Annotated in this window: 63 protein-coding genes, 2 tRNA genes and 3 pseudogenes (1 of these 68 cut by a window edge); 26 read left to right on the top strand and 42 right to left on the bottom strand. The window is 40.2% G+C overall.

All coding sequences use genetic code 11. The features are described 5' to 3' along the window. Together N8A86_RS16355 and N8A86_RS16360 are read right to left on the bottom strand one after the other, a co-directional pair. Positions 1-809: pseudogene (locus tag N8A86_RS16355) on the bottom strand (ABC-F family ATP-binding cassette domain-containing protein); it reaches 1,062 nt to the left of the window's first position. Continuing rightward, positions 806-1,954: a lipoprotein N-acyltransferase Lnb domain-containing protein gene (locus N8A86_RS16360; protein WP_273566360.1), complete on the bottom strand. Its 1,149-nt coding sequence runs from the start codon at positions 1,952-1,954 to the stop codon at positions 806-808. Before N8A86_RS16360 ends, N8A86_RS16355 begins: the two are co-directional and overlap by 4 nt. Positions 1,955-2,090: 136 nt before the next feature. On the opposite strand from N8A86_RS16360, the gene N8A86_RS16365 reads away from it, so the two are divergent. Then, complete coding sequence (locus N8A86_RS16365) at positions 2,091-2,837, top strand: CDP-alcohol phosphatidyltransferase family protein (RefSeq protein WP_273566361.1); 747 nt, start codon at positions 2,091-2,093, stop codon at positions 2,835-2,837. Positions 2,838-2,866: 29 nt separating this feature from the next. Here N8A86_RS16365 and lptB read toward each other — a convergent pair whose 3' ends face one another. The 4 genes from lptB to N8A86_RS16385 all read right to left on the bottom strand — a co-directional run bounded on the left by lptB (position 2,867) and on the right by N8A86_RS16385 (position 5,884). Continuing rightward, a complete protein-coding gene (gene lptB / locus N8A86_RS16370; protein WP_273566362.1) occupies positions 2,867-3,607 on the bottom strand; it encodes an LPS export ABC transporter ATP-binding protein in 741 nt (246 codons plus the stop codon). 123 nt (positions 3,608-3,730) lie between these two features. After that, positions 3,731-4,081, bottom strand: coding sequence for a carboxymuconolactone decarboxylase family protein (locus tag N8A86_RS16375; protein WP_273566363.1), 351 nt, complete (start codon positions 4,079-4,081; stop codon positions 3,731-3,733). Continuing rightward, positions 4,074-4,919: a twin-arginine translocase subunit TatC gene (tatC, locus tag N8A86_RS16380; RefSeq protein ID WP_273566364.1), complete on the bottom strand. Its 846-nt coding sequence runs from the start codon at positions 4,917-4,919 to the stop codon at positions 4,074-4,076. Before tatC ends, N8A86_RS16375 begins: the two co-directional genes overlap by 8 nt. After that, positions 4,919-5,884, bottom strand: coding sequence for a KpsF/GutQ family sugar-phosphate isomerase (locus N8A86_RS16385; RefSeq protein WP_273566365.1), 966 nt, complete (start codon positions 5,882-5,884; stop codon positions 4,919-4,921). Before N8A86_RS16385 ends, tatC begins: the two co-directional genes overlap by 1 nt. A 223-nt stretch (positions 5,885-6,107) precedes the next feature. Here N8A86_RS16385 and N8A86_RS16390 point away from each other — a divergent pair. Beyond that, positions 6,108-8,302: pseudogene (locus tag N8A86_RS16390) on the top strand (RecQ family ATP-dependent DNA helicase). A 9-nt stretch (positions 8,303-8,311) separates the two neighbouring features. Here the strand turns inward: N8A86_RS16390 and N8A86_RS16395 are convergent. Genes N8A86_RS16395 through N8A86_RS16405 form a run of 3 tightly spaced genes read right to left on the bottom strand, consistent with a single transcriptional unit; the run spans position 8,312 to position 10,079 of the window. Continuing rightward, entirely contained in the window at positions 8,312-9,013 is a 702-nt protein-coding gene (locus N8A86_RS16395; RefSeq protein WP_273566366.1) for a LytR/AlgR family response regulator transcription factor, read from the bottom strand. Further along, positions 9,010-9,606: a sensor histidine kinase gene (locus tag N8A86_RS16400; RefSeq protein ID WP_337251811.1), complete on the bottom strand. Its 597-nt coding sequence runs from the start codon at positions 9,604-9,606 to the stop codon at positions 9,010-9,012. The genes N8A86_RS16395 and N8A86_RS16400 overlap by 4 nt, the downstream gene beginning before the upstream one ends. After that, positions 9,585-10,079, bottom strand: coding sequence for a hypothetical protein (locus N8A86_RS16405; RefSeq protein WP_273566367.1), 495 nt, complete (start codon positions 10,077-10,079; stop codon positions 9,585-9,587). The genes N8A86_RS16400 and N8A86_RS16405 overlap by 22 nt, the downstream gene beginning before the upstream one ends. 197 nt (positions 10,080-10,276) lie before the next feature. Here N8A86_RS16405 and N8A86_RS16410 point away from each other — a divergent pair, with 197 nt between their 5' ends. Continuing rightward, positions 10,277-12,448 carry a DUF5916 domain-containing protein gene (locus N8A86_RS16410; protein WP_273566368.1) on the top strand — a complete coding sequence of 724 codons (2,172 nt, stop codon included), beginning with the start codon at positions 10,277-10,279 and terminating at the stop codon, positions 12,446-12,448. Between the two features lie 83 nt (positions 12,449-12,531). On the opposite strand, the gene N8A86_RS16415 is transcribed toward N8A86_RS16410, so the two are convergent. The 19 genes from N8A86_RS16415 to N8A86_RS21705 form a co-directional block, all read right to left on the bottom strand. Beyond that, on the bottom strand, positions 12,532-13,602 hold the full coding sequence (locus N8A86_RS16415; protein ID WP_273566369.1) for a trypsin-like peptidase domain-containing protein: 1,071 nt from the start codon (positions 13,600-13,602) through the stop codon (positions 12,532-12,534). A 119-nt stretch (positions 13,603-13,721) separates the two neighbouring features. Next, a complete protein-coding gene (locus tag N8A86_RS16420; protein WP_273566370.1) occupies positions 13,722-14,888 on the bottom strand; it encodes a type III secretion system chaperone family protein in 1,167 nt (388 codons plus the stop codon). A 397-nt stretch (positions 14,889-15,285) separates the two neighbouring features. Then, positions 15,286-15,969, bottom strand: coding sequence for a hypothetical protein (locus tag N8A86_RS16425; RefSeq protein WP_273566371.1), 684 nt, complete (start codon positions 15,967-15,969; stop codon positions 15,286-15,288). Continuing rightward, positions 15,929-16,210: a hypothetical protein gene (locus tag N8A86_RS16430; RefSeq protein ID WP_273566372.1), complete on the bottom strand. Its 282-nt coding sequence runs from the start codon at positions 16,208-16,210 to the stop codon at positions 15,929-15,931. Before N8A86_RS16430 ends, N8A86_RS16425 begins: the two co-directional genes overlap by 41 nt. Before the next feature lie 52 nt (positions 16,211-16,262). Next, a complete protein-coding gene (locus N8A86_RS16435) occupies positions 16,263-16,466 on the bottom strand; it encodes a hypothetical protein (protein ID WP_273566373.1) in 204 nt (67 codons plus the stop codon). A gap of 170 nt (positions 16,467-16,636) precedes the next feature. Beyond that, a complete protein-coding gene (locus tag N8A86_RS16440; protein WP_273566374.1) occupies positions 16,637-17,275 on the bottom strand; it encodes a M23 family metallopeptidase in 639 nt (212 codons plus the stop codon). 22 nt (positions 17,276-17,297) lie between these two features. After that, the gene (locus N8A86_RS16445; RefSeq protein ID WP_273566375.1) at positions 17,298-17,924 is read right to left on the bottom strand and encodes a M23 family metallopeptidase; all 627 of its coding nucleotides are present in this window, start codon (positions 17,922-17,924) and stop codon (positions 17,298-17,300) included. Positions 17,925-18,171: 247 nt separating this feature from the next. Continuing rightward, entirely contained in the window at positions 18,172-18,837 is a 666-nt protein-coding gene (locus N8A86_RS16450; RefSeq protein ID WP_273566376.1) for a M23 family metallopeptidase, read from the bottom strand. Continuing rightward, a complete protein-coding gene (locus N8A86_RS16455) occupies positions 18,804-19,415 on the bottom strand; it encodes a hypothetical protein (protein WP_273566377.1) in 612 nt (203 codons plus the stop codon). The genes N8A86_RS16450 and N8A86_RS16455 overlap by 34 nt, the downstream gene beginning before the upstream one ends. Before the next feature lie 65 nt (positions 19,416-19,480). After that, positions 19,481-20,596 (bottom strand): helix-turn-helix domain-containing protein, encoded by a 1,116-nt coding sequence (locus N8A86_RS16460; protein ID WP_273566378.1) that lies wholly within the window; start codon positions 20,594-20,596, stop codon positions 19,481-19,483. A 145-nt stretch (positions 20,597-20,741) separates the two neighbouring features. Further along, on the bottom strand, positions 20,742-21,761 hold the full coding sequence (locus tag N8A86_RS16465) for an AraC family transcriptional regulator (RefSeq protein WP_273566379.1): 1,020 nt from the start codon (positions 21,759-21,761) through the stop codon (positions 20,742-20,744). 187 nt (positions 21,762-21,948) lie between these two features. Then, complete coding sequence (rluF, locus tag N8A86_RS16470) at positions 21,949-22,686, bottom strand: 23S rRNA pseudouridine(2604) synthase RluF (protein ID WP_273566380.1); 738 nt, start codon at positions 22,684-22,686, stop codon at positions 21,949-21,951. Positions 22,687-22,823: 137 nt separating this feature from the next. Then, positions 22,824-23,288, bottom strand: coding sequence for a hypothetical protein (locus N8A86_RS16475; protein ID WP_273566381.1), 465 nt, complete (start codon positions 23,286-23,288; stop codon positions 22,824-22,826). A gap of 250 nt (positions 23,289-23,538) precedes the next feature. After that, on the bottom strand, positions 23,539-23,904 hold the full coding sequence (locus N8A86_RS16480; RefSeq protein ID WP_273566382.1) for a VOC family protein: 366 nt from the start codon (positions 23,902-23,904) through the stop codon (positions 23,539-23,541). 4 nt (positions 23,905-23,908) lie between these two features. Beyond that, a complete protein-coding gene (locus N8A86_RS16485) occupies positions 23,909-24,388 on the bottom strand; it encodes an SRPBCC family protein (protein WP_337251812.1) in 480 nt (159 codons plus the stop codon). 41 nt (positions 24,389-24,429) lie between these two features. Beyond that, the gene (locus tag N8A86_RS16490; protein WP_273566383.1) at positions 24,430-25,563 is read right to left on the bottom strand and encodes a serine hydrolase; all 1,134 of its coding nucleotides are present in this window, start codon (positions 25,561-25,563) and stop codon (positions 24,430-24,432) included. A 49-nt stretch (positions 25,564-25,612) separates the two neighbouring features. Continuing rightward, positions 25,613-25,882 (bottom strand): hypothetical protein, encoded by a 270-nt coding sequence (locus N8A86_RS16495; protein ID WP_273566384.1) that lies wholly within the window; start codon positions 25,880-25,882, stop codon positions 25,613-25,615. Positions 25,883-25,996: 114 nt separating this feature from the next. Next, on the bottom strand, positions 25,997-26,149 hold the full coding sequence (locus N8A86_RS21700) for a hypothetical protein (RefSeq protein ID WP_337251640.1): 153 nt from the start codon (positions 26,147-26,149) through the stop codon (positions 25,997-25,999). Positions 26,150-26,212: 63 nt separating this feature from the next. After that, positions 26,213-26,452 carry an SRPBCC family protein gene (locus tag N8A86_RS21705; RefSeq protein WP_337251641.1) on the bottom strand — a complete coding sequence of 80 codons (240 nt, stop codon included), beginning with the start codon at positions 26,450-26,452 and terminating at the stop codon, positions 26,213-26,215. Between the two features lie 241 nt (positions 26,453-26,693). Between N8A86_RS21705 and N8A86_RS16505 the strand changes: the two genes are divergently transcribed. The 7 genes and pseudogenes from N8A86_RS16505 (at position 26,694) to N8A86_RS16530 (ending at position 32,942) form a co-directional block, all read left to right on the top strand. After that, positions 26,694-27,149, top strand: coding sequence for a hypothetical protein (locus N8A86_RS16505; RefSeq protein WP_273566385.1), 456 nt, complete (start codon positions 26,694-26,696; stop codon positions 27,147-27,149). Between the two features lie 114 nt (positions 27,150-27,263). After that, positions 27,264-27,476, top strand: coding sequence for a hypothetical protein (locus N8A86_RS16510; protein WP_273566386.1), 213 nt, complete (start codon positions 27,264-27,266; stop codon positions 27,474-27,476). Beyond that, a complete protein-coding gene (locus N8A86_RS16515; protein WP_430682204.1) occupies positions 27,469-28,911 on the top strand; it encodes a peptidylprolyl isomerase in 1,443 nt (480 codons plus the stop codon). The genes N8A86_RS16510 and N8A86_RS16515 overlap by 8 nt, the downstream gene beginning before the upstream one ends. 4 nt (positions 28,912-28,915) lie before the next feature. Beyond that, positions 28,916-29,869, top strand: a complete 954-nt coding sequence (locus N8A86_RS16520) for an AAA family ATPase (protein ID WP_273566388.1) — start codon at positions 28,916-28,918, stop codon at positions 29,867-29,869. 213 nt (positions 29,870-30,082) lie between these two features. Further along, positions 30,083-31,409, top strand: a pseudogene (locus tag N8A86_RS22060) (aconitase family protein); the annotation flags it as partial. A 33-nt stretch (positions 31,410-31,442) separates the two neighbouring features. After that, positions 31,443-32,306, top strand: a complete 864-nt coding sequence (locus N8A86_RS22065; RefSeq protein WP_430682205.1) for a hypothetical protein — start codon at positions 31,443-31,445, stop codon at positions 32,304-32,306. Positions 32,307-32,378: 72 nt separating this feature from the next. Next, positions 32,379-32,942, top strand: coding sequence for a TlpA family protein disulfide reductase (locus tag N8A86_RS16530; protein ID WP_273566389.1), 564 nt, complete (start codon positions 32,379-32,381; stop codon positions 32,940-32,942). A 1-nt stretch (position 32,943) separates the two neighbouring features. On the opposite strand, the gene N8A86_RS16535 is transcribed toward N8A86_RS16530, so the two are convergent. The 9 genes from N8A86_RS16535 to N8A86_RS16575 all read right to left on the bottom strand — a co-directional run bounded on the left by N8A86_RS16535 (position 32,944) and on the right by N8A86_RS16575 (position 42,000). Continuing rightward, complete coding sequence (locus N8A86_RS16535) at positions 32,944-33,393, bottom strand: sterol desaturase family protein (protein WP_273566390.1); 450 nt, start codon at positions 33,391-33,393, stop codon at positions 32,944-32,946. A gap of 1 nt (position 33,394) precedes the next feature. Next, entirely contained in the window at positions 33,395-34,234 is an 840-nt protein-coding gene (locus N8A86_RS16540) for a phytoene/squalene synthase family protein (RefSeq protein WP_273566391.1), read from the bottom strand. A 9-nt stretch (positions 34,235-34,243) separates the two neighbouring features. Further along, positions 34,244-35,701, bottom strand: a complete 1,458-nt coding sequence (locus N8A86_RS16545) for a phytoene desaturase family protein (protein WP_273566392.1) — start codon at positions 35,699-35,701, stop codon at positions 34,244-34,246. 13 nt (positions 35,702-35,714) lie between these two features. Then, the gene (locus tag N8A86_RS16550; RefSeq protein ID WP_273566393.1) at positions 35,715-36,617 is read right to left on the bottom strand and encodes a MerR family transcriptional regulator; all 903 of its coding nucleotides are present in this window, start codon (positions 36,615-36,617) and stop codon (positions 35,715-35,717) included. A 226-nt stretch (positions 36,618-36,843) separates the two neighbouring features. Further along, a tRNA-Leu gene (locus N8A86_RS16555) sits at positions 36,844-36,927 on the bottom strand. 251 nt (positions 36,928-37,178) lie between these two features. Continuing rightward, positions 37,179-38,324: a T9SS type B sorting domain-containing protein gene (locus N8A86_RS16560; protein WP_273566394.1), complete on the bottom strand. Its 1,146-nt coding sequence runs from the start codon at positions 38,322-38,324 to the stop codon at positions 37,179-37,181. After that, positions 38,324-40,999 carry a collagen-like domain-containing protein gene (locus tag N8A86_RS16565; RefSeq protein ID WP_273566395.1) on the bottom strand — a complete coding sequence of 892 codons (2,676 nt, stop codon included), beginning with the start codon at positions 40,997-40,999 and terminating at the stop codon, positions 38,324-38,326. The genes N8A86_RS16560 and N8A86_RS16565 overlap by 1 nt, the downstream gene beginning before the upstream one ends. Beyond that, positions 40,927-41,241, bottom strand: coding sequence for a hypothetical protein (locus tag N8A86_RS16570; protein ID WP_273566396.1), 315 nt, complete (start codon positions 41,239-41,241; stop codon positions 40,927-40,929). Before N8A86_RS16570 ends, N8A86_RS16565 begins: the two co-directional genes overlap by 73 nt. 513 nt (positions 41,242-41,754) lie before the next feature. Next, entirely contained in the window at positions 41,755-42,000 is a 246-nt protein-coding gene (locus tag N8A86_RS16575; RefSeq protein WP_273569119.1) for a hypothetical protein, read from the bottom strand. Between N8A86_RS16575 and istA the strand changes: the two genes are divergently transcribed. From istA to istB, 3 genes are read left to right on the top strand one after another with little or no spacing between them, the layout of a single operon-like run. Beyond that, complete coding sequence (istA, locus tag N8A86_RS16580) at positions 41,899-42,780, top strand: IS21 family transposase (RefSeq protein ID WP_273569084.1); 882 nt, start codon at positions 41,899-41,901, stop codon at positions 42,778-42,780. The two genes, N8A86_RS16575 and istA, sit on opposite strands and share 102 nt — an antisense overlap. Next, positions 42,777-43,352 (top strand): Mu transposase domain-containing protein, encoded by a 576-nt coding sequence (locus N8A86_RS16585; protein ID WP_273566397.1) that lies wholly within the window; start codon positions 42,777-42,779, stop codon positions 43,350-43,352. Before istA ends, N8A86_RS16585 begins: the two co-directional genes overlap by 4 nt. Positions 43,353-43,384: 32 nt before the next feature. Next, on the top strand, positions 43,385-44,116 hold the full coding sequence (istB, locus tag N8A86_RS16590) for an IS21-like element helper ATPase IstB (protein ID WP_273566398.1): 732 nt from the start codon (positions 43,385-43,387) through the stop codon (positions 44,114-44,116). 2 nt (positions 44,117-44,118) lie between these two features. Here istB and N8A86_RS16595 read toward each other — a convergent pair whose 3' ends face one another. Further along, entirely contained in the window at positions 44,119-44,532 is a 414-nt protein-coding gene (locus N8A86_RS16595; protein ID WP_273566399.1) for a Fic/DOC family N-terminal domain-containing protein, read from the bottom strand. Between the two features lie 616 nt (positions 44,533-45,148). Continuing rightward, positions 45,149-46,129: a GlxA family transcriptional regulator gene (locus tag N8A86_RS16600; protein ID WP_273566400.1), complete on the bottom strand. Its 981-nt coding sequence runs from the start codon at positions 46,127-46,129 to the stop codon at positions 45,149-45,151. 147 nt (positions 46,130-46,276) lie between these two features. On the opposite strand from N8A86_RS16600, the gene N8A86_RS16605 reads away from it, so the two are divergent. From N8A86_RS16605 to N8A86_RS16660, 13 genes are all read left to right on the top strand, one after another. After that, positions 46,277-46,690: a VOC family protein gene (locus N8A86_RS16605; RefSeq protein WP_273566401.1), complete on the top strand. Its 414-nt coding sequence runs from the start codon at positions 46,277-46,279 to the stop codon at positions 46,688-46,690. Further along, complete coding sequence (locus tag N8A86_RS16610; protein WP_273566402.1) at positions 46,687-47,043, top strand: nuclear transport factor 2 family protein; 357 nt, start codon at positions 46,687-46,689, stop codon at positions 47,041-47,043. The genes N8A86_RS16605 and N8A86_RS16610 overlap by 4 nt, the downstream gene beginning before the upstream one ends. Further along, on the top strand, positions 47,044-47,748 hold the full coding sequence (locus N8A86_RS16615) for a DNA alkylation repair protein (protein WP_273566403.1): 705 nt from the start codon (positions 47,044-47,046) through the stop codon (positions 47,746-47,748). Continuing rightward, a complete protein-coding gene (locus tag N8A86_RS16620; RefSeq protein WP_273566404.1) occupies positions 47,749-48,159 on the top strand; it encodes an SRPBCC family protein in 411 nt (136 codons plus the stop codon). A 3-nt stretch (positions 48,160-48,162) separates the two neighbouring features. Further along, positions 48,163-48,543 (top strand): DoxX family protein, encoded by a 381-nt coding sequence (locus N8A86_RS16625; protein WP_273566405.1) that lies wholly within the window; start codon positions 48,163-48,165, stop codon positions 48,541-48,543. A gap of 100 nt (positions 48,544-48,643) precedes the next feature. Beyond that, a complete protein-coding gene (locus N8A86_RS16630; protein ID WP_273566406.1) occupies positions 48,644-49,099 on the top strand; it encodes a DUF1569 domain-containing protein in 456 nt (151 codons plus the stop codon). 46 nt (positions 49,100-49,145) lie between these two features. Continuing rightward, positions 49,146-49,508: a hypothetical protein gene (locus tag N8A86_RS16635; RefSeq protein WP_273566407.1), complete on the top strand. Its 363-nt coding sequence runs from the start codon at positions 49,146-49,148 to the stop codon at positions 49,506-49,508. Between the two features lie 225 nt (positions 49,509-49,733). Beyond that, complete coding sequence (locus N8A86_RS16640) at positions 49,734-50,150, top strand: hypothetical protein (protein ID WP_273566408.1); 417 nt, start codon at positions 49,734-49,736, stop codon at positions 50,148-50,150. 176 nt (positions 50,151-50,326) lie between these two features. Beyond that, positions 50,327-50,548: a phosphatase PAP2 family protein gene (locus N8A86_RS22070; protein ID WP_430682206.1), complete on the top strand. Its 222-nt coding sequence runs from the start codon at positions 50,327-50,329 to the stop codon at positions 50,546-50,548. 218 nt (positions 50,549-50,766) lie between these two features. Next, the gene (locus tag N8A86_RS16645) at positions 50,767-52,152 is read left to right on the top strand and encodes a hypothetical protein (RefSeq protein ID WP_273566409.1); all 1,386 of its coding nucleotides are present in this window, start codon (positions 50,767-50,769) and stop codon (positions 52,150-52,152) included. Positions 52,153-52,372: 220 nt separating this feature from the next. Further along, positions 52,373-53,308: a hypothetical protein gene (locus tag N8A86_RS16650; RefSeq protein ID WP_273566410.1), complete on the top strand. Its 936-nt coding sequence runs from the start codon at positions 52,373-52,375 to the stop codon at positions 53,306-53,308. Between the two features lie 651 nt (positions 53,309-53,959). Further along, on the top strand, positions 53,960-54,118 hold the full coding sequence (locus N8A86_RS16655; RefSeq protein ID WP_273566411.1) for a hypothetical protein: 159 nt from the start codon (positions 53,960-53,962) through the stop codon (positions 54,116-54,118). 197 nt (positions 54,119-54,315) lie between these two features. Beyond that, positions 54,316-54,693, top strand: coding sequence for a hypothetical protein (locus tag N8A86_RS16660; protein ID WP_273566412.1), 378 nt, complete (start codon positions 54,316-54,318; stop codon positions 54,691-54,693). Between the two features lie 302 nt (positions 54,694-54,995). On the opposite strand, the gene N8A86_RS16665 is transcribed toward N8A86_RS16660, so the two are convergent. The 3 genes from N8A86_RS16665 to N8A86_RS16675 all read right to left on the bottom strand — a co-directional run bounded on the left by N8A86_RS16665 (position 54,996) and on the right by N8A86_RS16675 (position 56,520). Continuing rightward, on the bottom strand, positions 54,996-55,634 hold the full coding sequence (locus tag N8A86_RS16665; protein ID WP_430682163.1) for a site-specific integrase: 639 nt from the start codon (positions 55,632-55,634) through the stop codon (positions 54,996-54,998). Then, entirely contained in the window at positions 55,634-56,218 is a 585-nt protein-coding gene (locus N8A86_RS16670) for a phage integrase SAM-like domain-containing protein (protein ID WP_273566413.1), read from the bottom strand. Before N8A86_RS16670 ends, N8A86_RS16665 begins: the two co-directional genes overlap by 1 nt. 229 nt (positions 56,219-56,447) lie before the next feature. Further along, positions 56,448-56,520 (bottom strand) — tRNA-Lys (locus N8A86_RS16675). Positions 56,521-56,609: the final 89 nt, after the last annotated feature.

Raw genomic sequence — 56,609 nt, forward strand, 5'->3', positions numbered from 1 at the left:
TTTGGGCTGTCTTCGCATCCAGTCCAATTCCTTTTTGAAAAGGAGTTTTGACTTGTGCTGCTCTACCTCTTCCTGCTCGATTCGGGCTTCTTTCTTTTCTAAATAATAGGAATAATTTCCTTTATACGGATATAACGTCCCGTTGTCCAATTCGATGATCTCGTTACAGACCCGCTCCAAAAAATAGCGGTCATGCGTTACCATCAACAAGGTCATATTCTCTTTGGCGAAATACTGTTCGAGCCATTCGATCATTTCAAGATCAAGGTGGTTGGTGGGCTCATCTAAAATCAAGAGTTCCGGCCTGTTAATGAGCGCATCGGCCAGGGCCAATCGTTTTTTTGGCCACCTGAAAGTTTCCCGACACTTGCATGAAGGTCTTCCAACTTTAGTTTGAACAAAATCTGTTTGTATTGTGTTTCGAAATCCCAAGCGTTGAAGCGCTCCATGGCCTCGAAGGCTTTTTGGTAGGCATCTGCATCTTCAGGATTTTGGAGGGCTTCCTCATATTTTCGGATGACCTTTAAAACTTCATTGTCAGAGGCGAAGATGGTCTGCTCAACCGTTAAATCCGGATTCAAATTCGGCTCCTGTTCCAAATACGATACCCGAATGCCTTTACGAAAATTGACCTGGCCAGTATCTGGAGTATCATTTCCAGCCAGAATATTGAGAATGGAAGTTTTCCCTGTACCGTTCTTGGCAATCAGGGCGATTTTTTGGTCTTTATTGATTCCGAAGGAAATGCCTTCAAAAAGTACGAGTTCACCATACGATTTTGAGATGTTCTCTACCGTAACAAGATTCATGAAGCTATTTTTTTGGCACTGGTGTAAAACTTCCAAAGATAGAGGTAACGTGCGGCTAAAGCAATCATTATAGGAATCAATACTGGCGAAAATTCTTGAACACCAAACACCCAGAAACAGAGCATCAGACCTAAAAGCCCCAGTAATATGAGGAAATAATTTTTGATTTTAGGGTTTGACTTTTTTCTCAAAACTAAAAAGGAAAGTATCAGGTTTAAAGGAAAGGCCCATAAAATATTATAGTTCTGTACTGTCCAGATATGGTCGGTCAAAAACCATAGAAAGAATATAAGTGACCCTGCTTGCCCCGTAATCAGAAAAATACTAAAATCAAGCGCACGACTTCTTTTGGCTTTTTTGAAATCTGAATAAGTAATCCCCAAAATTATAATTGAAAAAATCAATGAAAGAAATAGGGGGGAGGTAAAGAAATTGAATCTATTTTTTTCAGGAGAAGCCTCAAAGAGCGGTTTCGCCTCTTCGGCTAAGTCGGTACCATTGAGTTTGGCCATTTCAAATTGGCGCATTACATAAATTGGTAGATAGAGATGTTCTTTGGGAGTCGCTTTTCGATCAATATCAGCGCCCAACGCTAGGTCAATGCCAAAAGCGCCCCAAGAATTCTTTTTAATGTGTTGATGCACAAGTTCTCGAAACGAATAGCGTTGATCGATATAATTTGGGTCAAAAAGCAATTTGTCCCCAAAATTTTCCTCCAGCACGAACCAGATCTTTGTTGCACAGTTGTTGGAGAAATAATCGTAGGCATAGGTTTTGTTCTCAGGCAGGTTATTGTTTTCAAGGTATTTGAAGAGTTTGGTCTTTTCCGGTAATGAAAGATTCAGTGCTTGTTCCGTGACCCAGCGGTTGGTCAGTTTATAATCCCTGAGGTACGATTCAAAACCTTCACGTACCAACAAATAATCCATTCGGCCTTGCGAAAATTTCAGGTAGAAATTTTCGCCCCTTGTATCGAAAACCCCATAATTATAGACTACATCAATACCCAAAGTAGGGTCTTGCACCCGAATGGCACTATGACCGAATGCGGTGTACAAAATATCGCCTGGGCCACTGGTCAATAAACTGATTTTGGAAAGTGGCGATAACTCTGGCACCTGTAGAAAGCCGGTTATTGGAATCAAAAAAAGTATAAGGAAGAGCCATTTTTTTAATCGCATGGTACGGTACGGAAATATTTTAGCAAATATCCGAATAAAATGTGGCTCTAAAATCGCAACCGAAAAATTATACTATTTTTACCGAAATCAACACCTAATCATGAAGAGACATATTTCGAACCTTATAACGTTGATGAACGTTTTTTGCGGCTGTGTCGCGGTCGTGTTTGCGGTCTTGAACCAGTTGGAATTGGCCGCAACATTCATGTTTTTGGGAATTATCTTTGATTTTTTTGATGGACTGGCCGCCCGAATTCTTGATGTGAAAAGCGATCTGGGGCTACAATTGGATTCTCTTGCCGATGTCATCACCAGTGGTCTGGTGCCCGGCATTGTCATGTTCCAATTATTGGGTATGAGTATGAGCGGCGGATGGAATATCGATTTATCTTCCGAAATGGCCGATTCGACTTTCTGGGTTGGGCTGAAGGTGGCGCCACTTCCTTTTATCGGTTTTTTAATCACGATGGCTTCTGCCTATCGCCTGGCCAAGTTCAATTTAGACGAAGATCAACAGGATTCTTTTGTGGGGCTTCCGACTCCGGCCAATGCACTGTTGATTGTTTCCTTGCCTTTGATTCTTTTATATCATAATAATGATTTTCTAAACGGAATCATTTTGAACCAGTGGTTTTTGATCGGCATGACATTGCTCAGCTGTTATTTACTAAATTCCAAAATAGAGCTCTTCGCCCTTAAATTCAAAAACTGGAGTTTTAAGGACAATGCCCTGCGTTATATTTTCATCATTATCAGTTTGGTACTTTTGGTTACGATGCAATTTTTAGCGGTACCGATTATTATCGTGTTCTATATCGTGAGTTCGTTGCTGGCCAAGGAAGAGTAGTATCGAAAAAACTTCCTTTTTCGGAAAGCCTAAAAGTCCAACTTCTTTTTCCTAAGCTCGAAATTTTGGCCCAAATACACCTTACGCACCATTTCGTCGGCGGCAAGATCTTCGGGAATTCCTGATTTCAGAATACCTCCTTCGAACATGAGGTACGAACGTTCGGTAATGGCCAAGGTCTCTTGTACATTGTGGTCGGTAATGAGAATACCGATGTTCTTGTTCTTGAGTTGTGCTACGATGCGTTGAATATCTTCTACGGCGACTGGGTCTACTCCTGCAAAAGGTTCATCCAACAAAATGAATTTTGGGTCTGTGGCCAAGGCGCGTGCTATTTCCGTACGACGGCGTTCGCCGCCCGAGAGCAAGTCGCCACGGTTTTTGCGAATATGGCCCAATCCGAATTCCTCGATAAGTGACTCCATCTTGATTTCTTGCTCTTTCTTGCTCAGTTTGGTCAATTGAAGTACACTGAGAATATTCTTCTCGACACTCAACTTTCGAAAAACGGATGCCTCTTGGGCGAGATAACCAATGCCGTTCTGGGCACGCTTGTACATTGGATATTTCGTAATCTCCATGTCGTCGAGGTAAATATTTCCACCATTTGGTTTTACAAGACCGACGATCATATAAAATGAAGTCGTCTTTCCAGCACCGTTTGGCCCTAAAAGCCCCACGATTTCGCCCTGATTGACTTCCAAAGAAATACCTTTCACAACCTGGCGGCCGCGATACGATTTCATAATATTTTCTGCTCTAAGCTTCATTTGTAAAGTTCAAGTCCAAGCGCAACAGTCAAATTAAAAAAAATTATATTCTCAGATACTTACACTAAAGACGTTTTCAAAACTACCTCTTGACAATGGCATTCGAAAATAATTACGTTTTAATTAACCTTCATGTTGCTCCAAGGCTTCCCAATATTCGTAAGCCCTTCGCAAATGGGGTACTACGATTGTGCCGCCCACTAAGGTTGCAATCCCCAAGGTTTCCATGACTTCTTCCTTTGAGGCTCCCGCTTCTTTAGAATGTTCCAAATGATATCTAACACAGTCATCGCATCGTAAAACTGTCGACGCCACGAGCCCTAAAAGTTCTTTGGTCTTTACATCCAAGACTCCTTTAGCGTATGCATTCGTATCCAGATTAAAAATACGCTTGATAATTTTATTGTTATCGGCCAATAATTTTTCGTTCATTTTCGAACGGTAGGCATTGAATTCTTCGACTTTGTCAGGCATTTTTCATGAGTTTTCCATCTTTTTTCGCCTCCCGCTTCATCACCATTTTCGAAATAAAAATACTTACTTGATACAGCACCAGCACGGGAATAGCGACAATAATTTGGCTGGTCACATCAGGTGGGGTGATGACGGCCGAGAGAATCAATACGATGACCAAGGCAATCTTACGGTATTTTTTCATGATTTCCGGAGTTACGAGCCCCACCTTGGTGAGAAAATAGATAATAATCGGCAGTTCGAACATCACCCCGCAGGCGATGACCGACGTGCGTACCGCGCTTATGTAGGATCCGATATCAAATTCGTTTAGTACTTGTTCACTGACCTGATAGGTGCCCAAAAAGTTGATAGATAGGGGAGCAACAACGTAATATCCGAATAAGACGCCCATGAAGAACAGTATCGAAGCTATTAAAATGAATCCACGAGAATGCTTTCTTTCGTTGGGATGTAGACCTGGACTGATAAACTTCCAAAGTTCCCAGAGTACATAGGGAAAGCCGACGACGAACCCCACCCAAATGGCGGTCCAGATATCCGCGGAGAACTGCCCGCCCATCGTCCGGCTCTGAATCGTGAAAGGAAGCTCGTCTTTACAGAAATCGGATTCCACTCCTATCGAGGTCGCTATGTTACAGAACATCCGATAGGTGGGAAAGTCCATACTTTTAGGCCCAAAAATGATGACGTCAAATACAAATTCGCTGAAGACGAAGGCCACGATACCGATAATGACTACCGCCAATACAGAGCGTATTAGATGCCAGCGTAGTTCTTCCAAATGGTCGAGGAAAGACATTTCATCATGTGCCTTGGTCTGCTTTTTCTTTGCCATTATATGATGCCTTCGTTGATGAGATTATGTAAGTGTACAATGCCTTTATACGATTCGCCATCGACCGCAAGTAGTTGGGATATTCCGTTGGCTTGCATGATTTCAAGTGCTTTTATTGCCAATACGTCCGATTGAACCGTTTTTGGGTTTGAGCTCATAATATCCTTTGCGGTAAGTCCGTTGATATTTTCATATTTATTCAACATTCTTCGAATATCCCCATCTGTGACCACGCCCACAATTTTATCGTTGTCGACAACGGCCGTAACTCCAAGCATTTTTTCAGAGATTTCCACGATGACCTTTCTGACATCGGTATTCAGTTGAACTTCGGGTTTTTGGTTGTTATCGGCGATATCTTGCACACGAAGATAAAGTCGTTTTCCCAAGGTTCCGCCCGGGTGGTATTTCGCAAAATCTTTACTACTGAAACCTTTGAGGTCCAAAAGGCATATAGCCAACGCATCGCCGATGACCATTTGCGCCGTAGTACTTGTGGTGGGTGCCAGGTTATTTGGGCAAGCTTCTTTTTCGACATAAGTGTTTAGAACAAAGTCGGCTTGCTCGGCTAGAAACGATTCGGTGTTTCCGGTCATTCCGATAAGTTTGTTCTTTCCTCTTTTTATAAGGGGAACCAGCATTTTGATTTCGGGGCTATTTCCGCTTTTTGAGATACAAATGACGACATCGTTTTTTTGGATAGTCCCCAAATCACCATGTATGGCATCTGCGGCGTGCATGAAAATGGCAGGAGTCCCCGTAGAATTTAAGGTTGCAACGATTTTTGAAGCTATTATGGCGCTTTTTCCAATACCGGAGATAATGACCCTTCCTTTTGATTCAATGATACATGCAACGGTGTCGGCAAAACTATGGTCCAATAACGTAGTCAAATTCAGAATCGCGGCACTTTCGCTTTCAATGGTCTGTTTTGCCAGGGCAAGTATCGCTTTGGGTTCGCTCAAAGTATATTTTAAATTAAGAATTGCAATGCTAAAAGAATGTCTTATATTTAAGATTACAAAATTACATAAAGTATATTGAATGTCTTAACGACATCGAATATTTTAAACTTTAAGACTTTTTAACGACTATTGCTTACATCGAAGTAGTAAAAGTGCGTAAATTGATGTTTGAAAATGACGCTACCACAGTGCGTTGAAAGAAAGCAACATGACAAAACATGGTATGGTTTTAAGTGATATCGACCTGAATGCCTCGCTCAAGAAATATTTTGGATTCTCACAGTTCAAGGGGCTCCAAGAAGATGTAATCAAGAATATAATTCAAGGTAAGAACACCTTTGCCATTATGCCTACCGGAGGTGGAAAATCGCTTTGCTATCAACTTCCGGCCTTGATGCAAGAAGGTACCGCTATTATCGTTTCTCCCTTGATCGCACTAATGAAAAATCAGGTCGATGCCATTCGCGGAATTTCCTCTGAGAACGGAATTGCCCACGTGCTAAACTCTTCCTTGAACAAATCGGAGATCAAACAAGTCAAACAGGACATTTTAGACGGAGTTACCAAACTACTCTATGTAGCACCGGAATCATTGACGAAAGAAGAATATGTCGATTTTCTGCAATCGGTTCGCATATCTTTTATGGCCGTCGATGAGGCACATTGTATTTCGGAATGGGGCCATGACTTCAGACCTGAATATCGGAATTTGAAATCTATAGCCGAGCGATTGGGAAGCAATATTCCCATTATCGGTTTGACGGCCACAGCCACTCCCAAGGTACAGGAAGATATCATCAAGAACCTGGGTATCGGCGATGCCAAAGTTTTCAAAGCTTCCTTTAATCGGCCGAATCTGTATTATGAAGTGCGACCAAAGACCGACAATGTCGACGCGGATATTATCCGATTTGTGAAACAGAATGCCGGTAAATCAGGCATCATCTATTGTTTGAGCAGAAAGCGTGTGGAACAATTGGCGCAAGTACTGCAGGTCAACGGAGTTAGTGCCGTACCGTATCACGCCGGTTTTGATGCAAAGACCCGCTCGAAGTATCAAGATATGTTCCTAATGGAAGACGTTGACGTGGTGGTGGCCACTATAGCATTTGGTATGGGTATCGATAAACCGGACGTGCGGTTTGTGATACATCACGATATTCAAAAAGTATTGAAAGTTACTATCAAGAAACAGGCCGTGCCGGAAGGGACGACGGTGAGGGGCATTGTCTTGCCTTTTACTCATATAAGGATATCGAGAAACTTGAAAAGTTCATGTCGGGAAAACCTGTGGCAGAACAAGAAATCGGGAATGCACTCTTACAGGAGGTCGTTGCCTATGCCGAAACCTCGATGTCGCGAAGAAAATTCATGCTCCATTATTTCGGGGAGGAATTTGATGAGGTAAACGGTGCCGGGGCGGATATGGATGACAACACCAGAAATCCGAAAGAAAAGGAAGAGGCTAAAGACAATGTTGTAAAACTGATTAAAGTAGTCCAGGCGACAAGTGAAAAATTCAAATCGAAGGAAATCGTAAAAGCACTTACTGGAAAGGTCAATGCCTTGATCGCTTCACATAAAACTGATGAAAAGGATATTTTTGGAATAGGTTCCGACAGGGATAAAAACTATTGGATGGCCTTGATCCGGCAAATATTGGTGGCCGGACTCTTGAAAAAGGAAATCGAGCAATATGGAATTCTACATGTAACCGAAAAGGGGGAAGCATTCTTAAAGAACCCGGTCTCGTTTATGATGACGAAAGATCACGTGTATAACAAAGCCAATGATGCGGCCATTGTAAGTGCTTCAAAAGGAGGAGTGGTTGATGAGAAACTCTTGAAACAACTAAAAGATCTTAGAAAGACCCAAGCAAAGAAACTTGATGTGCCACCCTTTGTGGTTTTTCAAGACCCATCACTCGAAGATATGGCTTTGAAATATCCTATCTCTATGGACGAAATGGTCAATATCAATGGAGTAGGAGAGGGTAAGGCCAAAAAATACGGCAGACCTTTTCTAGAGTTTATTTCTGCCTATGTTGAGGAGAACGAGATAATCCGTCCTGAAGATCTCGTTGTCAAAAGTACGGGTGCCAATTCAGGACTTAAATTGTATATCATTCAAAACGTGGACCGCAAATTACCATTACCGGATATTGCTTCTTCCAAAGGTTTGGAAATTCCGGAGCTGATCAAAGAGATGGAGCAAATCGTCTACAGCGGTACCAAGCTAAACTTGGGCTATTGGATCGATGAGGTGTTGGACGAGGATCAGCAAGAAGAAATCCACGAATATTTTTTAGAGGCCGAAACCGATGATGTCGAAGAGGCGCTGAAAGAGTTCGATGGCGAATATGAAGATGAAGAGCTACGGCTTTACAGACTTAAGTTTATCAGTGAGGTGGCGAATTAAACAGGATTTTTAACTACCCAGACGTTCTTGAACAACTATCTTATGGCTTTCGCCGATTGGAATTTCAATTTTCCCGATTTCGATGTCTTGTTTAGTGTAGGCGGTTACCCGGTCAAAATTTACAATGTACGAACGGTGCGTTCTAAGAAATCTACCATCAAGAATTTCCTCAAAAGATTTTAGACTTTGCTTTATTAAGTGACTATCGTTTTCGGTTATAATCTTAATATAATCCTTAACACTTTCGACATATACTATTTCTTCAAAAAAAACTTTTACCTGTTTTCTGTCCTTTCGGATAAACACATAATCGTTTATTTTTTCTTCTAAGCTTTCAGGTATGGTTACCGCCAAAGGCTTCAGCTCCAAAAATTTCTCAATGGCCTTAAAGAAACGGGCAAAAGAAATCGGTTTCAAAAGATAATCGACTGCGTTCAATTCAAAACCGTCCAATGCGAAATCGCGGTGGGCAGTAGTGAAAATAACCTTTGGTTTATAGATCAGGTTTTTGAAAAATTCCGTGCCCTTTAAAACGGGCATTTCAATATCCAAAAAAAGCAGATCTATTTGTTCTTCCTTTAGCACCTTACTTGCTTCAATGGCACTGGTACAAGAGGCGACCAATTCAAATTCAGCAAGTTGGGCCAAATGTTTTTCAATAAGCCCTCTAGCCAACGCTTCGTCATCCACAACTAAACATTTGTACCTCATTTTGCATTTAGTTTTAGCATCACCGAATAACTGTCTTCCTTCTCGGTTATTTGCAAATCGTATGAATTCGGATATAATAATTCCAACTGCTTTTTTACGTTTTTGAGCCCTAGATGTTCTTCATTTTTTGGTTGTATTTCCTCAGGAATATTTGGTTTTGAGTTGAAAATGGAAAAAATAATATTACTGTTTTTGATGTTTAGGAAAATCTCAATTTTTGCTTGCCCCAGTTCTTGGCTTACCCCATGTTTAAAAGCATTTTCGACGAAAGTCAAAAGTAGCAAAGGTGCAACTTTCACATCATTCTCGTTTTGATGTTCGAATTTGATTGCCACCCGTTCTCCATATCTTATTTTTTCTAAGGATAAATAATTCTCGATAAGCTCGATTTCCTTATTTATCGGAACGTAATTTTCCTTACAGCGGTATAATATGTAATCAAGAATGTCGGAAAGACGCTCGATAACTTCGGGTGCCCTATCGGATTTATCCAAAGTCAATGCATATAAATTGTTCAACGTATTGAACAGAAAATGAGGATTCAATTGGTTCTTTAGAGCGGTAAGTTCCGCTATTTTTTTTGCTCGTTCAATTTGAGGAACTTCTGCTGATTTTTATAAAAACGAGCCATTAGCAATAAGGCAGTGGGTGTAAGGTACAATACGCACTTGCTTATAAAAAGCGAATAAGAGCTTAATCGTTTCCAGTAGCTATCGACGGCATAACTTCTTTGTACAGCGTCGTAAGAATCAAAGTAAACGACATCAAAATAGTACATTCTAACAGCTTGGTATACTGCATGTACCGACACCAACAAAATCAGCATCCAAAGAATAAAAAGACCAATTTTCTTGTTGTTTAAAAATTTAGGAATCAGAATATAGATACAGGTATATGCTGTGATAATCTGGGCGATTACAATGATACCGTACGACTCTAATAAATGCCTATAACTGGCGAACATGCTATGGTTATTGACCGACAGCACAAAATATAGGAATACGATGATCCAAAACATGGAATGCTTGAAAAATGATGTATTGAGATATGTGAAAAGGTTGTGCATAAGGTCAATCCATAAAAATAACTTTTAAAACTGTTCGGCCTATTAATTGTATGCCAAACTTCCGTTTAGGGCTTTCAACAGGTCGTGACGGGCTATGAACAAGAGAAATAATTTTGACGGCCAGTAAAAGGGTATTCGTCTATTTTTAAAAAAACGAGTTGTAATGTGGTTTACATTGGGCAATGAAAATTCACATTATGAAAAAATTGCTTTTCGCAATACTGATGGTGCCAATGTCTGTATGGGCACAACAATCCGAGATTCTATTTTTTGATGAAGATATAACTATCGATGGCCAGCTTAACGAAAATGTGTGGCTAAAAACGGCTGAAAATACCGGATTTTATAACCATCTGCCAACGGACGAGGGACTTGCCGAAAACCAGACCTCGGTACGCCTATTTCATAACGGAGAATACTTATATATCGGAGCGACCTATCATGACAGTATTTCAAAAACGCAGCTCGGTTCCTTAAAACGAGACGACGTAGCAAACTCGGTGGCTTCGAGTGATACTTTTGTACTTATTCTGGATACGCAAAACCAAAAGCAGAACGCTTACTATTTCGCTGTGAACATTGGCGCGGCCCAAACGGATGGATTAATAGAACGTATCAACGAGGCGGACGGATTTACAATAAATACAAGTTGGAATGCCGTTTGGAACGCCAAAACTTCAACCGAAGGAAACTTAAAACATTATGAAATCCAAATCCCGTTTAAGGCTTTAAACTTTAATACGGGGAAATCTGTTTTTGGCATCCAGTTTTACGTGCGCGACATAAAAAATAATTCATGGACTATTTTTACCAATGTAAAACGAAATTACAGGCTGTTCGATTTGCGGTTTACAAAAGATTTTGCGGTTGAAAATCTCCCAAAAAATGCAACTTCCCGTTTTGCGGTAACGCCTTCTGCCACTTTGAACTATCAGAATGATGTTGTTGGCGATACTGATAATGCGAGTCTCAAACCAAGTCTTGATGTGCAATACAATGTTACCTCATCTTTAAAGATGGATGCGACGTTGAACCCCGATTTCTCACAGATCGATGTTGACCAGCAGGTTACCAATCTCACTCGTTTTTCCGTTTTCTTTCCTGAACGGAGAAATTTCTTTTTAGAGAATTCTGACTTATTTTCCAATTTGGGTGTCGATGGGGTTAACCCATTTTATTCTAGGCGTATAGGTTCAAATTCGGATATTCAATTTGGGTTGAAACTATCCGGAAATATTTCTCAAAAAACCCGATTAGGAGTGCTCAATGTGCAAACGGAGAGGCAGTACGCTGTTGGATCGCAAAACTTCGCAGCTGTAGTATTGGAACACCAATTATCAAAGAACTTCACGGCAACCGGTTTTCTGATTAACCGGCAGGAAACTGAAAAATTCAACTTTGTTGATGAATACAATCGAGTTACGGGTGTAAATCTTAATTATAAGTCGGATAATAACAAATGGATAGGTCTGGCAAATTTTGGCAGCAGTTTCAATGATGGATTATCGAATGACAACAACTTTTATAATGTTGGTATTTGGTACAATAAAAGGGGCGTAGACTGGAATGCCTCTTTAAAGAACGTCGGTAAAAATTATATAGCCGATGTGGGCTTTACGCCCCGTCTTTATAATTATGATGCCCTGAACGATATTGTGGTTCGCGAAGGATATATACAATCCAGTTTAGGGACGACATTGACCCAATTTTATGAAAACACTGATCGCATAAACTCCTATCGCTATTTTTACGGAAATAATGAGACCTATTGGGACGAAAATGGAGACCTGAACCAATCATCGACTTTTTACAATACCGCATTATTTTTCAAGAACTTATCGGCCGTTTATGTCAACCTGTATCACGACTATGTAAATTTGAAATATGCTTTCGATCCCTTGGGCAACGGTAACGAATTAACACCTGATGTATATAAATATTTCAGGGGAAGAATTGGCTATAATTCTGTTTTCAACTCCAAGTTCGTGTATAGGGGGTATGTGCATCATGGCGAATATTACAACGGTAAAAATTCCGCAGCTTTTGTCAACTTAAGTTATAGAATGTTACCCTTTGCCAATCTACAAATGTCATACGAAATCAACGCCTTGGACCTAAACGAATTGGGAAATGAAACTTTTCATTTGGCCCGCTTTACGGGCGAAGTATTTTTTAACAATCGTTTGAATTGGACAACCTATGTTCAGTATAATACCCAATTTGACAATTTTAATATCAACAGCCGCTTGCAATGGGAATATCGCCCCTTATCATATGTTTATCTAGTCGTAACCGATAATTTTAATAAAAATGTCACGAGAAAAAATTGGGGAGCTGCATTCAAAATGATTTATAGATTTGACTTTTAGTCTTTTGAGGTTATACAAAAAATAGAAAAAGGGTGTCTAAAAAGCTTTTTTGACACCCTTTTCCAATACCATTTGTGTTTTACTTACATCTCTTTTGCTTCAATAGCCATTTCACAACTATATTCATCCATAAAAAAGTTATCCAGGTCATCTGCTTTTAATGCAAGATTTTTGATATTCTCCTTAATAGTATCGGCATGGTCGGTAAAAATATCCGAAAGATGGGTCCTGTAGGACAGGTAAATATTATTGTTATGTATGCCCAGATAATAGGGATCCACATTTTTTTGCAATAAATATTTCGTTAGCTCGGCCAGGTTCTGTTTTGGCAATTTATTTAAAGGTGAGGTCGCTACAAGATAATCGCGTTTAAAGACGAAAATGCGCACTAGGGCACTGCCTTGATGGAATTCCCAAAAGTCCCTACCGGCTCTACCGAGTACGGGATTCATACTGAGTTCTGTGAGTGCCCCTTCAACAAAATTGGCGAAATGGCTTTTTTCGAACTCTTCCCAAATGGAAATGTCCATATCGTTTCCACAGTTGTTACAGAATTCGGTTTCTTGTTCCGTATAACCATCGCACGAGTTGCATTTTACACGGTAGGCATTGTCCAGATACGTAAAATCATTTATTTCCTTGATCAGGTCGAGATGTTTGATTCCGAAACCTACGTTGTCGGCATCGTTGAACTTAGAGGTTGTGACACCGACCAGATTGCCGGCCTCGTTGAGCATAGGACCTCCCGAATTTCCCGGATTCACGGCCGCATCGGTCTGAATGTAATGCCTCGAACCCATGGGCTGACTGATTGAAGATACGATACCTTCCGTTATCGTGTAGGGCATCCCGAACGGATAACCGTTGATAAATACCTTTTGGGTATTCATGACGATGACGTTTTCATCCAAAGTTATATTGGTTGCGGTATTTTCGAATCCGTCGATATGTAAAAAAGCAAGGTCTACTTCAGGATTGACCATGACCACATTGGCGACATGTCTGTCTTTTTTATAATCCTCTACCGCTACGGTTTTTTCGCCTTGAATGACATGATAGTTCGTAATGATATGGTTTTTTCCGCTTACGGTAAAGCCACTTCCGGTGCCGCCCGAGGTAATGATCTTGAATACTGATTTATGTATATTTTCCATGTTATTTTTTTATTTTTTTGGATTCTATAAGCCTAGCTCAGATTCCTTTGTTTTTATTGGAATTTGGAATTTTCTTTTTGGAATTTTAATATCTGGGGCCTTGCCCTCAGATATTTTGTTTATCCGAAAAGTTTTGAGAAAAGTCCCTTATTACCGGTTTTGACCGCTTTTGTATTTCCAGTCAAGAATCCGTCATAGGTAGCGAGAAGTTTGGGAACGGCTACATGTGGTTCAAGGCCCGATACACTTTCCAGAACATCGTAAATGGCATTTTTGTGGTTTTCCTCAACGTTATAGTTGTAGAGCATATATAGAAAATTGTATTGCAGGTAATAGCTCAGCGAGAAGTTGTCTCCGTCATTTACATACTTGGTTACGTAGCCTTCCCAGTTTTTTACGCATTCTTGCAATATTTGGTCCGAGCTTCTCCATTTCAACGAAATAAAGGCATCGGCATGATAGATATCGTTCATAAAGTCTTCACGGGTCATGGCGCAAAGCTTCTGCATGAAGTTGGTGCCTTTATCGACCCGATGTTGGAAATCGATATTTCCGTTGAACATATTATGTACATATTCTTGAAGTTTGGTCCTCAAGGTGCCATGTACATAGGGCATATTTACTATTTTAAGAATGGAAATGACCGTAATGTCCCATTGAAAGGCATCCCATCTTTTCTCCTTGAAATAGGCGGAATAGTTCTTATAGTCGCTTAGAATATCGCTGATTTGCTGCCAAACTTGCTCGGCTTCCTCACCCGCCAACGGTTGAACGTTCGCCTCTTTATAGAAATCAGCTTTGTATTTTTCAACGAACTCGTCGTCATAGTCATCGGCGTAAACACATATTTCATGAAGCACGTCATATACCTTATAGGGCTGACAAAGAGAAATAGGCATTGTATATTCGAACCATAGCGTATAGTCTTTCAGATGTATTTGTGCCAGTGTCAACGGATTGAAATTGACCTCGGCCACCTTTCTGAACAAGGCCACCTTATTGGTGGTATCGGTAACCTTTAGGAAAGGGGCTTTAACGGAAAAAGTTTCATTGGCGATTTCCACCTGGATTTCCGCAGAACCTTGTCCGCGTACTATGGAAATATCACCATTTGTTTCTTTGCCCCAGAGAATTTCGGGATTCATGTAATTGATGGTCTCGATTAGAGCCATTCTAAAATCTTTGGCATCATAGGCATCCATAGCCTTTTCCCAATGTGAAACTTCGGTGCGTGGCTCATCGATTCCTTGAATCGGTCTTTTGAATTTTGGCAGTACGTTTTGCATAAATGGAATGTATTAGGTTGATAGCATTGAATATAATTTACAACGGTTTAAGTCATTATTTATTTTTAATTCCAAATCGTTCGGATAATCATACGTTTAGAATCAATACAAATTTCATTGTATTCGAACTATTTTAAAAAGCTAATACTGGGGAAAATGACCTCCTGAAAACAGGGATTGTCAAAAGTGCGGAAACAAAAAAATCGACCAACTCGGTCGATTTTTGTATATCATTATGTTCGTTAATCCTTTTAGGGAGCAGAAGTACCGGACTTTGAACGTGCCCGTCTCAATTGACGTTGAATTTTCTTAATGGCCGACTCAATGGACTTTTCAGGCTCGATTATATTGTACTCACCCCAAAAATCAGGGTCAGCGAAGCCAATGGCCTCATCGCTCAGTATAAAAGAAGTTCTGATTCTTTCCTTGGATTTAGGAAATGCGCTGGTAAGATTTTTTCCCAATCCGTTACGGCCATTTCACAGGTCATGCTATAAACAGAATTGAATAATTTTTTATCCCAGTTTACCTTGAACTCCAATAAAACATTACTGTAACTATAATACCATCTACCATTCTTTTCACGATAGTCGACCCTATAGGCTACTTCGGTCGGCCATACTTTTGCATTTCTGGGTTTTTTTCGAACAAATAGTCGGGCGGCCTCATCGCGGTCCGTAATGTTCAACGAATAAATGGCACTGGTCAAAATCTTATTTTCAGCATCAATAAAAAGCTGACCCTTGTATAGCGGTTCGGTCAGGTTTTCTAGTTGTTTAAAATTGATTACGTAAATGAGCTGATCGTTGACCCTAACCGATCGATCAAAACTGAATACATAATCGTCAATTGATTCTTCATCGAAAATGTATTCAGGATACTTCATGATGTCGACAAAAAGGGCATTGAAAGGCCCACCCTGTAATTTCAGGGCCACAGTGTCGAGCTTACTATAATCCGTACTTTTTCTAGCCTTGTACATTTCTACGGCATCACGTTTTAGTGAAGAATAAGGTGCTTTATAAATGTTTACGACAGCTTCAGAGAGGAGACGTTCGTTCTTCTTTTTTAATAGTCTCACGATAAAAGGCCGTCATGACCGTTGGGTCTTTGAAATAATTCTCGCCCTTTCTTTTAAGCGTTTCACGAACCAGTGCACTTGCATCTTTCGGAACGCTGAGATTGACTTCCGACAGTTGTTCTACCGAAATGTCCATGAACACTTTATTGTTGCCAGCCTTAAACTGAGAGAGCGGAATAATTTTATTCTTGTAACCTAGAAAGGAAATTAAAACGTTGACCTCACCAATTTCTTTCGGCACTTTTAACGAAAATTCACCTTCGGTATTCGTAATGGTACTGATGTTGGATCCTCTATGGCCAAACCTGCAAAGACCAATGGTTTTTGGATTCCGAATCCAATACTTCACCTTTGTATTGATCGTACGCCTGTATATCTTCCTGTGTTTCTTCTTGAAAGAATGCAACGGCGTTTTGTGTTCCTGATACCCAGAGAAGTAGCATCGCGAATACCACTATTGCTAGGGATTTTTTTGAAGTTATTATACTTGTTTTCATCTTGATTTGGATTTTTTAGATTTTCAGAGCAAAATTATTTTATTTCTAAGTTAATGATTTTTAACTGAATAAGGTGTTAAAATACAGTTATCATTTGTTAATTCAAGTAAGGCAATTCTATTGTTCTTTTTGTCAATGCCTACATACCTTTACGTTTTATGTTGTGCATTTTATTCGTACCCATAAGCCGGATATCTTTGCCCCTTTGCCAAACTGCGCTCATTGGACAATGTATTACTGAACGTAGTAGGTATTGAGGTGTAGGGATAATTGTAAGAACCTGCCTGCGTTATAATAAAATGGAGATGTGGAAATCCGGCGAGACCGGTATTTCCACTGAGCCCGATTTTATTACCTTGAATTACTTGATTCCCCACATCGACCAGTGCCCCGTTCTTTGTCAAATGCATATACTGCGCAAAGGTACCATCTTCATGTTCGATGATGACCAGATTGTTCGGAAATTCGCCATCGACGCCGGATTCCTCTACGTAAACCACTTGACCTGCTCTTGCGGCGGTAATGGTCTCCCCAATATCCATGGCGAAATCGACACCATATTCGTCGGGCTCTCCTTCGCTATGAAAAGACCCACCACAGTGGCTTAAGGTAACTACATAGCTCTTGCCAACCGGATAGGGAAGCACATATTCGGACGTTTTCCATTCGTCGTATTGGCCATTTGGGCATCCATCTGCTATAGGTCCCTCTCCAGGCTGAAGTTCCTTTGGGGGTGTCTCATCGTTGCTGCAAGAAAGTACTAGCAATGACATGAGTAGCATATAATTCTTGATCCTTCGAATTGCCATCTTATTGGTTCAACATTATTTTCTAATAGGGATAGGCAGGATAGTCTGTATAAGGCTCTAAACTCTGCTGATTCGGCTTTGTATTTTTAAAGGTCGTAGGTATTGATTTATAAGGATATTCAAACGAATCATTTTTAGTGACCACAAAATGGAGATGTGGATATCCGGCCGGTCCCGTGTCACCGCTCAGTGCTATTTCATCACCCTGCGATACGGATTGGCCTACTTTCACAAAGGCACCTTGATAGTCCAAATGCATATATTGGGCGAATGTGCCGTCATCATGTTCTATGACGACCAGATTGTTGGGAAATTCTCCCGGTTCCCCCGACTCTTCGACGAAAACAACACGCCCTTCTCTTGCTGCGGTAACAATGGTTCCGATACCCATACCGAAATCCAAAGCATACTGATCCGGTTCTCCGGGAGCATGAGACCTCGTGGAGCAATGAGTACGATTTGTTTTATAAGTTTTACCGACGGGATAAGGCAAAACATATTTTGAAGCCTCCCAATATTCATAACCTACCGATATACAGGAAGTTTCGAATGACTCTGTGGTATTAACTGTATTTTTAGATCCAGGTCTTCGGGTATCACGTTCACCTTTAGAACACCCGACCGTTGCAAGTAGTAATACTGGTATCATTCCCTTTCTAATTAAACGGTCGTAATCGCATCGCATCTTCATTTGTCACTTTGTCTTTACTATTTCATTATAGTAAAGTACAAATTTTACAGGTCATCTTTTGCAATTTGGCTAGCCTCTCAACACAAGTTCCTTTTTGAAAGTTCCACTATCGCCCCATGAATCAGGGTTCTTGTTGATCATGGAGTATATACGTTCCAGCTATATTATTTCTTTGAATATTGTTATTAGAGTTATGTCATTTAAGCTATTCATATGGATACGCGGGGTAGTCCGTATAGGGTAAAAGACTTCTTTCATTATCCAATGTATTTTTAAAGGTGACGGGTACAGAGGTATATGGAAATTCAAGCGGCTTTTCTTTTATCACCACGAAATGGAGATGCGGATAGCCTGCTAGACCTGTATTCCCACTGAGACCAATGATGTCTCCTTGCAATATAAAACTACCCACCTCGGCCAAGGCACCATTTTCGGTCAGATGCATATATGCGGCAAATGTTCCATCAGAATGGGCAATGATTGCCAGATTGTTGGGGAAACCCCCATCTATTCCCGATTCTTCTATATGAAAAACCTGACCTGGCCGTGCTGCGGTAATTTCAGTACCTATCGGCATGGCAAAATCAATTGCAAATTGATCTGGCATTCCAGGAGCATGGTACGATGAAGTGCAATTCGTTAGGTTGGTGCGGTACGTTTCCCCAACGGCGTATGGTAATACATATTCTGACGTTTTCCAATCTTCATATCTTACGTTATTGCACCTAATATCCGTTCCGCCACTTTCTGCTAAAGATTCGACGGTATTTTTTGATCCGGGTCTTCTGGTATCCCTATCGCTCTTGGTACAGCTATGAAATTGATATGACATCAGACTCAGAACCATAATGATGAGAGTTCTTTGCACCATTGGTTTATCGTATAACTAAGATTAAATCTGTTTTTCAATCTGGGTATTCTTATCAATTTTTTTAATATAAAGTGGGTCTTCCACTTTCCGGCCCAATCAGGTTTCGTGCCATCGGGATAGGTCTCGTCGTACATGGTAAGAAACAAAGTGCCTTCTTCGATTCGATAATCATAATATTGACGACCTCCTTCAAAACCTGGAACTTTGGCGATCAAAGCCTTCGTAACCATTTTTGAACTCGTTGAGGTGTACGTTCCCGAATTGAAAACTATGGAATTAAAACCCGATTTGATTTCATTATCAGTGGGTTTTGATAATACATTGAATTTTTGTCTGGGATGCTTGGTTGGCGTCCAGATAATACTATATCTTTCAGGGGTAACCATAAAAATACCGGGTTGTGCCTTTTTGATGACCAGGGTGGTATCTTTTGATATCCAATGTACTTCCTTGATATCCCAAGAACCTAATAGAGCATTGGATTCATAATAATAACCTTTGACTTGCGAATGGGAATCCGACCTTTTGCAGGATATCAAAACCAGAGCAACAACAAGTATGTATTTAATATTTCCCATACTGTAAAAATTTTAAGCGTAATTGTTTTTGGGCTTGCAAATCAATTACAAGGTTAAGAGGCTAGTCATGATACTTCCATATGCCTGAGGTATTCAGTTGGAGTCACATTTGTAAATTTTTTGAATGCCCTGTAGAAGGAGGCCCTATTATTGAAGCCCACATCAAAAGCAAGTTGCGTAATAGTCCGCCCATCCCCTTTGTTCTGTAGCAATAAATTCTTTGCGTATGCGATTCTATATTTGTTTACGAAGTCGAAGAACGAAAGATTAAAATGTTCGTTGATAATTTGCGAAGTATGGTTTCTTGAAAGATTCAGGTGTAAGGCCAGATCATCAAGTCTCAATTTATTGTCCAAATAAGGTTCATGCTCTTCCATAATTCGCAACAATTTTTCTTTCATGGCCAAGGAAAGGGCATCGGAGAGTCCGGCTTTTCGATATTTTACGAAGGGAAGTATTTCCTTTAGCGATTTCCCGTTAAAAATGTCGGGTTGAAAGAACCCGAAAAAAGCGAGGCCCCCGATAAAGAAAAGAATGACGATATCTATTAAATAATTAAAACGAGGGGCTATCACACCGTTTCGGAACAAGGCTACAAAAAAAGCGAATGCAAGAACAAAACCGGCATATGAACCTACGAACCAGGCGAGCCAGGTTTTTTCACGATAGCCAACTTTTTTACTATCCTTGAAATTGAAATATGCACAGTATGCATAGACCAACATAATCAGGAGGACCACCCAAATGCTGTTATAGGGCAAGAACGTCTTTTCATAAATGGAATATGGTTTTCCTTGAGCAAGAAGGCCAACTTTTTCGTCCGTGGACATTTGGTAAAAGGGATAAACCAAGAGTATGGTCAACAATGACGGAACTAAAAGTAATATGTCGGACCATTTGAAACTAACCTTTTTAACGACCCTTCTTACATAAAAATATACAAGGGGGCCGTAAATCAACCAAATGGGCCTGTGTGTTTCATTTAAGTGGACGTGCGATGGTTGGTTCAGGTATCCGCCCCATTGAAGACAGTAATAAATGAGTTCATAGGCAAACAAAATGGTATATGTGCCTAATAATATGTTGGCAGCACGGTCTCCTTTTTTCTTAAAGAAAAATGACAGCCCCAAGATTACTCCCAAGAATGAAAAGAATAGGAAAATAAAAATATACCAGGTCACTTTATCAATTTTTAATAAAGATAAAGTATGGTATTCCAAGGCTTGTCTCTTTTTATCGGGAGATATTGAATGCCTACTTGATTTTCCATAGAAGAGTCAATTTACTAGTGTACGGTATTACATTCCGAAGTCTTTAAGTTATACCTCAAGAAGCGTGCATTTGTTTCGCATAATCGGAAGGGCTTCTTCCATCGGAGAATTTTTTGAACGCCTTGTAAAAAGATGCCCGGTTATTAAAACCCACGTCATAGGCGATTTGGGTTATGGTCCGATGATCCTCTTTATTTTGTAGCAAAAGGTTTTTAGCATCCTTGATTCGGTATTGGTTTACAAAATCAAAGAAAGAAAGATTGAAATGTTCGTTGATGATCTGTGATGTGTGATTTCTCGATAGGTTCATGAGCATGGATAGATCATCTAACCGGAGGTCATTGTCCAAATAGGGTTCTCGTTCTTCCATAATGCGTAAGAGTTTTGCTTTCATTTCTAGGGATAGGGCTTCCGACAGACCTGTTTTTCTATATTTTACAAAAGGTAGGACTTCTTTGATGGATTTGCCCTCGAAGATTTCGGGTTGCACAAATCCGAAGAAAGAAAGCATTCCTATAAAACCGACAATGGCAATGTCTACCAGATAATCGTAATCAGGATTCATAAGTCCGAACCGGACCAAGAAAATATAGAGGGCGAATAGAAGGACAAATCCAAAATAGGATCCGACGAACCATTTGAGCCATTTATTCTCACGAAAACCGACCTTTTTGTTCCTCCAAAAATTGAAATAGGTATAGGCAGCGTAGAAAAACATGATGGCAATGACGATCCAAATGGCGGAGTTTGGAAAATAGGCATAATCGTACGTTCTACCCTCAAGAACGACCTTTACCTTTTCTTGAGAAGACAGGGCATAAAAGGGATATAGCATTGAAACCGTCGTGGTCGGAGGAACCAAAAACAAAAGATCACGCCATATAAAACCTGTGTGGTCGATTACCTTGCGGGTATAAATAAAAACAATTGCCCCGTATACCGTCCACAATGGAAAATGGGCCAGATTGAGGTGAACGAACGACGCTGCATAAATATCTCCGGACCAACGTAGGGAATTGTTCAGCAACTCAAAGGCGAACAAGAAAGTATAAATACCTAGCAAAATGTTCGCCATTCGGTCCCCCTTCTTTTTGAAGAAAAACAGAATAGATAGAAGAATTCCTAAAAAAGTAAAAAACAGGAATAAGAGAATAATCCAATTCATGGTAGCGGCTATGATTCCTTAAAGTTAAATGTAGTTCGACAAAAATTGTCTCTTTTTATAGGATTGCCTAAAAAGACCTCATATCACGGTACATGGGTTATAAATCGTCATGCGTTTTAGACGAATCAGATACCAGACGGTTAATCTCCAAAAGCTCCGACTCGGTAAGATCGCGCCATTTCCCAACAGGAATATCAAGGGTTACGTTCATGATACGAATGCGCTTGAGTCGCTTTACACGATAATCCAAATATTCGCACATGCGACGTATTTGCCGATTTAGGCCTTGGGTCAGAATGATTTTAAACTGGTATTTACCAAGTTCTTCGACCCCACATTTGCGGGTCACTGTATCTAGAATGGGGACTCCGTTTCGCATTTTTTCGAGAAATTCTTCGGTAATAGGCTTGTCGACCGTAACGATGTATTCCTTCTCGTGGTGATTGCGTGCACGCAGAATTTTATTGACGATGTCTCCGTCATTGGTCAAAAAAATGAGGCCTTCGCTGGGTTTGTCCAATCGACCTATTGGAAAGATGCGTTTAGGGTAATTGATAAAATCGATGATATTATCTTTTTCAACTCGGGTATCGGTGGTGCAGACAATGCCGATAGGTTTGTTAAAAGCCAGATATACGGGTTTTTCGTTCGGTTCGGAGATTAATTTGCCGTTTACCCGTACTTCGTCGCCCTCTGTAATTTTTGTGCCCATTTCGGGTACTTTGCCATTGATGGTGACCCGACCCTGTTCGATGAGTTTATCGGCCGCTCGGCGTGAGCAGTAGCCGACCTCGCTGAGGTATTTGTTGATACGGGTTTGTTTGGGTTCTTGCACAGGGTAATTTTAATTGGTGCAAATTTAACGGATTTGATTTAAGAAGTGGAAGGTCGGTAGACTTTATGGGGCTGGGCGCGGAACTCGTCACGGACGAGCACTAGCGAGGCGCGTTGTTGTGTGCAGTAATCGCAATCTTATTTGTTTTCAGATTCGAAGTGAGCGTTTTCAACTTGTTCAGTGATAAATTCGATCTCCTTATTTACCGATTCTAAATTCAGTCTACTCGTAAGAATTGTATAGGAAAAATTAGCCAACCGAGCCTTTTTTGGTTTTATAAGTTGTGCCAATGACCAATAGTAAATTGTAATTTCATGACCTGAATCCGTAGTTTGCTCATAAAACATTTTATAAGCATTTTTATTGGGCAATGAAATGGTTTTTGATTCTTTCACATTTAGGCCGCTTAATACATCCAAAACTTCCAATTGATTTTCGCCAGAAGGAGCATTTAGAGACATAATCTTCAATCGTAAGGTTCCAGAAAGAGGGGTGTCTTCATAAAAACTTCCCCCATGCTCATCGTCATATTCCTCTATCCAGTTTTTAGGAATTTCGAATGTTAAGATTCCTCGATATCTAATTTTCTTTGTATTCTTCAAATTTGAACTAATGTTTTTTCATTGCACACAACTAGTTGATAAACGCAATGTATAAAAAAACCATACATAACCACCAAGAACAAGTTGTACGCCAATATTTGACACATGGCGCATAACCGCCTGTTGAGTTGTATATAAGCAGTTTTAGTGGAGAATATCTCGCTTTTTGAAATTAGAGATTTACCACATGTCGGGGTCAGAGCGAGCTGTAAACGTTTAATTTTATTTCGGTGGCAAATTTGCAACACTTTTAATTAAACTCCCCAAAATGCCACAGCACACCCGAAGGGTCGTGCATAAAGATTTCGCGGCCCCAGTCCCAAGTTTTGATGTCGGTGAGCCGTACGCCCTTAAATTTTTCGGGCAATCTTTTTTCCATCAAATCTTTTTGGCATTGTTCAAGATCATCGACTTCCAAGAAAAGCATCGAATTGTTGATCCAATCCTTCACGTAGGCATTTTGGAGGTAGAAGGCAAGACTTTCATTGACCTTGAAAAGGCTCATGCTCTTATCAATGACCACCTCCTCGAAGCCCAGCTCTTTATAAAATTTTCTGGACTCTTGATAGTCTTTTGCCCCGATAAAGGCCCGAATCGATTTTGAAGTATAGTTCATAGGATTACATATTTACAAAGACGTGTCCCGCTTGTGGTATTTCGGTCAAGTCGAATTCTTTTTCATTGAGCAGAATGCCGTGTTCCAAATAGGCTTTTAGGTTGGCCAACCAGAAAGTCCAGCCACAACTGCAGCCGTTGTAAACGTCCATTTTGGTTTTCTCGTCTGTGGGAATCTCGAACTGCTTTAACGTCAATAAAACAGCATCGCCTTTATTTTCAAGTGTTACCGAGACTTTGCTGACCTCGGCAAATGAAAATTCGAGATAATCTTTGCCGTTGGCTTTCCGTATTTCTCCTTTTTCCTGGCCGTTCCAATTGTACCATTCCCAAACATATGTATCTCCGGCCTTGATGTGTTCTTCCGCCTTTCGTTGAGTTCCATCTGGAGTGGTGTATGCTGCATTCCGTAGAAACCAAGATTCAATCCCCTCCTTTGTGGCCCAGCACCAATACAGTTTTTCCTGCGGTGCCTTGATGTAAATCTTTTTGTAAACGAATCGAAAGTCAACTGTTCCATACTATTTTATTTTTTGCGGTTCAATTCTTGTTTATAGATTTCACGCCCTAATTCGGCCAAAAACGGAATGCCGACCTCTTCGAATTCATAGGTGTCATCGTTGAAGATTCCATTTTTATTGACCAAAAGGGTAGCAGTGAGCATAAATTCCACATCATTCGTATCGTCGACGACAAAGGCACAGTCTGTTAGCGTACCGTACGCCCATCCTACTTTATTGTAAATTTTGATATGGTCGGGCATATCTTCTTTGGTATCACCATACATAAAGAATTTACAGTATCCATCGTAATACTCCTTTGGATCATAACCTAATTCTTTTGGTAGTGTATGCATGGCGGAAAGTAAAAATTCCCTTTGTTCTTCGCTCAAATCAAAACGTTGGTTCTCCGGAAATTTTTCAGGAAAAATAACACGTTTTAGAAGACCATGTTGCGCATCGATCGGATAGTAGTTTTTTAAGCTAAAATCAAAGGGTTCTTGGATCAATGAGTCTTCCTCTAGATATCCCGTGCCTTTTTTAACGCGATTCAATTGTAAAGGTTTAGCCGAGGTGTTGATCGTGCCGGCAAAAGTGGCCGTTGTACTATCGTTCAAATAGATGATCAAAGGTTTTGTGGAAACATCGTCAGAATGATATCCAAGGCGATGGGCGATTCGAACGGGTTGAACACCTCTTTTTTCCAATCCGGCGTTCATGGCGTCTTGGCCTAAAAATTCGACCAATCGATTGTTCGCGATATTATCGCTTACGGCGAAAATCTCTGAAATGGCCTTGGCGAATGTCGTTTCTACCGAATCGCCCTCGACATAAAATCGGGTATTTCTATCCAAGGTATCAATGGCATTGAGTTTTTCCAACGCGAGGACGGCCACTGGAAATTTTACGGTGCTTGCGGGGTAGAAGTAGTTGTCTTTGTCGACTTGAAAGTCATAATCCGTAAATAGAACGCTATCATTTCTCCGGTCGATTTGGGTAAAACGTATTTGAACTTCGAATTGGTCGACGCTATCCACCACTCTTTTAATGTTCTTATTTTCAGAGGCAAGTACAATTTCCAGCGGATTTTCAGAAGCGGTCGGGTCAGTGCAATTGACCAAAAGAAAAACAGTAAGAAATACAAGAAAGGTTTTTTTCATGATCGGTTCGGTATTTTTCTATATAAAGAATTTATTAAGATCGGCATGTTTATTCCCCTCCTTGGGAGGAGCTAGGGGAGGTCCCTTCATATACTTCGCCCCGATGGGGTTTAAGTGCATCACGCACTTTTATCATATCAAGTTCGTCAACCACCATAAAGGCCAAACTATGCATTTCACCAAGTCTTTGATATCCGGTGATGTCAAGGGGAAGTTGTTCTAGGGCAATGTATTCTTTCAGATGTTTTTCGTGATGTTCGGCCGTTTTCTCGGCGGTGGGACCCCGAAAGTCCCAAATCAGTTTTATTTTTCTGCCCATTTTAATGCGTCAGGTTTTATTTGAAGGATTTTATTGGTTTAAAGGACAAAAAATTTTCTTCCAACTTCCAACTTCCAACTTCCAACTTCCAACTTCCAACTTCCAACTTCCAACTTACTGAATACTGTCTACTGAAACCCCCTCTTCCGCAAATGCCTTGAAGTCTTCCATATATTTTTTTGACTGTTTTTTGAAAGCGCCCGGCATAAGAAAGCCCATGGTCTTCATCATAAAACCTTCAAATTGAAAGTCGGTCTCGAAATCCATTTTGTACTGTGACCGTCGATATCCTTAAAATAGTTTTTTTGCAAATTGTGTACACCTTTGGTATCATAGGTGGCATGAAACTCGTAAGGGAAATTTTTTTATTATAGTTTCGACAAGCACCATATTCCGTTTTCCCATAAGGTATTGGAGTTCCATTTTTGAGCCTTCTTGACCGGGTGGGCCTGAAATAATTTTGTAGCCTGTCAAGCCACGCTGCCAATGCCTCATATTATCCGGATTGTCCATTTTTTCAATGAATTCGTCCCGAGGTACTTCTACCGTAATTTCCGTAGTGTATTTCATGGCATTGAATATAAGTTGTTCTTCTACTTACTAATGTAATAAATTTTGAAGTGATGGCTAAAATTCTGTTAAGTAAAACAAGTATCGCTTGTACAACGTGATCTAATTCCTATTTTTGCGGGATGCTATTTCGAAAATATAGGAGTGCCTCCTTGTTAAAAAAGTACTGGTTTTTTTACTAGGGCCGATTCTATTTTCATCCTGTAACTATTTACGGAAAGAGGAGGATGGCAAAAAACCTTTGGCCCGCGTTGGTCAAAGCTATTTATATGAAGAGGATCTCGCCCCTTTGTTGAACGACGACCTGTCAAAAGAGGATAGTGCGTCGTTCGTTACCAATTACATCAACAATTGGGCTTCCAAGCAATTATTGTTGACCAAGGCCAAAATCAATTTGCCCGAAGAAAATCTAGCCGAATATGATGCATTGGTCGAGAACTATCGAACCGATCTTTATACCAGGGCCTACAAAGAAGCCTTGGTCGAACAAGGTAGCGATACGCTTATAACCGAATCACAATTGAATCGATTCTACGAAGCGGAAAAGGAAAATTTTCGACTTAAAGAAAAACTGATCAAAATCCGGTTTATAGAATTGCCAAAACAGTTCTTGAACAAAGATGAGGTCATAAAAAAGCTCAAAAGTTTTAAAGAGGATGATGTCGCCTACTTAGACTCGATCAGGGGTACAGTTTAAAAAGCTCAATTTTAACGATTCCTTTGGATAAGGGCGTCGAGGGTTATTGATGAAATACCGCCTTTAACATTCGAGAATCAAGATAAGTACTTAAAAAATTCACAATTTTTTGAATTGGAGGATGCATTAGGGGTATATTTGGTCAAGATTACGGGGGTTTTGCAGGTTAATGACATTGCGCCCTTGTCGTTTATAGAGCCTACCATAAAACAAGTACTGCTCAGTCGGCGAAAGTTGGACTATATTCGAAAGCTCGAAACTGAAATCATAGATGAAGCTATTAAAGAAAAAGAATTTGAAGTTTATACCAAAGATGAAGATGAATAATTTGATGTACCTAATGTCGGCCTTCTTTCTGACCGGAATGCTGTTCGCTCAAGAAACGACCGAAGTTCCTGATACACAGATAGAACCTCAAGAACCCGTTGTGGAGACTGCTATGGTGGTCAAAAAAGATACGACCAGAAATTTCAAGAAAATAAAATTGGATGGTATCGCGGCCGTAGTCGGCGATTACGTCATACTTGATTCGGACATTGAAAAAACGATGATCGATATCAAAAGCCAGGGGGCCTCTATGGAAGGTGTCAATCATTGCAGTATGTTGGGCAAACTGATGGAGGATCGTTTGTATGCCCATCAAGCCGTTCAAGATAGCCTTTTGGTATCCGACGATGAGGTGGCCGCCACCACGGATCGACAAATTCAAGGCTTTTTGTCGCAATTGGGTTCGATGGAGAAATTGCTGAAGTTTTACAAAAAGGAAGACGAGGCCAGTTTGCGGGAAGACATCAATATAATTATCAAACTGCGCATGCTATCTGAAAAGATGCAACAAAAAATAGTGGAGGATATTGAAATTACTCCTGAAGAAGTACGTCAGTTCTATAATAAGATTCCCGAAGATGAGCGTCCTGTGTTCGGTGCCGAAATGGAAATTTCCCAAATCGTTAAAGAACCTAAGGCCTCCGATGTAGAAAAGCAAAAGGTAATCGACAAACTCAATGCGATAAAACAAGATATCGAGGATAACGATGCCAGTTTTAGTGTTAAGGCGATTTTATATTCGCAAGGTCCAAGTAAGTCGCAAGGCGGACTTTTAGGAAGCATCACCAAAGATTCGGGATTCGATAAAACCTTTAAGGATGTGGTCTTCAGCACCGCAGAAGGTGAAGTTTCGGAACCGTTCGAGACCCAGTTCGGGTTTCACATTTTATATGTGGAAAAAATTAGGGGCCAGGAGCGCGATGTGCGTCATATCATATTGCAGCCCGAAATCTCGCAAGAAGCTATGGACGCTGCCAAAACGGAACTCGATAGCATACGACAGGCCGTTCTTGATGGTAAGTTCACCTTTGCCGAGGCAGCACTCAATTTTTCCGAAGAAAAAGAGACCAAGTTCGATGGGGGCCTGCTTCGTAACCCTACCAACTTCGATTCACGGTTTGAACTGACTAAAATGGATCCGACGCTTTACAACCAGGTCAGAAACCTAAAGGATAACGAAATTTCAAATCCAATTATGGATCAAGACCCGAGGGGTGGTGGCGTGAAGTTCAAAATTCTAAAAATTACGAATCGTTACGAAGAACATGTCGCAAATTTTTCTCAGGATTATATAAAAATACAGCAGTTGGCCAAGACCGAAAAACAGTATACCGCCATCAAAAAGTGGATGGAAAAACATATCAAAGATACCTATGTGAGCGTCAATGCAGAGAACCAAGAATGTGATTTTGCCAATAATTGGGTAAAAGAATAGCTGCATGTCGGACACAACCGCAATACATAACCTGGTCGAGAAACATAGTGCATTAAAGCAGGAGATTGCAAAGGTAATCGTCGGTCAGCATCAGGTCGTCGAACAAATACTATTATCGATCTATACAGGAGGACACTCATTGCTTATCGGTGTGCCCGGACTTGCAAAAACCTTAATGGTCAATACCATTGCCCAGACCTTGGGCCTCGATTTCAAAAGAATACAATTTACGCCCGATTTAATGCCAAGTGATATTTTGGGGAGTGAGGTATTGGATCAGAACCGCAATTTTAAGTTTATCAAAGGGCCTATTTTTGCCAATATTATTTTGGCCGATGAGATAAACAGAACGCCTCCGAAAACCCAGGCGGCCTTATTGGAAGCTATGCAAGAAAGTGCGGTAACTATTGCAGGTCAACAATACAAATTAGAATTGCCATATTTTGTTTTGGCCACTCAAAACCCTATTGAACAAGAAGGTACCTATCCGCTTCCTGAAGCGCAATTGGATCGGTTTATGTTCGCTATTGAGTTGAAGTATCCTTCTATCGCTGAAGAGATTCAGGTTGTAAAAGCAACGACCGATGATAACACACCTACGGTAAACACCCTGTTCAATGCGCAGGAAATTCTGGAAGTACAACACCTGGTACGACGGATTCCGGTGCCCGAGAATGTGGTGGAATATGCCGTGAAATTGGTGAATAGTACCAGGCCGGGCCTTGATTCAGCTACCGATTTCGTGAAACAATATATTGATTGGGGTGCCGGCCCAAGAGCCTCGCAGAATTTGATTTTAGGAGCCAAGGCGCATGCGGCGGTCCATGGAAAATTCTCTCCCGATATAGAAGATGTACAGGCCATAGCCATGGGTATTCTGCGACACCGTATCATTAAAAACTACAAAGCCGAGGCCGAAGGCATTTCCGAGGAGGATATTATTGGGAAATTACTCTAATAGGCGAACTTCAAATTCGATATTTTACCTATCTAAACATGGTAAAAGTGAAAAAGCGAATGATTCTATTTGTCAATTTGCTAAAACGCTTGCAATCATAAGGTAAAAATTTTATTTGCGATCAGTATTTTCTTAATTTCGTTGAATTACCATAAACCTAAAAAAGTATATATGGCATTTGATATCGAGATGATCAAAGGCGTTTATGCCACCATGGCCGATAGGGTGAACAAGGCCCGAGAAATTGTTGGCAAACCGCTTACCCTTTCAGAAAAAATTCTTTATTCGCATTTATGGGAAGGAACTCCGACCCAGGCTTTTACCAGGGGAAAGGACTATGTCGATTTTGCCCCTGATCGGATAGCTTGTCAAGATGCAACCGCCCAGATGGCACTGTTACAGTTCATGCAGGCGGGAAAGAAAAAAGTGGCGGTGCCTACTACGGTGCACTGTGACCATTTGATTCAGGCAAAAAGTGGAGCTGCGGCTGATTTACGAACAGCGAACAGTACGAGTGCCGAAGTCTTCGATTTCTTGGAATCGGTATCGAACAAATACGGAATCGGTTTTGGAAACCCGGAGCCGGAATCATCCATCAGGTCGTACTTGAAAACTATGCTTTTCCTGGGGGAATGATGATCGGAACCGATTCACATACGGTGAATGCCGGTGGATTGGGTATGGTAGCCATCGGAGTCGGTGGAGCCGATGCCGTAGATGTAATGGCCGGAATGGCCTGGGAATTAAAGTTTCCCAAATTGATCGGTGTAAAATTGACCGGGAATATTTCAGGTTGGACTTCCGCTAAAGATGTCATTCTAAAAGTTGCTGGAATACTGACCGTAAAAGGAGGTACTGGTGCCATTGTAGAATATTTTGGAGAAGGTGCCAAAAACCTTTCCTGTACCGGAAAAGGTACTATCTGTAACATGGGTGCGGAAATTGGAGCAACTACTTCTACGTTTGGTTATGATGCATCGATGGAGCGTTATTTGCGCGCCACTGACAGAAGTGATATTGCCGATGCCGCCAACGCTGTTAAGGAACATTTGACCGCGGATCCCGAAGTATATGCGAATCCAGAAGATTATTTTGATCAACTTATCGAAATCAATTTGGATGAATTGCGTCCGCATTTGAACGGACCGTTTACACCAGATTTGGCAACTCCGGTAGGTCAGTTAGGGGAGAAGGCTAGAGCGAATGGATGGCCTATACAAGTTGATTGGGGTCTGATAGGATCTTGTACCAATTCCTCGTATGAAGATTTGACACGGGCGGCTTCTATTGCGAAACAGGCGGTCGACAAAAAGATAAAACCAAAATCGGATTTCGGAATCAATCCCGGTTCGGAACAGATTCGTTTTACCGCGGAGCGGACGGCCTACTTCAGGTATTCGAAAATGTAGGTGCTACGATTTTTACGAACGCCTGCGGACCATGTATCGGCCAATGGGACCGTAGTGACCTGAAAGGGGACGAAAAGAATACGATTGTACACTCCTTCAACAGAAACTTTTCAAAAAGAGCGGATGGCAACCCGAATACACATGCCTTTGTTGGATCCCCTGAAATGGTAGCCGCAATCGCAATTTCGGGTCGTTTGGATTTTGACCCGATGAACGACACCTTGATAAACGAAGACGGCCAAGAAGTAAAACTCGATGAGCCATTGGGCATTGAATTGCCACCCAATGGATTCGATGTGGAAGATGCCGGTTATCTTGAACCTGATGCCGATGGTTCTGGTGTCGAAGTCAAGGTAAGCCCGACTTCGGAGCGCTTACAATTGTTAGACCCTTTTCTGCCCATAACCAACGAGCAGTTACAAGGAATGAAATTATTGATCAAAGCCTTTGGTAAATGTACCACGGACCACATCTCTATGGCCGGGCCTTGGTTGCGTTTTAGAGGACATTTGGATAATATAGCCAACAACACCCTTATTGGCGCCGTAAACGCGTTCAATAAGAAAACAAACTTTGTAAAGAACCAATTGACCGGAGAATATGGTGGCGTCCCAGATACCCAAAGGGCATACAAGGCAAAGGGAATCAGAACGATAGTTGTGGGCGACCATAATTATGGGGAAGGTTCTTCAAGAGAACATGCTGCCATGCAACCTCGCCATCTTGGGGTCGCTGCGGTATTGGTAAAATCGTTTGCCAGAATTCATGAGACGAACCTTAAGAAACAAGGTATGTTGGCCCTTACTTTTGCCAATGAGCAGGATTATGATCTGATTCAAGAAGATGACACTTTTAATTTTGTGGACATTGCCGAATTCGCACCTGACAAGCCTTTGACCATAGAAGTGGTTCATAAGGATGGAAGCAAAGATAACATCAAAGCGAACCATACCTATAATGCTGCACAAATTGGTTGGTTCAACGAAGGCTCTGCCCTCAATGTTATCAAAAGGGAGAATGCTGCTTAAATAATTTGAAAGAGTTACCAAAAACTCCCGATGATTATCGGGAGTTTTTTAGTTTTGATAAAACCCCGCTGAATGAAGATTAAAAAAAGGACTGTTCTTAATGTACTGCTTATAGGGGCGATCTTGTCTTTTTTTGTAACACCACTTGGAGACTTCAGTAAAGAGTTATTGAATAAATGGTTTGCCACCACGCCTACAATTATCAAGCCTGAAAATCGAGGGCAACTATCTGATTACGATTGGAGGCTGAAAGATGCGAATTGGGATTTCTTCAGTTTTGAAAAATCTAAGGGAAGGGTAGTTTTTATCAATTTTTGGGCCTCTTGGAACTTGCCTTCCAGGGCCCAAATGGACGATATTCAAAAACTATATGAAAAATACAAGGGAAGGGTTGACTTTTATATCATAACCGATGAAGAAAGAGAACTACCGGAAGAATTTATCAAAAGAAAGGGATATACGTTTCCGATTACCTATCTTATCGTTGGTGATAAAAGTCCGATGGAACTTTTGAAACCTCCAGGGTCCTATATACTTGATAAAAATGGTCGTATGGCCGTACATCAAAAAGCTATTTCCGATTGGAACAATGATACGGTATATGGGCTAATAGACGAGCTGTTGGCAGCCAAATAGACTACTTCTTGAAGTACTTGAAGGGTACGAACAACATTCCGAAACATTCACCTTCTTCTTTCCCTAGATGTTTATGATGGATTTTATGGGCCCTGCGTACGCCTCTGGCGTACCAATTGTTGGCATTTCTGAACATTTTAAAGCGCTGATGGATAAAAATATCGTGCACCAAGAAGTAGGCGATACCATAGGCCAGAATTCCAAATCCTAAAGGCCATCCGTACCAAAAATCGGTCTGTGCGCCCAAATAAAAGAACACCATGCTTACAATGGCATAAAAAATGAAAAAGGCATCGTTTCTCTCGAACCATGAATCATGGTCTTTCTTGTGGTGATCTTGGTGAAGACTCCAAAGAAATCCGTGCATAATATATTTATGGGTGAACCAAGCCATAAATTCCATGATGGAAAAAGTACCTAAAAAAATCAATATCCAAATCAGTATTTTCATTCTAGAATAAATTTAATTTATAATTGACATACGATTTTGCCAAAAGTCCGAATTTTTGATAGTTGGGTACGCGAATCCGTGCATTCTTGATTTCTAATGAAGGTGTGTTTTCAAGCTTCTTTAGCAGTTTATAATAATATTTATAGGCCGTATACACGCCAAATTTTGCTTCTTGTGGCAATTGAACGATACCGGAATATCCCAAGTGAAAATCATTTTTAATTTCATTGATGATTTTCTGTTTGGATGCTTCATCCAATTCCGACAAATTAGTATTCGGGAAATAGGTACGGTTCAGATGCTCGAAATCGGCTTTTAAATCCCTTAGAAAATTGACCTTTTGAAAAGCTGAGCCCAAGGCCATTGCTGTTTCTTTTAAATCTTCATATCTTTTTTCTTCTCCTTTGACAAAGACTTTTAAGCACATGAGCCCGACAACATCTGCCGAGCCATATATGTATTCCCGATATTCCTCCTCGGTGTGATATCCGGTCTTGGTCAAGTCCATGCGCATACTCTTCATAAAGGCCGATACCAAATGCCAAGGGATGCCGAAGCTATGATAGGTATGTTGAAAGGAATTCAAAATAGGATTTAAACTAATCTTATCCGATACTGCGGCTTCCAAGTCTTTTTCAAACTTGTCAAAGAGTTTTTCTTTCTCATAATCATGAAATGTATCCACAATTTCATCGGCAAAGCGAACAAAGCCATAAATATTATAGATATGCCCCCTTATAGAGATGTCCAACATTTTGGTAGCCAGCGCAAAGGAGGTGCTGTAAGACTCTGTAACGAGCTTACTGCAAGAATAGGAAACATTGTCGAAAATCGATTTCATCGGCGATTGTCAATTGTTTTTATATATGAGTTCTGAAACCAATTTTCCTGAAATCAGTGCAGGCGGCACACCGGGACCGGGCACCGTCAACTGTCCTGTAAAATAGAGGCTCTCGACTTTATTACTTTTTAGTTTGGGCCTAAGAAAAGCGGTTTGCATCAATGTGTTGGCCATTCCGTAGGCATTTCCTTTATATGAATTATATTCCGACACAAAATCGTTGATACAGAAAGATTCTTTGAAAATAACGTGCTCCGTAACCGTTTGACCCGTTTTGTCTTGAAACCTGGCCATAATAATATCAAAATACTGCGACCGTAATTCAGGAGTATCTTCAAGACCTGGAGCCAAGGGAACTAAAAAGAACCCGGTTTCACAACCTTCCGGAGCCATACTGGCATCGGTTATCGATGGAAAATTAGCATAAAACAAGGGATCGGTCGGCCATTTCGGATGATCATAGATTTCTTCGGCGTGCAGCTCAAAATCGGTATCAAAAAACAAATTGTGGTGCTCGATATTTTTCAATTTCGTATCGAAGCCTACATAAAACAATAGCGACGAGGGGGCGAAGGTTTTTTTGCTCCAATAATTTTCAGAATACTGGCGGTGCACAGCATCCAATAGGGTTTCGGAATGATGGTAATCTGCACCACTAAGCACTATGTCTGCTTCTATATCTTGATTTTTTACCTGTATTCCCAGAACTTTTTCGTTCGAAACATGTATCTTTTCAACAGTGGCATCGGTATAAATCTTGACCCCTAATTCTTCCGCGAGACTTCGCATCGCCTTAATAATTTCGTACATACCTCCTTTCGGATGCCAAGTACCAAGTCCAAAATCGGCAAAATTCATGAAGTTGTAGAAAGAAGGGGTATCGCTGGGTTTTGCGCCCAAAAAAAGTACGGGAAACTCAAGCGTCGAAACAAGTTTTGGATTTTTGAATTTCTTTCTGACCTGTCCACTGATGGTCTTGAAAAACTGGTCTACCTTCAAGATGGTTTCTTTGGTCACCAGTTCAAAGGGTGATAGTCCCGGTCTCAATACCACTTTATTAATGGCAATATCATAGTTTTCTTGAGCCTCTAAAATGAACTGTCTCAGTTTTGCCGAACTACCTTTTTCAATGCGTTCAAATTCTACGCATATTTTGTCCATACTGTCGCCAATGGTAATCTCGTCGTCTGAAAAGAAGATTTTATATGCCGGGCTTAGTTTATCCAACTGATAGTAATCCGATGTTTTTTTGCCAAAATCGGCGAAGAACTTATCGAAAATATCGGGCATCCAGTACCAACTGGGGCCGATGTCAAAGGTGAATCCGTCCTTATTTAGTTGTCGCGCCCTGCCTCCTACGGTCGTGTTCTTTTCATAGATAGAAACATCGTATCCCATTTGGCTCAAATAGCAAGAGGCCGAAAGGGATGAAAATCCTGAACCTATGATGATTACTTTCTTTGGCATGCGAGAACGAATTTTAAAATTCTTTGCAAATCTCTTGTATAGAAGTAAACGTACGAATATAACTTGGTAATGTTTCTTTCTTTAGATATTGTGTTTGATATCCCATTAACCAAAGTTGTGATGAATTGCCTTCATCTTTCATCATTTTATCAAAATCCTTCAGATACTTGTTTATTCTTTCCTTATTGGGTACTACCGTAAAATAAGAGACAAAAACCAGATTGTCAAAGTATTTCATTACATCTCTCAGGTTTTCAAGCGGCACGGTTTGGCCTAGGTAAATTGATTTATACCCGTTACGCACGATTTCATAATTAACATACAATAATCCTATTTCATGAATCTCGTTTTCAGGAAGATAAGGTACGAAGACCCTATCTTGTTTGACAGGTTCTACGTGTTGTAGTTTTTCTGTATTGATATGTATTTTTTGTTTTATCAACCCGGTAATAAAGTGTTCATTAGCGGGAGTAACCGAATCGGTCTGCCACAACATTCCGATTTCATTAAGTAGGGGAACAAATATTTCACTGAAAATTTCTTGAAAGGTTTTTTCCGCCAACAGCCCATCATACGTATTAAAGAATAATGTCTGGTCAAAATTGACCATGGCTAACTTAAAAGCATTAATGGCGTGACTCTTTATCGTACTGTTCGCCGCTAAGGCTTTGACAGTAACCGGAATTTCCTTTTCAGGAATTTTCGCAATTTTGGAGATTTTGTAACCATTGTTGTAAAGAAGTGTGATATTCAGCAATTTTTGCAGACTTGCCAGACTATAGGTCCTTATATTGGTACTTGTTCTTTCGGGTTCCAATAAATCGTATCGTTTTTCCCAGATTCGAATGGTGTGCGCCTTAATGCCTGAAAGATTTTCGAGGTCTTTTATGCTAAAATACTTTTTTACATTGTTCATATATTTGAACTAAACTTTAAACAAATTTAATATTTTTATCTATGTTGTTAATACAAGATCAAGTTAATTTTTTATAAAGATCGACTATTAGGGTTTAAAAAATGTTTCAAACTTAAGTTCGAAACATTGTCTTATGGGGGTCCTGAAGCTCAGGTAGAGCTTTCACGGTCAAGATGACGATGGAATATTTAACATAAAAAAGCCAAGCAAACTGCTTGGCTTTCTGTGCGCACGAGAAGACTCGAACTTCCACGGCCTAGTGGCCACCAGCCCCTCAAGCTGGCGCGTCTACCAATTCCGCCACGTGCGCATGGTTTTAGAATGCAAATATAATGCGGTTTTCGGTTTCAAAAAATGTATTTTGATCTTAAAATGTCATTCTAAGTTCAACGTAGTCCAATACTCTCATGATAAGAAAATCAATTTTTGTTTGACCCCTTATCTTTAGTTTTCCGATAGTTAGGAAATTGTTCTTCAATATGTTCTCAAATCATTGGTTTTAATACTTCTCAATAATTGAATAGAAGAAAGTGATCAAAAGTTTTGAAAACGCAAAGACCTTCAACGTTTAATGTAGAAGTAACCCTGATGCCTCATATTTAAATCATGAAGTTCAAGTAGATAGAAGTACGTGCCTTCAGGTAGAATTTTGGTGACTGATTCTCTATTGGCGTTCCCTGTAAATTCGTCTTGATAGTTGGACATTTCATATACCAATTTGCCCGTTTTATCATAAATCATTATTCTATTTTTTGGAGATTGTCTTGTTGTCTTAATAATAAGGTTATCGTTAGCTCCATCTGAGTTTGGGGTTATTACATAATTTCCAGGCATGTTATCACTTAATTCAAAAAGAGTTCCTACGGTAAAAATATTATAGTCATTCGCATTAAAAGTATTAGAACTGACCTTGCCTTTTTCTGGACTACCCTCTATTGTGGTATTACCAAGATTTTCCCACTGTTCGTTATTCTTGCTCCAACCAACTACAATTACATTTTCTAGTTTATCAATTTTAGAAGAAAGATCACTCTCGGCATCCCAGGTTAAAGTTATTTGAATAATTCCCGAGGTTGTAAGACTCCAGAATTCCTTTGAATTAATTTCACCTATACTAATGGGTTTTTTAGACGTATCAAAACTCTTATATAGGCTTTCAGGATTGCTGGGATTCTCGTAATAGTATTCGCATTTTGCGAAGAATGTTCCATCTATGAATCTAATACCTAAAGGGCGTAATTTGGCCTGATTGCCTATAGGAAAGGTAAACTCTCTTTGTCCCTCAATTGCAACATGGCCGTCTATTTTTGAAAGATCGACTGCCCCTTCATAAGATGATTTCTTTACCAACCGAACGTAGACGTTCTTGTCATTTCTTGTTGTTTTAATATCACCGTAGATAAAATTGAGTGAATTACAAACCGTGATTGGGATGTCTATAAAAAGATGATTCTCCACTGCTATTTCAAGATCGTAAAAAAACGGACTAAAAGCACCTGAAATCAAAGACTGGTTCTCATTATAGAAACCTACTAGACCTTTACTCTCAGAAAAAGCACCATCATTAACCAAATTCGAATAAAATCCGATAGTGCCATTATTATGGACTTGAACATTGCCAAAATTATGAAAGGTATCTTGCCCTTGGGAAAAATAACCTTGAAATAAGCACAATAAAAAAGTAAAAGATTTATGATATACCTTCATTATATTTCTAATTTATCTGTATGCTTCAAAAGCACGATAAGACCATCCGAAAAGTTATCTATTACCAAAGTGAAACCGTTGGTATTAAAATTAGAAACCCGAGCCGTTGTTTTTCCAAGGTCATCGCCGTTGGTATTTGTATATCGTATGCCGATAGAGTGGCTGCTTGAGGCAAAACGAGAAATGTCATTAATTGAATTTCCACTTCCTCCAACAAATATAACCTGTTGTGAAATGGAGTTTTTATCATCTCTGGCAAACCCCTTCATATTACCAAAAGTATTGGCAATTGTTTTGTCATTATTCCGTACACCATTATCAGCGTCTATATTAAAATCTTCGATATTCGCCATCGCAGTAAACGTAACGGAACTGGGTTTGAATGGTATTTCGGAAATCGTTATTGTGCCGGAATTGGTTATTTTAATAGAACCAACATATACTCTGGGTAAAGCATCAACATAGTTTTTTGTTGTAGCGTCTTGAGCTTCAGTTGGGTTTGCTAAATCTGAAATTTTATTTTTGCCGGCGCTATTATTTTGTTTTAAAACTTCCGTTAGATTCTGATCATCCGTAGCCGGATCTCCGGTTTCTCCCTTTTCTCCGGTATCTCCTTTTTCTCCCTGTTTACCTTGTGGTCCGACTTCTCCTTGTGGCCCAATATCGCCTTGAGGTCCTTGCTCCCCGGTGTCACCTTTCTCGCCTTGTTTTCCTTTTTCCCCTCTCACTTCGGCCATACCTTTTAAACTCTTAGTTATTTCTAAGAGCCCAGGTCCTTCTGGCCCCTGTGGCCCCATTGGACCAGTATCGCCTTTTTCACCCTTTTCTCCTTGCTTGCCTTGCGTTCCAATTTCACCCTGCGGTCCTTGCTCTCCAGTATCGCCTTTTTCTCCTTGCGGTCCGACTTCTCCGTGTGACCCGATTTCCCCTTGAAGACCTTGCTCCCCGGCGTCACCTTTTTCGCCTTGTTGGCCAACTTCACCTTGCAGTCCGATATCGCCTTTTTCTCCTTTTTCCCCTTGCTTACCTTGGGGACCGATTTTCCCTTGAGGTCCCTGCTCTCCGGTATATCCCTTTTCTCCTTGCGGTCCGACTTCACCTTGTGGTCCGGTATCGCCATTCTTACCTTGTTCCCCTTTGGGGCCGATTTCGCCCTGAGGTCCCTGCACTCCGGAATCACCTTTTTCGCCTTGTTGGCCAACTTCACCTTGCGGTCCGGTATCGCCGTTTTTACCTTGTTCTCCTTGGGGACCGATTTCGCCCTGAGGTCCCTGCGCTCCGGCATCTCCTTTTTCTCCCTGTTTGCCTTGCCGTCCGACTTCACCTTGGGGTCCCTGCTCTCCGGAATCTCCCTTTTCTCCTTGCGGTCCGACTTCACCTTGCTCCCCGGTATTGCCTTTTTCGCCCTGTTTGCCTTGCGATCCAATTTCACCCTGCGGTCCTTGCTCTCCGGTATCGCCTTTTTCTCCTTGCGGTCCGACTTCTCCGTGTGGTCCAGTATCGCCGTTTTTACCTTGTTCTCCTTGGGGACCGATTTCACCCCGAGGTCCCTGCTCTCCGGTATCACCTTTCTCGCCTTGCTTTCCTTGAGATCCGATTTCACCCTGAGGTCCCTGCTCTCCGGTATCGCCTTTCTCGCCTTGTATTCCTTTTTCCCCTCTCACTTCGGCCATTCCTTTTAAACTCCTGGTTATTTCTAATAGCCCAGGCCCTTCTGGCCCCTGTGGCCCCATTGGACCGGTATCGCCTTTTTCTCCCTGTTTGCCTTGCGGTCCGACTTCACCTTGCGGTCCTGTATCTCCTTTTTCTCCCTTTTCTCCTCGCTGTCCAGTATCGCCGTTTTTACCTTGTTCTCCTTGGGGACCGATTTCACCCCGAGGTCCCTGCTCTCCGGTATCACCTTTCTCGCCTTGCTTTCCTTGAGATCCGATTTCACCCTGAGGTCCCTGCTCTCCGGTATCGCCTTTCTCGCCTTGTATTCCTTTTTCCCCTCTCACTTCGGCCATACCTTTTAAACTCCTGGTTATTTCTAAGAGCCCAGGTCCTTCTGGCCCCATTGGACCGGTATCTCCTTTTTCTCCCTTTTCTCCCTGCTTGCCTTGCGGTCCGACTGCTCCTTGTTGCCCAATTTCTCCTTGAGGTCCTTGCTCCCCGGTATCACCTTTTTCGCCTTGAGGTCCAGTTTTACCCTCAGGCCCTTGTTCCCCTATATTACCTTTTTCTCCTTGCTTACCTTCGGGGCCGATTTCGCCTTGAGGACCTTGCTCCCCAGTTTCACCTTTTTCTCCTTGCGGTCCGACCTCCCCTTGGCGTCCTGTATCTCCTTTTTCTCCTTTCTCACCGTGGGGCCCGATTTCACCCTTTTCTCCTTGTTTACCTTGGGGACCGATTTCACCCTGCGGTCCCTGCTCACCGGCATCACCTTTCTCGCCCTGAGGTCCCTGCACTCCGGCATCACCTTTTTCTCCCTGTTTGCCTTGGGGACCGATTTCACCCTGCGGTCCTTGCTCTCCGGTATCACCTTTTTCTCCTTGCGGACCTGTTTCCCCAGTTGAACCAGTCAAGTCTTTGGTATTAAATGAAGATCCGTCCGAATTTTTGATCAAAAAAGTACCATCTCCGTTATCAATAAAAGAAACATTCCCTTGGTTCCTTGCGCACACAGACTCTCCCATTGCTTACCATTATATTGATAAACACAAGATTCTTCCGTATTGTAAACTAATGCCCCAGCTAAAGGCTTTATTTTTTGCATTAATGAAGAATTGACTCTTGTCAAAACCAAAGCTTTATTTCGACTTTCTAATTCAAGCAAGGATGCCCCATCAATATTTTCATGACTGTCGCCAATTTTAACTTGTGAGTAGGAAATATTGAGGAATAAAATAAAAATCAGAACTGAAGGGAACTTGTACATAGTTTGGTTGATGATGTTTTTATTGAGAGCAATGATAACTAAACAGACTACAGATACAGAAAATATGTTGTGAAATAGTAAGAAAAGTATGTATAATACAAAATTAGTGAGGTGGGAATAATCTTTCGAAGGATGTAATGGATATTTTCCTATTTTCTAAAACCCCTATATATCTGATATTCAATAACTTTATTCGGAGTTACAAGAAAGGGTTTTTGATATGAGAATTATCTAGGCACTTTAATTTTACTTTCCGGAAAGTCTTTTTTTAGAAAATTACATCGCTCTTTTTAATCCAAATAGAAATCTGGCGTACTCATAATTTCGCACGAATTTTCTTTTCTAGATATTTTTTATCAAAGTTTGAAAGACTCATTCCTTCAAGATAATCTTCTCGTAGTGATAGTAACATAGGATGCAAAAAACGGGCATAGTATACCACCCCGGGCGGGTTAAGGTGAGCATAGCGTGGCGGGGCAAAGTGAGCCACCCCGGGCGGACGAAAGTGAACCACTAAAAAATCGATTCTATTTGTGGGTTACCATCGGTTCTTTTGTAAAAAAGACGATGGCAAACAAACAGATAGATATGCGCAAGGCAAAACAGATTTTCAAATTGCACGGCGATGGCGCGAGCAAACGGGGCATCAGCAAGCAGCTGGGCCTCTCCCGCAATACCGTAACCAAGTACATCGACTTCTTCAAGCGGTACAAGCTGACTTCCTATGAGGTGTCCGCAATGACCCTGGAGGAGATCCACAGGCTTTTCCGGTCGGACCAAAAGCCCAAGAGCGAACAATTGAAGACCCTAGAGAAGTACTTTCCCTATTTTGACAGGGAGCTACGCAGGACGGGTGTTACCAAGCAATTGTTATGGGAGGAATATTACGAGAAGCACCCCGACGGCTTCAAGCTCTCACAGTTCAGGTACTGGTATCGGGAATGGACAAAGGAAGTCTCCCCCGTAATGCACTTTACCCACAAAGCGGGCGACAAGCTATTCATAGATTTTACGGGGAAAAAGCTTGTTATCGTAGATAGACATACGGGGGAGCTGCAAGAACTGGAAGTCTACGTATGCGTATTGGGAAGTAGCCAATATACCTATGTCGAGGCCTGTGCCAGCCAAAAACTGGAAGACTTCATGCGCTGTACCGAGAACGCCCTCTGGTTCTACGGCGGCGTCCCCCGAGCAATGGTTACGGACAACCTTAAATCGGCCGTTACCAAGAGCAGTCGTTACGAGCCCAAGGTCAACGAGACATTTGCCGATTTCGCCGAGCACTACGAAACGGCCGTGCTTCCCACAAGGGCTTACAGGCCGAGGGACAAGGCCATCGTAGAGAATGCCGTCCGGATAATCTATACCCGGGTGTTCGCGCCTTTGCGCAACCAGGCCTTCCATTCCATAACCGAAATCAACAAAGCCATATCGGAACTATTGAAAACACACAACGACAGGTCGTTCAGGGGAAGGAGTACTCCCGGTACTCGTTGTTCAAGGAAGTGGAACGGCAAGAACTCAAGTCCCTTCCATTGAAGCGGTACGAGATAAGATCCTACGCAAAGGGGACCGTCCACAAGAACAGCCACATCTACCTTGGCAAGGACAAGCATTATTACAGCGTACCCTATCGGCACATCGGCAAGCGGATCGAGATCGTCTACACCCATAGCTTCGTCGAGATATACCACAGGCACGAACGCCTTGCCGCCCATACAAGGAAAAGGCAGAAGTACGGGTATACCACCATGGCGGAGCATATGCCATCGCACCATCGGTTCGTCAGCGAATGGAGCAGCGAGAAGTTCATCGCCTGGGCAGGGCATATCGGCGACCATTGCAAGGGATACATCATCGGGATACTCGACAAGAAACAACATCCAGAACAGTCCTATAAGTCCTGTCTGGGCATACTCCACTTGGCCAAGAAAGTAGGAAACCAGCGCTTGGACAATGCCTGCAGGCGCGCATCCGACTATGGGGCATACAATTACAAAATGGTAGAGCGTATCCTGAAAAAGGGGTGGGACGTCCTTGAAGACGACCCACTGGACAAAACCGAGGTGCCCGACCATGAAAACATCAGGGGAGGGAACTATTACAAATAATAATCGCTTAACAATAATTAAAAACAAGTATCATGAACGAACAGACATTGGAACAAATGAAACAGTTAAGGCTCCACGGAATGATCAGGGCCTTCAACACCAGCCTCTCGTCCCAGAGTATCGATTACACCAACGATGAACTGCTGGCCTACCTTATGCAGTCCGAATGGGACGATAGGCAGAACCGCAAGATAGAACGCCTGACCAAGGCGGCCAGGTTCAGGTACAGTGCCGTAATGGAAGCGATAGACTACACTTCCGAAAGGAACATCGACAAGAACCAAGTGCAACGTTTTGCGTCCTGCGGATTTATCGGCAGAAAAGAGAACATCCTCATTACGGGGAGCACGGGCGTGGGCAAAAGCTATATGGCCTCCGCCATAGGCCATCAGGCCTGCTCGATGGGCAGCAAGGTCATGTACTTCAATACCGCAAAGCTCTTTACCACGCTCAAGACATCAAAGGCCGACGGTTCATATCTAAAACTGATAGGCAAGCTCGAAAAACAGGACCTGCTGATACTGGACGACTTTGGCCTGAAACCCTTGGACAATATCAACAGGCACTCCTTTATGGAAATAATAGAGGACAGGCACGGAAAACGATCGACGATAATAGCTTCCCAACTGCCCGTAGAGGCATGGCATGAGATCATAGGGGAAAAGACCATTGCGGACGCAATCCTCGATCGCTTGGTGCATACCGCACATAGGATAGACATAAAAGGGGAATCAATGAGAAAAAAACTAAGGAATAATCACTAATTTTAACACACGAATGAATCGATTTTAAGCACTTCGTTTACACTGCTCACTTTCATCCGCTGTGGGTGGTATACTTTGGCCGCCCTATCCACCAATCCGTGCCAGAGAGCCTCCTTATAGCTTATAACTTCTTTGGTTGCAGGGTTGTCAAATTTTTTATCAGCTACAATGGCCTGATACAAGTCGTCATTTGTTGTAATTATGTTTTCTATTTCAGAGCTTGCTTTTGCTTCTTGTAAATGAATGGTGTCCAGAAAAAGTCTAGGGTTAGGTAAATTAGTTATTGCTCCATTTAGTTTGGATAATGTCCTACTTGCTGTAATGGTTTTGCGAAGAACCGCTGTAGTTTCCAAATCCTTTTTTGGGGGGAGTAATGGTAAATCGTTGTATGGAATATCTTTGTTAAACGCAGCCATTTGTTAAGGGTCGAATTTACACTCGTTCTGAATACGAGGGTAAATATACATATAAATTACCCTTGTTTGGTTGTCAAATGTAAATTTTACTCCCATTAGATTTCTACCAATTTATTTTGGGGGAAGAGCAAGAGGGTAACGCGCTAAAGCGGCGTTACGTTCTATATGTTCCTTATTTCCAGCACCTTACTTAAAATACAAACCCTTGGGAAAGCCCATATTTGCGGCAAATGAAGCGGGAACCCCAATAAAATGGCAGAAATTTGCGGCAAATACCATTCTTGAAAAGCTTTTTGAATTTTTACTAATTTGAGTCAAAAGGCTCTGTAAGCCATATAAAAAGGAAAGAATTTGAGTCAAATCGGTGTAATTTGCCTCGCAAGCAGATTAGTTTGTGTAAGTATTTGGGACTTGCAGCACGAAACTTCGTTTCGCTCGCATATCATATTTGAAATTTTCAGTTACGACGAAATTTGTGGTCCCGTAAAAGGTAAATAAACGAAACTACTAAAAGAGACCAGAAATAAGACAATCATCTCAGAGTACTGTCGTTTTGTAATAGTGTCCTATTAATCGGCCGATTTAAAGGACAATTCTTTTTTTGATACCACGATTATCAGTATACGGCGGTGATACTATACTTCTTCTGATAGTCCTTAGGTGACATACTGGTTACTTTACGAAAAACATCCCTAAATGCCTTTGGATCTGAATAACCTACTTCGTACATTATCTCGTTTACATGTTTTCGCCCTTTTTCCAATTCCTTTTTGGCAGCTTCGACTTTTACCCTTTGAAGGTATTCCAGGACAGTATTGGAGGTAGCGTTTTTGAACCTTCGCTCAAAAGTTCTTCGGCTCAGTGCCATATCTTCGCATAAATCGTTTACCGATATTTTATCCTGATAGTTTTGCTCAATATATTCCTGTGCTTTGAGTACGGTTTCGTCCTTATGGGTTTTTTGACCTGAGAAAATCATAAAAGGCGATTGACTGCTGCGGTCAATGTCTATCATAAATCCTTTCGCAACCATAATAGCTGTTTCCCGTCCTGCATGTTTTTCAATTAAGTAAATAATAAGATTGGTAAAGGCGTAAGCACCGCCGCTTGTATAGATACCATCTGCTTCGGTTACAATTTTTTCATCTGTCAAAATCACCTTTGGAAATAATTGCCTAAAAACACCAGCTTGCTGCCAATGGGTAGAACATGGTTTTCCGTCCAGTAATCCTGTAGCTGCCAGAAAAAATGATGAAATACAAAGACTCACGATTTCAGCACCTTCCTTATAGTGACTGATTAACCAGGGCATAAAATCACCGTTGTCCTTTAGACTTTTTTCATAATCCTCATGAATGGCAGGAATGATAATCAAATCCGTTTTCAATACTTCTTCGATAACAACTTCCGGCGTGATAGCAAATAACCCACCAGAGGTATCAAGTTGTCTTTCTAGACCTACCAATTGTATGTCAAAAAGCGGTTCTTGACCTGTTTGTCTCAGAAATTCATTCACCCAGGATAACATTTGATGAGTACCTGCTATGTTCACTACACTTACGTGTCCTTTTGGAACAAGAATAGAAACGTGCTTCATTTTGTTTAACTTTATAGCTTGTAAATATATTCCATTTTATTGTCGTAATCAACCTGTAGGGTTGACGGAAACACCCTTTGTGTTTTGATTTTATCTAATAAATTTGTGTAACACATTTGAAAACAATGTTTTATGAAAATCAATAATATGAAAACAATCTGGCTCAATCTTCCTGTTAGGAATATTCAAAAATCAAGGACATTCTTCAACAAAATCGGTTTTCGTGAAAACCAGATGCACAAAGAAGCTAAGGATTTGGCTAGTTTCCTCATTGGTGAAAATGATTTTGCAATGATGCTTTTTCCAGAAGAAACCTTTAAGGACTTTACTCAAAATGCAATTGCAGATACAACCAAAGGAAATGAAATGCTCATTAACATTGATGCTCAATCTAAAGAAGAAGTTGACGCTTTCGCGAAAGCAGTCGAATCAGCAAGCGGTACGGTATTCGCAGCACCCTCTGTAATTGATGGTTGGATGTACACCTTTGGCTTTGCCGACCTCGATGGCCACCGGTGGAGTATGTTGTATATGGATACTGATAAAATGCCTAAAACATGAATATTTCACAAGAAGAAATCGCCATTGCATTTTCAAATGGGGAATTTGACAGAACCTATCCCTTCCTAAAAGAAGACATTGTTTGGGAAATAGTAGGCGAAAACACCTTTAAGGGTAAAGAAAATGTAATTGCCAATTGCAAGCAGACTGCCGAATATTTCAATTCGGTGGAAACCATTTTTAAAATAGAGGATATAATAAAATCCGACAACCGTATAATTATCCGAGGTACAGCTGAATTTAAAAAAGAAGGTAAAAGGGTTAATTTTATAAAGGCCTGTGATGTATATGAGTTTGATGATGAAGATAAAATTATAAACATTTATTCATATTGTATCCCAGAAAAAAAGTAAATGACCGCCAATCAATTCATAGAAAAACTAGCAACCTTTAAAAACGAAAAGGAACTCGACAAAGTAGCAAGATTCTTCAAAGGCAATGATGGTATGACAAAGGCTCTAGGGGTAAAATTTGGAGATGTCTTTAAAACTGCAAAAGAGTTTACCCAAATGCCTTTGGAAGAAATCAACAAATTGCTGGACAGCGAATATTATGAAATCCGGATGGGAGCTGTGAGTATTATGGATTATCAGGCTAAAAGAAAAAAGACCAGCGAAGAACGTAAAAAAGAACTCTTTGAGCTATATCTAAACCGTCACGACCGATTAAATAATTGGGATTTTGTTGACCGTGGTTCGTATAACATCATTGGTGAATATCTGATTGATAGACCAAGGGATATTCTTTATCAGTTGGCCAAGAGTGAAAATATCTGGGAACGGCGTACCGCTATTGTAAGTACCTATGCTTTTATCAAAAAAGGGCAGTTGGACGATACTTTTAAAATTGCTGAAATGCTAGTTTACGATAACGAAGAACTAATTAATAAAGCTGTTGGTAGTTGGATACGCGAAGCAGGAAAGAAAGATGAGAAACGATTGAAATTCTTTTTAGATTCTTATGCTGCCACGATGCCAAGAGTCACGTTAAGATACGCGGTTGAAAAAATGGATAAGGAAAATAAGAAACACTATATGAAACTTAAAAATCAAAAATGAATGAAAACAATCACGGTACAAACTAATATCAATACTAGTTTGGAAAAAGCCTGGAACTATTGGACAACATCTAAACACATTACTAATTGGAATTTTGCCATACCCGAATGGCATTGTCCAAATGCGGAAAATGATTTAAGCATTGGTGGTAAATTTTCATTAAGTATGGAAGCTAAAGATGGTAGCATGGGATTCGATTATTCTGGAACTTACACTAAGATAGAACCCATTTCATTGATTGAATATGCCCTTGAAGATGGGCGAAAAGTGCATATCACCTTCAATCAAAAGGGAGATACCATTGAAATAATAGAAACCTTTGAGGTAGAAGACAGTAATACATTGGAACAACAACGACAGGGGTGGCAGTCGATTTTGGATAATTTTAAAGCATATACTGAAAATAACTAAATCATGGAAAAGCAAATCTCAAAAACACGCCTTTGGATTTCTTATATTCTACAAGGTAGTATCGTGATTATGTTCCTAATGGGGGCAGTAATGAATCTCATGCAAACGAATGAAGCCATTAGCGGGGCTACGGAAATGGGCTATCCAGAATCTTCTGTGATATATCTTGGATTAATACTACTGGTTAGCACGGTGCTATATACCATTCCCAAAACATCGGTATTCGGGGCAGTACTACTCACCGGATGGTTGGGAGGAGCTGTTGCTACGCACGTTATACATAGCGACCCTATGTTCAACCTATTGTTTCCAGTGCTTTTTGGAATCGTGATGTGGTTAGCGTTATGGCTTAGGTTGCAAAAAGTACAGCGATTGTTCTCGTAAAAATTAGTGATATGAGAGGAAATATTTTATTGCTTATTAAAGAATGACAATTCGAAAATTGATAATGACCCTTGATTTAACATTGAACAAAATTTAAAATATGAAAACAATTTTTGATAAAGACACCCGAGACGGACTTATAGAGAGAACAAATCAACTTGATTCGGAAAGTAAAGCTCTATGGGGCAAAATGAATGTTTATCAAATGACAAAACATAGCATAATATGGAATCAATGGGTATTAGGTGTTGATAATAAAATAGAATACAAACAAAGTTTTCTAGGCAAACTCTTCGGAAAAATAGTGCTCAAGAGTAGCACAAAAAACGATAAACCATTAGGTAAAAATGAACCGGCAGGTTCCGATTTTACAGTCAAGGAAAAAAGCGGAGACGTAGAAAAGCAAAAACACACTTTGATTGAATTAATTGAACAATATGAAAATTATGACAATCCCGATTTTATTCACGACTTTTTCGGAAAAATGACGAAGGATGAGATTGGAATTTTTGCTTACAAGCATTCAGACCATCATTTACGGCAATTTGGAGTATAAAAAAGGCAAATTTTCAAAGTGAGATAAAACAACCTAAAAATAAAACATGGAAGAATTCAAAAACATGTTTATTGAAAATTCAAAAGCACTAAAAATGGGCTTGATTCTACGCAAACTTATCTATGAATCGTTCCAAGATATTGAAGAGTCTATTGCCGGTGGCGCCAAGGTAAAACTGGCACTATATAGTAGAGGTGGAAAAGACAAAGTTCTTTGTGGTATTCAGCAAGGGAAAGGAGATACATGCATGTTATATGTTCATCATCTGGATTCCATTTCGCATGATAGACTGAAATTCAGCGGTAGTGGGAAACATGCCAAACGAATAAGGTTTACTGATGAAAATCAAATTATAAATGAAGATATCAGTTGGCTGTTTTCCTTGGTACAGAATAATTCCCCATACTGAACTTTGACTCTTCTTAAGATAATTACTTTTGTCTCCCGTAAAAAGAACCAATTCTGGGACTGTCCTTATTACCTAAATCAGTATATTAACTCGCCGTTTTTTGACACTTAGACTATAGCACCATATGACTCGCATAAGTTGGATATAATCATTAACTATATATCCTTATATTGGTTAATAACTATATTCCTAGGTTGGCAACAATTATAAAAAAGCACCAAAAATATGACAGAGATAATAATTAATGCTACTATTTCTTTAGTGATTATCAAATTATTGACAATCAATCAAAAGGGCTATTGGGAAGATCACTTTAAAGTCATTTTAAGAGCAAAATTGGAGATAGTAGTATGTTTGATTTTGTTAGGATTATCGTATTCATCAATTGAACTCCATAAAGTCAAAAAAAATGAACACACAGAGTTTACAATTGGAAGTTTAGACCATAAATCGATTGAACAAATCAATTTTTTAGATAGAAGCATAGCTGGAAGATGGGACATTGAAGCCAAAGACAATGGAAAAATATTTAAGAATATTGCAATTTATCTAATTCCTCTCTTTCTATTTTTATTTAAAGGCAGTATTAAAAAGAAAGCTTGTTTTGTTTTTTATTTTTTCTCAAGGATACGTACTCACTGAAAGTTTAACAGGTTTGACAAAAGGGCTCGTTGAAAGATATCGGCCTTTCGCATATATGTCAAAAAGTGGACTTGAAAATTTAAGTGTAAAAGAAAAAGAAAAATTTTTAGAGGATATTGGTGATTATGATATTTTGAATTCTTTTTTCAGGAGATGCTAGTATACTCGCTTATGGGCTGGTTTTTTTTGCCTTCTCTTACAGTCTGATTTACAACAATCGCATTAGTAAAAATGTTGTTTGGATTGCCGCTTTGTTAGGAGTTTTTTTAGGATGTTATTTTAGAACTTTATCAGGTAAACATTTCCCTACGGACGTTATAGTTGGTGGTCTAGTAGGATCTTTGGTGGCTGTAGGAATTTTAAAATTACATATCAGCAAGAGAATTGAACTTGAGTAGTAAAATAACTGCTGCCAACAAAATGTATAAGAAATGGCGCTGAAAAGGAGGACATTTTTTTATTTTTGCTCAGCGCCACTTCTTATACATAAACGTTAGCAGTAATAAGTCCATTGACATACGTGTTACATTCTAATCGCAAGGAATCCACATATGAAGAAGCAAGATAAAATGTAACCTAGAAGCCGATTTGTGCGTCTAATGGTAAAACATGGCTCATGAAAACGGTTTCCGCTCCAATATTAACGATTATCGTGTTTCTTATTTTCACATCATGTAGCAAAGAAAATATATCACCTACACAGGAAGGGTCCGATTGGATCATAGAGACAAATAACACTATCACGACTTCTATGACAGTTGGAAACCTGACTGTAAAAGGAAATTCGATTTTGACAATTGACTATACCTCCAGTCCTGACAATACATTGATCGTTAAAGGTAATTTAGTAGTAGAAGATGATGCACAGCTAATTATTCTTGGAAATAAAGATTTAATGAACGATGAGTTTATCATAGCCAATGACTACAGTTCGCAATTCAACATAATAACCAAGGGTAATAGCATCTTAAGGATCGAAAACATCAACATGCGAACGCAAACGGGCACAGCCGCTGAGAACGGAAGCATTTACATGTCTTATGATGCTATGGACAACTCTTCTATGATAATAGATGGCGCCAAATTAGACAACGAGTCGAGCTGGTTGCTCGGAAATTTTAGAAACCAGTCGAAATTGGTGGTCACCAACTCCGTTTATATTCCAACTGAGATCTATCTTAATGACTCCTGTTCTGTTACCATAAACGGAGCGGAAACCAAAACAGGTTTATGGATGTCACTTACCACTGGGTCACATAATATTCAGCTTCCCAATGTGGGTACCGAGACATGGTTCTGGAATGCCGGTTCCAATCTTGGAGCAGGGGTTCATTGGTCTCTGTCTGTTGTCAATTCTAATCCCGGACTGGGCGTTCAGTTGTTTCCGGAAGCCACTGCAACAATAGCTGGACATGGCGTGTCTCCGGGCGAATTGACTATTGGATATTTCGTATCCAGCAACAACGAAACTATTGATGATCTACAGATTGGGCTGCAGAATGGGGAGATCATCCCCGGACGACTCACACTTAATAACGTCAATCTTGGGCCAATCGCCTGGCAGATTTATTCGGTAACATCATCTTCATTAACTATCAATAATTCTATTATTAATGAAATTGGTATTGTTGGTGATGGCATGGTGACTATCAATAATAGTCTGCTTCAATTTGCTGTATTGGCGTGTTATGGTCAAAATAGTTCATTGACAATAAACAACAGTGAGGTCTGGAATCAGTCGATTGAAGCGGACAATAATGGTTTGATTACATTGGGTAATTGCAATGTTTATGGCTCCCATTTCATAACTAAACAAGGCCAGTCAAAGATCACCATTGAAGGAGGTGCATTTCACGACAATCCACCTATTGACCCGAATACCATATTTGTGGATGTCGCCACCGGGCAGGCAAACTATAATCCTTTTAGCGCTCCAGGACCACCAAAAAAATCAGGAACTGGTGTAATCACTTGCGAGGCAGTTTCTAACTGCACATGGTAGCTGGATTGTTACCTATGACAGAATACTGACAAAAAATTTGTGATTGGCAGAGCTTCGAAAAAAGTGGGACCGAGTGCCTTACGACTGCTAACACGGCGCATATTTCATTGCGGAAATTTAGTGTTGCTTAGTAGTTTTTGTTTCTTAATTTAGATTGGTCACACGGGACAGTTTTGCAGCAGGTCGCAATGAAACCTGCATTAATTCAAAAGAGTAATAGATGAAAGTCAATCCCTTTTTTGAGATTATACTCATATCATCAATGATTCTTTCCTGTTCGTCAAGGGATAAAGAAATTGATGAATCGTTAACTTTTCCTTCCTTCGGTACAGAAATAGAAGTTACCATCAATGGCTTATCCTTCGATGCAATGGAGCCATTTATATCTTCTAATGGGAACTATTTGTTCTTTAATAACTTAAACGATGGTATAAATACAAAACTTTATTATGCCACGAAGGTCAATGACTCGACTTTCAACTATGTTGGCGAACTAGCAGGAACAAATCAAACTACAGAACCTCATTTGGACGCGGTGGCCGATATGGATGCCCATAATAATTTTTACTGGACATCGACAAGAAATTATCCCGCCGAATTGAATAATCTGTTTCGTGGAACCTTTGGAACTGGGAATGTTGTTGATATTCAAAGAGTGCAAGGGGATTTCAATATGAATACTCCTGGCTGGCTCATAATGGACCATGGAATCAGTTTGGATGGTGAATTTTTGTACTTCAACAATGCAAGATTTGATGATGCAATTTGTCAAGGCCCCTGCGAGACTACATTGGGGATTGCCAAAAAAGAAAATACTTCAACTTTCAATACTCTTCCAAATTCGGCATCAATTTTACAAAACGTCACTGATGCCAACTATATTTACTATGCCCCCTGTATAAGTAGTGATGACCTAGAATTATATTTTACAAGATATTTAAAGGGGCCAATTACTCCAAGTACGGTTTTTGAAATATGTGTAGCGATACGAAGTGATAAGTTATCCGAATTTTCTATTCCAAAAGTTCTGTTTTCCGACATTATTTCAAATTTAATAGAAGCTCCCACTCTTACATTGGATAAAAACATCATTTACTACCACAGAAAAATCTCGGGTTCGCATAAAATAATGATGAGATATCGAGATTTATTATGAATAGTTATTTTAAAACAAACTAATGCCAACAATACCTAAGGCAAACAGGGCGATAAGTTATGAATTCAAAAGCTTGGACGTATTTGCGAAGTCCGCCAAATTGAAAATTACACGATAACGAAATATTCAAATTTGGCAATTAAAAAGAAAAAATAATTACAAAACCCGCGCAAACGTGCCTTTTCGGTATGGGCAGGCAAAAAGCTCTGGCTACGAGCGCAGACCACGGCTTTGGCGTTGCGAACGGAAACGAAAAGTTTCCTTGCCTACCCTACTTGCCATACGAGCCGAACCGTTGACGGCAATTTTTCCAACGTCTCATAAATCCAACGATTTCAACAACCAAAGTATTCCCTCCTTAATAAAACTTCAAATGAAGGACTAGAAAACGTCACAAGTTAAATTTAATTTGCTAAGCTTCTAATAAGGAAAATGAAAAAGGCCCGTATTTGAAATACGGGCACTTAATCTGGAAAAAATTTACTTTGAATAACTAACTCGACCCAAATCTAATATTAATGCTTGATCGGAGAAAAAATTTGTTGTCAATGGCATGTAATAAGCCGCCTAGGTAGTGGCTTATGATGTTAAACCAGTTGGATAATTAAAAACTAGGGCTATTTTTGGCAAATACCAACCGTTACCCTATGTATGGCAAGAATCGAAATTTCGGGTACTCCCGATGAATTGGAGAGAATTGGGACCTTCCTTAAAAACAACAATGTTGATTTTAAAATGGTTAACGATTTTGCGAATTACTCGTTGGAAGAACAAAAAATGTTCGACAGAATAATTGAAAAGTTTAAATAAAGGATTAATTGGATTCCAGTAAAAAGAACAATCCATAAGACTCTGCTTCTTTACTAATCTGTCTCATTTACTTGCCGTTTTAGGAGTCTTTCTTTTTGAGCAAATCAATATGTTTAATTGTTTACTTTTATTGTACATGTAGAATTAATATAGATCATGTGATCTATATTCCTACGTTCTCAGCAATCATAAAATGAATGAAAATTATGGTATCTAATTTGATAATTGAGCTCATTTTAAATAAAAAGATAAACATCCTTTTATCCATTTTATTATTTCCATTTATTGCTACGTATGGTCAAGCAAACAGTGATAATTGCAGTACAGGAAGTTTTAGAATTGTTCAACCTTTTTTGGGTGAATGGGAAGAATTCGAACTTAAAGATTCTTTGGAAGTTTATATTGGACGACTTTCAACTAGACTTAATGTGGACGGCTGCGTTTTAACGCAAAGCTTTATTTCCGCTGACTCAACTTTTTCTTATCTATCCCACGGTTATGTCAATCCAGCATCAAATGTCTGGGAAGAAACGTACGTGTTTAGTTCGGGGGTTATTCTAAGTTTTTATGGATAGTTGAGGGCAATACTCTCTATACGCTTAGAGTTGGAGGGTCTCGCAAAACCGACTATCTCTATCGATTAAATTATATAAACATAAATAAAGATGAATACACAGTTGCAGGGCAGGAATCACGTGATGGAGGAGAGACATGGGTATCCATAGATTCAACAAGGATAAAAAGGGTTGAATAATCCAAAACTGCTGAGAACAAAGTGCAAAATGTTCATGAGGACCATACACCCTCACACCATTTGCACTAACCGTTTCAAAAATTTCTCAAAAAGAACGATTTTTAGTACAAAAAAAACAAAAGTTTATTTTGGATATTGATACTTCCCCCTTAAAATATTCATGTCCTCGCTCAGTTTCTTGTCGATAACCTTGGCATAGATCTGAGTCGTCTTTAATGATTGGTGCCCCAACATTTTGCTTACAGATTCAATGGGTATTCCATTGGCTAAGGTTACCGTAGTGGCAAACGTATGCCGGGCCAAATGGAAAGTCAAGTTTTTCTCAATGTTGCAAAGAGTTGCAATTTCCTTTAGAAATACGTTGGTCTTCTGGTTACTAATGACGGGAAGCAACAATCCATTCATAGATTTTTGTGTATGATTGACATATTTGGATAGAATTTTCTGGGCAGCGGGGAGTAGGGGAATGATGCTGCGGGAATTGGTTTTTGATCGATTTATTTTTATCCACCGATTACCATCCATTCCAAATACAATATGAATCTTTGAAAGCCTACGGACATCTACATATGCCAATCCGGTAAAGCAGCAGAACACGAAGATGTCACGTACTTGGTCTAAGCGTTTCAGGGGAAGTTCTTTCTCAATTATCGAGCGAAGTTCAGCTTCTGTCAAAACGTCTCTTTCAACCTTTTTCCAATTAGCCTTCCAATGATAAAAAGGGTCTTTCTTCACCCAATTGTTCGCAAAAGCGATACGCATTATTTTTTTAAAGTTGACAACGTATTTGGTTGTAGTATTTTGATTGCCAATTTTTTGGTCTTTAAAAAGTGGTGAAAACGATTTATAAAATTTAAGTCCACTTCTACTATAAACAGATCTTCCAACTTAAATTCTTTATTGATAAAAGCCGCGAGGTGATTCCGAGTGCGTATGTGTCGTCTGTAGGCTCCGTAAGAATAATCCAAACCTACTAATCGTTCAATTTGAGTATTGTGTTCATCATAAATTGAAAGTAGAGTTTTATATATATATTCTTTGTTCAACAGCTTGTTTTTAATAAGTTTCGCATTAAAGGGTCTCTTTTTGATTACAAGCCTGGCATGAATGCCATAAGCTTTGCACTCCAGTTCATCTATGTAATGATTCAAGGCATTTGTTTTGGAGTTAGAACCTTTAACCCTTCCCTTAACAGAACACCATTTTTCAGGACGTATTTTTCGTTTAGTGCTAAATTCCGCTCTTAAGCCATTCACCGTTATCCTTAGATAAATTGGGGCTTTGCCAAGTTTGTCTAACTTACCCTTTCTGAGGTAACTTAAAACCGAGAAGGAATGGGTCTCCATTTGGAAGCGATTTTTCTTAATTCAATTTGATTATAAATTCCTCTTAAAAAATTGATGACCAATTTTTTAACATTGATTCGGTGCCCTTTTTACGAATTCCAAAATGGGGCACCGAATAGGGCACCGCGACAGATGGTTCGTTTTGATATCAAATGAATACGAGAAAAATAAAAAAGCCCTAAAACAGTACGTTTTAGGACTTTTTTGAATAGTTTTGAAGGTCTAAAAGTGACCTGGCTGGGGCTCGAACCCAGGACCCTCTCCTTAAAAGGGAGATGCTCTACCAACTGAGCTACCAGGTCTTTTTTTGACAGAACTTACGGCCCTGCCCGCCGAAGCGAAACAAACATTTCGCGTAGGAGGGTGCAAATATAAGATCATTAATTTATTT

This window comes from Maribacter halichondriae (assembly GCF_027474825.1).
GTDB lineage: Bacteria > Bacteroidota > Bacteroidia > Flavobacteriales > Flavobacteriaceae > Meishania > Meishania halichondriae.

What these genes read in the sequence shown, in the direction of transcription:
- N8A86_RS16365 (WP_273566361.1), top strand. Translation starts at nt 2,091, where the DNA reads ATGAAGAGACATATTTCGAACCTTATAACGTTGATGAACGTTTTTTGC.
- lptB (WP_273566362.1), bottom strand. Translation starts at nt 3,607, where the DNA reads ATGAAGCTTAGAGCAGAAAATATTATGAAATCGTATCGCGGCCGCCAG.
- N8A86_RS16375 (WP_273566363.1), bottom strand. Translation starts at nt 4,081, where the DNA reads ATGCCTGACAAAGTCGAAGAATTCAATGCCTACCGTTCGAAAATGAAC.
- tatC (WP_273566364.1), bottom strand. Translation starts at nt 4,919, where the DNA reads ATGGCAAAGAAAAAGCAGACCAAGGCACATGATGAAATGTCTTTCCTC.
- N8A86_RS16395 (WP_273566366.1), bottom strand. Translation starts at nt 9,013, where the DNA reads ATGAGGTACAAATGTTTAGTTGTGGATGACGAAGCGTTGGCTAGAGGG.
- N8A86_RS16405 (WP_273566367.1), bottom strand. Translation starts at nt 10,079, where the DNA reads ATGCACAACCTTTTCACATATCTCAATACATCATTTTTCAAGCATTCC.
- N8A86_RS16410 (WP_273566368.1), top strand. Translation starts at nt 10,277, where the DNA reads ATGAAAAAATTGCTTTTCGCAATACTGATGGTGCCAATGTCTGTATGG.
- N8A86_RS16415 (WP_273566369.1), bottom strand. Translation starts at nt 13,602, where the DNA reads ATGGAAAATATACATAAATCAGTATTCAAGATCATTACCTCGGGCGGC.
- N8A86_RS16420 (WP_273566370.1), bottom strand. Translation starts at nt 14,888, where the DNA reads ATGCAAAACGTACTGCCAAAATTCAAAAGACCGATTCAAGGAATCGAT.
- N8A86_RS16435 (WP_273566373.1), bottom strand. Translation starts at nt 16,466, where the DNA reads ATGAAAACAAGTATAATAACTTCAAAAAAATCCCTAGCAATAGTGGTA.
- N8A86_RS16440 (WP_273566374.1), bottom strand. Translation starts at nt 17,275, where the DNA reads ATGGCAATTCGAAGGATCAAGAATTATATGCTACTCATGTCATTGCTA.
- N8A86_RS16445 (WP_273566375.1), bottom strand. Translation starts at nt 17,924, where the DNA reads ATGATACCAGTATTACTACTTGCAACGGTCGGGTGTTCTAAAGGTGAA.
- N8A86_RS16450 (WP_273566376.1), bottom strand. Translation starts at nt 18,837, where the DNA reads ATGGTGCAAAGAACTCTCATCATTATGGTTCTGAGTCTGATGTCATAT.
- N8A86_RS16455 (WP_273566377.1), bottom strand. Translation starts at nt 19,415, where the DNA reads ATGGGAAATATTAAATACATACTTGTTGTTGCTCTGGTTTTGATATCC.
- N8A86_RS16465 (WP_273566379.1), bottom strand. Translation starts at nt 21,761, where the DNA reads ATGGCGAACATTTTGCTAGGTATTTATACTTTCTTGTTCGCCTTTGAG.
- N8A86_RS16480 (WP_273566382.1), bottom strand. Translation starts at nt 23,904, where the DNA reads ATGAACTATACTTCAAAATCGATTCGGGCCTTTATCGGGGCAAAAGAC.
- N8A86_RS16490 (WP_273566383.1), bottom strand. Translation starts at nt 25,563, where the DNA reads ATGAAAAAAACCTTTCTTGTATTTCTTACTGTTTTTCTTTTGGTCAAT.
- N8A86_RS16495 (WP_273566384.1), bottom strand. Translation starts at nt 25,882, where the DNA reads ATGGGCAGAAAAATAAAACTGATTTGGGACTTTCGGGGTCCCACCGCC.
- N8A86_RS21700 (WP_337251640.1), bottom strand. Translation starts at nt 26,149, where the DNA reads ATGGATTTCGAGACCGACTTTCAATTTGAAGGTTTTATGATGAAGACC.
- N8A86_RS21705 (WP_337251641.1), bottom strand. Translation starts at nt 26,452, where the DNA reads ATGAAATACACTACGGAAATTACGGTAGAAGTACCTCGGGACGAATTC.
- N8A86_RS16515 (WP_430682204.1), top strand. Translation starts at nt 27,469, where the DNA reads ATGAATAATTTGATGTACCTAATGTCGGCCTTCTTTCTGACCGGAATG.
- N8A86_RS16520 (WP_273566388.1), top strand. Translation starts at nt 28,916, where the DNA reads ATGTCGGACACAACCGCAATACATAACCTGGTCGAGAAACATAGTGCA.
- N8A86_RS22065 (WP_430682205.1), top strand. Translation starts at nt 31,443, where the DNA reads ATGGTAGCCGCAATCGCAATTTCGGGTCGTTTGGATTTTGACCCGATG.
- N8A86_RS16530 (WP_273566389.1), top strand. Translation starts at nt 32,379, where the DNA reads ATGAAGATTAAAAAAAGGACTGTTCTTAATGTACTGCTTATAGGGGCG.
- N8A86_RS16535 (WP_273566390.1), bottom strand. Translation starts at nt 33,393, where the DNA reads ATGAAAATACTGATTTGGATATTGATTTTTTTAGGTACTTTTTCCATC.
- N8A86_RS16540 (WP_273566391.1), bottom strand. Translation starts at nt 34,234, where the DNA reads ATGAAATCGATTTTCGACAATGTTTCCTATTCTTGCAGTAAGCTCGTT.
- N8A86_RS16545 (WP_273566392.1), bottom strand. Translation starts at nt 35,701, where the DNA reads ATGCCAAAGAAAGTAATCATCATAGGTTCAGGATTTTCATCCCTTTCG.
- N8A86_RS16550 (WP_273566393.1), bottom strand. Translation starts at nt 36,617, where the DNA reads ATGAACAATGTAAAAAAGTATTTTAGCATAAAAGACCTCGAAAATCTT.
- N8A86_RS16560 (WP_273566394.1), bottom strand. Translation starts at nt 38,324, where the DNA reads ATGAAGGTATATCATAAATCTTTTACTTTTTTATTGTGCTTATTTCAA.
- N8A86_RS16565 (WP_273566395.1), bottom strand. Translation starts at nt 40,999, where the DNA reads ATGGGAGAGTCTGTGTGCGCAAGGAACCAAGGGAATGTTTCTTTTATT.
- N8A86_RS16570 (WP_273566396.1), bottom strand. Translation starts at nt 41,241, where the DNA reads ATGTACAAGTTCCCTTCAGTTCTGATTTTTATTTTATTCCTCAATATT.
- istB (WP_273566398.1), top strand. Translation starts at nt 43,385, where the DNA reads ATGAACGAACAGACATTGGAACAAATGAAACAGTTAAGGCTCCACGGA.
- N8A86_RS16595 (WP_273566399.1), bottom strand. Translation starts at nt 44,532, where the DNA reads ATGGCTGCGTTTAACAAAGATATTCCATACAACGATTTACCATTACTC.
- N8A86_RS16600 (WP_273566400.1), bottom strand. Translation starts at nt 46,129, where the DNA reads ATGAAGCACGTTTCTATTCTTGTTCCAAAAGGACACGTAAGTGTAGTG.
- N8A86_RS16605 (WP_273566401.1), top strand. Translation starts at nt 46,277, where the DNA reads ATGAAAACAATCTGGCTCAATCTTCCTGTTAGGAATATTCAAAAATCA.
- N8A86_RS16610 (WP_273566402.1), top strand. Translation starts at nt 46,687, where the DNA reads ATGAATATTTCACAAGAAGAAATCGCCATTGCATTTTCAAATGGGGAA.
- N8A86_RS16615 (WP_273566403.1), top strand. Translation starts at nt 47,044, where the DNA reads ATGACCGCCAATCAATTCATAGAAAAACTAGCAACCTTTAAAAACGAA.
- N8A86_RS16620 (WP_273566404.1), top strand. Translation starts at nt 47,749, where the DNA reads ATGAAAACAATCACGGTACAAACTAATATCAATACTAGTTTGGAAAAA.
- N8A86_RS16625 (WP_273566405.1), top strand. Translation starts at nt 48,163, where the DNA reads ATGGAAAAGCAAATCTCAAAAACACGCCTTTGGATTTCTTATATTCTA.
- N8A86_RS16630 (WP_273566406.1), top strand. Translation starts at nt 48,644, where the DNA reads ATGAAAACAATTTTTGATAAAGACACCCGAGACGGACTTATAGAGAGA.
- N8A86_RS16635 (WP_273566407.1), top strand. Translation starts at nt 49,146, where the DNA reads ATGGAAGAATTCAAAAACATGTTTATTGAAAATTCAAAAGCACTAAAA.
- N8A86_RS16640 (WP_273566408.1), top strand. Translation starts at nt 49,734, where the DNA reads ATGACAGAGATAATAATTAATGCTACTATTTCTTTAGTGATTATCAAA.
- N8A86_RS16645 (WP_273566409.1), top strand. Translation starts at nt 50,767, where the DNA reads ATGAAAACGGTTTCCGCTCCAATATTAACGATTATCGTGTTTCTTATT.
- N8A86_RS16650 (WP_273566410.1), top strand. Translation starts at nt 52,373, where the DNA reads ATGAAAGTCAATCCCTTTTTTGAGATTATACTCATATCATCAATGATT.
- N8A86_RS16655 (WP_273566411.1), top strand. Translation starts at nt 53,960, where the DNA reads ATGGCAAGAATCGAAATTTCGGGTACTCCCGATGAATTGGAGAGAATT.
- N8A86_RS16660 (WP_273566412.1), top strand. Translation starts at nt 54,316, where the DNA reads ATGAAAATTATGGTATCTAATTTGATAATTGAGCTCATTTTAAATAAA.
- N8A86_RS16665 (WP_430682163.1), bottom strand. Translation starts at nt 55,634, where the DNA reads ATGCGTATCGCTTTTGCGAACAATTGGGTGAAGAAAGACCCTTTTTAT.
- N8A86_RS16670 (WP_273566413.1), bottom strand. Translation starts at nt 56,218, where the DNA reads ATGGAGACCCATTCCTTCTCGGTTTTAAGTTACCTCAGAAAGGGTAAG.